The organism is Streptococcus sanguinis, from assembly GCF_003943735.1.
Classification (GTDB): Bacteria; Bacillota; Bacilli; order Lactobacillales; family Streptococcaceae; genus Streptococcus; species Streptococcus sanguinis_E.
Genome location: NZ_RJMV01000013.1, coordinates 1 through 57,671 on the forward strand (window position 1 = coordinate 1; position 57,671 = coordinate 57,671).

51 protein-coding genes, 2 tRNA genes and 1 rRNA gene (1 of these 54 running past the window's edge) are annotated in these 57,671 nt (G+C 43.3%); 4 read left to right on the forward strand and 50 right to left on the reverse strand.

The window, feature by feature from the left end:
* The 8 genes from D8877_RS10595 to D8877_RS10635 all read right to left on the reverse strand — a co-directional run.
* Positions 1-99 (reverse strand): 16S ribosomal RNA (locus D8877_RS10595); the annotation flags it as partial.
* 474 nt (positions 100-573) lie between these two features.
* The gene (locus tag D8877_RS10600; protein ID WP_002916385.1) at positions 574-1,500 is read right to left on the reverse strand and encodes an ATP-binding cassette domain-containing protein; all 927 of its coding nucleotides are present in this window, start codon (positions 1,498-1,500) and stop codon (positions 574-576) included.
* A 10-nt stretch (positions 1,501-1,510) separates the two neighbouring features.
* On the reverse strand, positions 1,511-2,578 hold the full coding sequence (locus tag D8877_RS10605) for an ABC transporter ATP-binding protein (RefSeq protein WP_002901221.1): 1,068 nt from the start codon (positions 2,576-2,578) through the stop codon (positions 1,511-1,513).
* 8 nt (positions 2,579-2,586) lie between these two features.
* Positions 2,587-3,513, reverse strand: a complete 927-nt coding sequence (gene oppC / locus D8877_RS10610) for an oligopeptide ABC transporter permease OppC (protein ID WP_002898857.1) — start codon at positions 3,511-3,513, stop codon at positions 2,587-2,589.
* On the reverse strand, positions 3,513-5,009 hold the full coding sequence (locus D8877_RS10615; RefSeq protein WP_002902452.1) for an ABC transporter permease: 1,497 nt from the start codon (positions 5,007-5,009) through the stop codon (positions 3,513-3,515). Before D8877_RS10615 ends, oppC begins: the two co-directional genes overlap by 1 nt.
* A gap of 64 nt (positions 5,010-5,073) precedes the next feature.
* Positions 5,074-7,059, reverse strand: a complete 1,986-nt coding sequence (locus D8877_RS10620) for a peptide ABC transporter substrate-binding protein (protein ID WP_125341750.1) — start codon at positions 7,057-7,059, stop codon at positions 5,074-5,076.
* A gap of 232 nt (positions 7,060-7,291) precedes the next feature.
* Positions 7,292-9,262: a peptide ABC transporter substrate-binding protein gene (locus tag D8877_RS10630; RefSeq protein ID WP_125341748.1), complete on the reverse strand. Its 1,971-nt coding sequence runs from the start codon at positions 9,260-9,262 to the stop codon at positions 7,292-7,294.
* Between the two features lie 192 nt (positions 9,263-9,454).
* Entirely contained in the window at positions 9,455-11,410 is a 1,956-nt protein-coding gene (locus D8877_RS10635; protein WP_032912388.1) for a peptide ABC transporter substrate-binding protein, read from the reverse strand.
* A 292-nt stretch (positions 11,411-11,702) separates the two neighbouring features.
* Here D8877_RS10635 and pbp3 point away from each other — a divergent pair, with 292 nt between their 5' ends.
* Positions 11,703-12,971, forward strand: coding sequence for a D-alanyl-D-alanine carboxypeptidase PBP3 (gene pbp3 / locus D8877_RS10640; protein WP_111675345.1), 1,269 nt, complete (start codon positions 11,703-11,705; stop codon positions 12,969-12,971).
* Between the two features lie 138 nt (positions 12,972-13,109).
* Here the strand turns inward: pbp3 and sufB are convergent, their stop codons facing one another.
* From sufB to D8877_RS10685, 9 genes are all read right to left on the reverse strand, one after another.
* Positions 13,110-14,522 (reverse strand): Fe-S cluster assembly protein SufB, encoded by a 1,413-nt coding sequence (gene sufB, locus D8877_RS10645; protein WP_002893631.1) that lies wholly within the window; start codon positions 14,520-14,522, stop codon positions 13,110-13,112.
* Positions 14,523-14,539: 17 nt separating this feature from the next.
* Entirely contained in the window at positions 14,540-14,977 is a 438-nt protein-coding gene (gene sufU, locus D8877_RS10650) for a Fe-S cluster assembly sulfur transfer protein SufU (protein WP_125353286.1), read from the reverse strand.
* Positions 14,964-16,196, reverse strand: a complete 1,233-nt coding sequence (locus tag D8877_RS10655) for a cysteine desulfurase (RefSeq protein ID WP_125353288.1) — start codon at positions 16,194-16,196, stop codon at positions 14,964-14,966. Before D8877_RS10655 ends, sufU begins: the two co-directional genes overlap by 14 nt.
* A 40-nt stretch (positions 16,197-16,236) precedes the next feature.
* Complete coding sequence (sufD, locus tag D8877_RS10660) at positions 16,237-17,499, reverse strand: Fe-S cluster assembly protein SufD (RefSeq protein ID WP_125353290.1); 1,263 nt, start codon at positions 17,497-17,499, stop codon at positions 16,237-16,239.
* Between the two features lie 41 nt (positions 17,500-17,540).
* Complete coding sequence (gene sufC, locus D8877_RS10665; protein ID WP_002893635.1) at positions 17,541-18,311, reverse strand: Fe-S cluster assembly ATPase SufC; 771 nt, start codon at positions 18,309-18,311, stop codon at positions 17,541-17,543.
* A gap of 89 nt (positions 18,312-18,400) precedes the next feature.
* The gene (locus D8877_RS10670) at positions 18,401-19,567 is read right to left on the reverse strand and encodes a glycosyltransferase family 4 protein (RefSeq protein WP_002893637.1); all 1,167 of its coding nucleotides are present in this window, start codon (positions 19,565-19,567) and stop codon (positions 18,401-18,403) included.
* Positions 19,558-20,310: an adaptor protein MecA gene (gene mecA / locus D8877_RS10675; RefSeq protein ID WP_002893638.1), complete on the reverse strand. Its 753-nt coding sequence runs from the start codon at positions 20,308-20,310 to the stop codon at positions 19,558-19,560. Before mecA ends, D8877_RS10670 begins: the two co-directional genes overlap by 10 nt.
* Positions 20,311-20,485: 175 nt before the next feature.
* The gene (locus D8877_RS10680; protein ID WP_002893640.1) at positions 20,486-21,328 is read right to left on the reverse strand and encodes an undecaprenyl-diphosphate phosphatase; all 843 of its coding nucleotides are present in this window, start codon (positions 21,326-21,328) and stop codon (positions 20,486-20,488) included.
* A 139-nt stretch (positions 21,329-21,467) separates the two neighbouring features.
* Positions 21,468-23,363, reverse strand: a complete 1,896-nt coding sequence (locus tag D8877_RS10685; protein ID WP_125340380.1) for a DUF2207 domain-containing protein — start codon at positions 23,361-23,363, stop codon at positions 21,468-21,470.
* A 131-nt stretch (positions 23,364-23,494) separates the two neighbouring features.
* Here D8877_RS10685 and D8877_RS10690 point away from each other — a divergent pair, with 131 nt between their 5' ends.
* Together D8877_RS10690 and D8877_RS10695 are read left to right on the forward strand one after the other, a co-directional pair.
* Positions 23,495-25,060, forward strand: coding sequence for an ABC transporter substrate-binding protein/permease (locus D8877_RS10690; protein WP_125353292.1), 1,566 nt, complete (start codon positions 23,495-23,497; stop codon positions 25,058-25,060).
* Entirely contained in the window at positions 25,057-25,797 is a 741-nt protein-coding gene (locus D8877_RS10695; protein ID WP_004185455.1) for an amino acid ABC transporter ATP-binding protein, read from the forward strand. The genes D8877_RS10690 and D8877_RS10695 overlap by 4 nt, the downstream gene beginning before the upstream one ends.
* A 94-nt stretch (positions 25,798-25,891) precedes the next feature.
* Here the strand turns inward: D8877_RS10695 and D8877_RS10700 are convergent, their stop codons facing one another.
* From D8877_RS10700 to D8877_RS10775, 16 genes are all read right to left on the reverse strand, one after another.
* The gene (locus tag D8877_RS10700; RefSeq protein WP_002893653.1) at positions 25,892-26,107 is read right to left on the reverse strand and encodes a capsule biosynthesis transcriptional regulator; all 216 of its coding nucleotides are present in this window, start codon (positions 26,105-26,107) and stop codon (positions 25,892-25,894) included.
* 108 nt (positions 26,108-26,215) lie between these two features.
* Positions 26,216-27,148 (reverse strand): SPFH domain-containing protein, encoded by a 933-nt coding sequence (locus tag D8877_RS10705; protein ID WP_002911761.1) that lies wholly within the window; start codon positions 27,146-27,148, stop codon positions 26,216-26,218.
* 56 nt (positions 27,149-27,204) lie between these two features.
* Positions 27,205-28,455 carry a threonine ammonia-lyase IlvA gene (gene ilvA / locus D8877_RS10710; RefSeq protein WP_125348203.1) on the reverse strand — a complete coding sequence of 417 codons (1,251 nt, stop codon included), beginning with the start codon at positions 28,453-28,455 and terminating at the stop codon, positions 27,205-27,207.
* 99 nt (positions 28,456-28,554) lie between these two features.
* Positions 28,555-29,577 (reverse strand): ketol-acid reductoisomerase, encoded by a 1,023-nt coding sequence (ilvC, locus tag D8877_RS10715; RefSeq protein WP_002902418.1) that lies wholly within the window; start codon positions 29,575-29,577, stop codon positions 28,555-28,557.
* A gap of 64 nt (positions 29,578-29,641) precedes the next feature.
* Positions 29,642-30,118: an acetolactate synthase small subunit gene (gene ilvN, locus D8877_RS10720; protein ID WP_002898887.1), complete on the reverse strand. Its 477-nt coding sequence runs from the start codon at positions 30,116-30,118 to the stop codon at positions 29,642-29,644.
* Positions 30,111-31,811 (reverse strand): acetolactate synthase large subunit, encoded by a 1,701-nt coding sequence (locus D8877_RS10725; protein ID WP_125332358.1) that lies wholly within the window; start codon positions 31,809-31,811, stop codon positions 30,111-30,113. Before D8877_RS10725 ends, ilvN begins: the two co-directional genes overlap by 8 nt.
* A gap of 260 nt (positions 31,812-32,071) precedes the next feature.
* Positions 32,072-32,671 carry a response regulator transcription factor gene (locus tag D8877_RS10730; protein WP_002922250.1) on the reverse strand — a complete coding sequence of 200 codons (600 nt, stop codon included), beginning with the start codon at positions 32,669-32,671 and terminating at the stop codon, positions 32,072-32,074.
* A complete protein-coding gene (locus D8877_RS10735; RefSeq protein WP_125353294.1) occupies positions 32,668-33,768 on the reverse strand; it encodes a sensor histidine kinase in 1,101 nt (366 codons plus the stop codon). Before D8877_RS10735 ends, D8877_RS10730 begins: the two co-directional genes overlap by 4 nt.
* A gap of 4 nt (positions 33,769-33,772) precedes the next feature.
* Positions 33,773-34,507, reverse strand: coding sequence for an ABC transporter permease (locus D8877_RS10740; RefSeq protein WP_004184210.1), 735 nt, complete (start codon positions 34,505-34,507; stop codon positions 33,773-33,775).
* Positions 34,508-34,517: 10 nt separating this feature from the next.
* Positions 34,518-35,393, reverse strand: a complete 876-nt coding sequence (locus D8877_RS10745; protein WP_125337933.1) for an ABC transporter ATP-binding protein — start codon at positions 35,391-35,393, stop codon at positions 34,518-34,520.
* Positions 35,394-35,810: 417 nt separating this feature from the next.
* Positions 35,811-36,419, reverse strand: coding sequence for an SP0191 family lipoprotein (locus D8877_RS10750; protein ID WP_009660098.1), 609 nt, complete (start codon positions 36,417-36,419; stop codon positions 35,811-35,813).
* A gap of 110 nt (positions 36,420-36,529) precedes the next feature.
* Entirely contained in the window at positions 36,530-38,194 is a 1,665-nt protein-coding gene (gene fakA, locus D8877_RS10755) for a fatty acid kinase ATP-binding subunit FakA (protein WP_125353296.1), read from the reverse strand.
* A gap of 2 nt (positions 38,195-38,196) precedes the next feature.
* On the reverse strand, positions 38,197-38,562 hold the full coding sequence (locus D8877_RS10760) for an Asp23/Gls24 family envelope stress response protein (protein ID WP_002893676.1): 366 nt from the start codon (positions 38,560-38,562) through the stop codon (positions 38,197-38,199).
* Between the two features lie 141 nt (positions 38,563-38,703).
* Entirely contained in the window at positions 38,704-38,892 is a 189-nt protein-coding gene (gene rpmB, locus D8877_RS10765) for a 50S ribosomal protein L28 (protein WP_001140948.1), read from the reverse strand.
* Between the two features lie 126 nt (positions 38,893-39,018).
* Positions 39,019-39,681, reverse strand: a complete 663-nt coding sequence (locus D8877_RS10770) for a LiaF transmembrane domain-containing protein (RefSeq protein WP_002905297.1) — start codon at positions 39,679-39,681, stop codon at positions 39,019-39,021.
* Positions 39,682-39,686: 5 nt separating this feature from the next.
* Entirely contained in the window at positions 39,687-40,133 is a 447-nt protein-coding gene (locus D8877_RS10775; RefSeq protein WP_023917202.1) for a LytTR family DNA-binding domain-containing protein, read from the reverse strand.
* 272 nt (positions 40,134-40,405) lie between these two features.
* Here D8877_RS10775 and D8877_RS10780 point away from each other — a divergent pair, with 272 nt between their 5' ends.
* Positions 40,406-40,669, forward strand: a complete 264-nt coding sequence (locus D8877_RS10780) for a SemiSWEET family transporter (RefSeq protein ID WP_002902394.1) — start codon at positions 40,406-40,408, stop codon at positions 40,667-40,669.
* A gap of 52 nt (positions 40,670-40,721) precedes the next feature.
* Here D8877_RS10780 and D8877_RS10785 read toward each other — a convergent pair.
* The 17 genes from D8877_RS10785 to D8877_RS10865 all read right to left on the reverse strand — a co-directional run.
* A tRNA-Thr gene (locus tag D8877_RS10785) sits at positions 40,722-40,794 on the reverse strand.
* A 51-nt stretch (positions 40,795-40,845) separates the two neighbouring features.
* The gene (locus tag D8877_RS10790) at positions 40,846-41,304 is read right to left on the reverse strand and encodes a GNAT family N-acetyltransferase (protein WP_002902392.1); all 459 of its coding nucleotides are present in this window, start codon (positions 41,302-41,304) and stop codon (positions 40,846-40,848) included.
* 50 nt (positions 41,305-41,354) lie between these two features.
* Positions 41,355-42,140 (reverse strand): ABC transporter permease, encoded by a 786-nt coding sequence (locus D8877_RS10795; protein ID WP_002905302.1) that lies wholly within the window; start codon positions 42,138-42,140, stop codon positions 41,355-41,357.
* Between the two features lies 1 nt (position 42,141).
* A complete protein-coding gene (locus D8877_RS10800; protein WP_125353298.1) occupies positions 42,142-42,960 on the reverse strand; it encodes an ABC transporter permease in 819 nt (272 codons plus the stop codon).
* A gap of 1 nt (position 42,961) precedes the next feature.
* Positions 42,962-43,954, reverse strand: coding sequence for an ABC transporter ATP-binding protein (locus tag D8877_RS10805; protein ID WP_125353300.1), 993 nt, complete (start codon positions 43,952-43,954; stop codon positions 42,962-42,964).
* A 203-nt stretch (positions 43,955-44,157) separates the two neighbouring features.
* Positions 44,158-45,039: a class II fructose-bisphosphate aldolase gene (locus tag D8877_RS10810; RefSeq protein ID WP_002893690.1), complete on the reverse strand. Its 882-nt coding sequence runs from the start codon at positions 45,037-45,039 to the stop codon at positions 44,158-44,160.
* Positions 45,040-45,216: 177 nt separating this feature from the next.
* A tRNA-Leu gene (locus tag D8877_RS10815) sits at positions 45,217-45,302 on the reverse strand.
* 144 nt (positions 45,303-45,446) lie between these two features.
* Complete coding sequence (locus D8877_RS10820) at positions 45,447-45,857, reverse strand: GyrI-like domain-containing protein (protein ID WP_125353302.1); 411 nt, start codon at positions 45,855-45,857, stop codon at positions 45,447-45,449.
* A 69-nt stretch (positions 45,858-45,926) separates the two neighbouring features.
* On the reverse strand, positions 45,927-47,540 hold the full coding sequence (pyrG, locus tag D8877_RS10825; protein ID WP_125353304.1) for a CTP synthase: 1,614 nt from the start codon (positions 47,538-47,540) through the stop codon (positions 45,927-45,929).
* Between the two features lie 177 nt (positions 47,541-47,717).
* Positions 47,718-48,425: a B3/B4 domain-containing protein gene (locus D8877_RS10830; protein ID WP_125353306.1), complete on the reverse strand. Its 708-nt coding sequence runs from the start codon at positions 48,423-48,425 to the stop codon at positions 47,718-47,720.
* Between the two features lie 120 nt (positions 48,426-48,545).
* Complete coding sequence (gene rpoE / locus D8877_RS10835) at positions 48,546-49,136, reverse strand: DNA-directed RNA polymerase subunit delta (protein WP_002898937.1); 591 nt, start codon at positions 49,134-49,136, stop codon at positions 48,546-48,548.
* 185 nt (positions 49,137-49,321) lie between these two features.
* Positions 49,322-50,605 (reverse strand): trigger factor, encoded by a 1,284-nt coding sequence (tig, locus tag D8877_RS10840; RefSeq protein ID WP_125353309.1) that lies wholly within the window; start codon positions 50,603-50,605, stop codon positions 49,322-49,324.
* Between the two features lie 79 nt (positions 50,606-50,684).
* Complete coding sequence (locus D8877_RS10845; protein WP_125353311.1) at positions 50,685-51,248, reverse strand: TIGR01440 family protein; 564 nt, start codon at positions 51,246-51,248, stop codon at positions 50,685-50,687.
* Positions 51,249-51,260: 12 nt separating this feature from the next.
* Positions 51,261-51,743, reverse strand: a complete 483-nt coding sequence (locus D8877_RS10850; protein WP_125353314.1) for an ECF transporter S component — start codon at positions 51,741-51,743, stop codon at positions 51,261-51,263.
* Complete coding sequence (locus D8877_RS10855; protein WP_125353316.1) at positions 51,724-52,494, reverse strand: bifunctional hydroxymethylpyrimidine kinase/phosphomethylpyrimidine kinase; 771 nt, start codon at positions 52,492-52,494, stop codon at positions 51,724-51,726. Before D8877_RS10855 ends, D8877_RS10850 begins: the two co-directional genes overlap by 20 nt.
* Positions 52,484-53,233, reverse strand: coding sequence for a tRNA pseudouridine(38-40) synthase TruA (truA, locus tag D8877_RS10860; RefSeq protein WP_125353319.1), 750 nt, complete (start codon positions 53,231-53,233; stop codon positions 52,484-52,486). Before truA ends, D8877_RS10855 begins: the two co-directional genes overlap by 11 nt.
* 255 nt (positions 53,234-53,488) lie before the next feature.
* Positions 53,489-57,671: the 3' portion of a ZmpA/ZmpB/ZmpC family metallo-endopeptidase gene (locus tag D8877_RS10865; protein WP_125353321.1), read on the reverse strand. Its footprint extends 1,550 nt past the window's final position; only the last 4,183 of its 5,733 coding nucleotides appear in the window; its start codon lies beyond the right edge, outside the window; it ends in the stop codon at positions 53,489-53,491.

The following is a 57,671-nucleotide window of genomic DNA, read 5'->3' on the forward strand; positions in this document are numbered from 1 at the left end:
TCATCCAAGAAGAGCAAGCTCCTCTCTTCAGCGTTCTACTTGCATGTATTAGGCACGCCGCCAGCGTTCGTCCTGAGCCAGGATCAAACTCTCATTAAAAAGTTTGAGTTCGCACTCATTACTGTCCACTGACAGATTTATTTTCGTTTTTTGACAGGTTACATATCTCTATTCATCCAAGAAGAGCAAGCTCCTCTCTTCAGCGTTCTACTTGCATGTATTAGGCACGCCGCCAGCGTTCGTCCTGAGCCAGGATCAAACTCTCATTAAAAAGTTTGAGTTCGCACTCATTACTGTCCACTGACAGATTTATTTTCGTTTTTTGACAGGTTACATATCTCTATGTCACCCTGCACTTGGTTCGTCTTGTTCAGTTTTCAAAGGGCTTTGTCTTTCGCGACAACTATATTAGTATATCACCTATACCTACCAACTGTCAATACCTTTTTTGAAAAAAATTAAAAAATTATTATTTTTAAATTGGTGAATAGTTTTACATACCTTTGAGGATGGTAAATTGACCTACATTCTTTCTTTATAAAGGCGCAAAAAATGCCCTTTCGGACATTTTTTCTATTCTTGTTCTTGTTTATACTTTTCGAGTTCTGCTTTATTAGCCCAGACGTAGTGTCCCGGACGAATCTCTGCCATTTCTGGTTTATCAACAGAATAATCGTGCTGTTCAGGATCATAGACCTTCAACACTTTTTTACGCTCCAAGATTGGGTCTGGAATTGGAACAGCTGAGAGCAGGGATTGTGTATAAGGGTGGACAGGATGGTTGAACAATTCCTCTGTCTCTGCCACTTCTACAATGACACCTTTGTAAATCACGGCGATACGATCAGAAATAAAACGAACTACCGAAAGGTCATGGGCAATAAACAGATATGTCAAGCCCAACTCTTTTTGGAATTTTTTCAAAAGATTCAAAACCTGAGCCCGAACAGATACGTCCAAAGCAGAGATTGGCTCATCAGCAATTACGAAATCTGGTTGCATGACCAGAGCACGAGCAATCCCAATCCGCTGACGCTGTCCACCAGAGAATTCATGAGGATAGCGAGTTAAATGCTCAGCCAACAAGCCAACTTCATTGATGATATTTTTAACTTTTCTTTGCCGGTCTTCTTCACTATCAAACAAATGGTAATTATAGAGACCCTCAGATATGATATAGTCAACCGTTGCACGTTCATTCAGGCTAGCTGCTGGGTCTTGAAAAATCATCTGAATCTTGCGAATCAAGTCTGCTTCTTCTGCTTTTGACTTTTTACCATTAATCTTTTTGCCTTCGTAGAAGATATCACCTGCACTGGTATCATTAAGGCCGATAATAGCTCGACCAATAGTAGTCTTACCAGAGCCTGATTCTCCTACAAGAGAGAAAGTTTCCCCCTTGTTGATGAAGAAATTTGCGTTTTTTACTGCTACAAATTTCTTACTTCCTTCGCCGAAGGAAATTTCTAAATCTTTAATTTCAACTAATTTTTCAGTCATTTCCTTCCTCCTAAGCTTCTAATTGATTGAAGCCCATTTTCGAACGAATTTTTTCATGTAGGTTTTCGATAATCTCTGGTTTATCAACCTTAGGCGCATCTTCGTGCAGCAACCAAGTCTTAGCCCAATGAGTATCTGAGACCTTGAAAGCCGGTGCTTCTTCTTCAAAGTCAATTGACATGGCATAGTCAGAACGCAAAGCAAAGGCATCCCCTTTGATTGGTGAATAAAGTGACGGCGGAGTACCAGGAATCGAGTAAAGCGCACCATTCGCATCTGCCAACTGAGGCAAGCTGGATAGCAAACTCCATGTATAAGGATGTTTTGGCTCGTAAAAGATTTCTTCAACTGTACCGTATTCTACAATTTCACCGGCATACATGACCGCAACCTTATCTGCAATACTAGCCACAACACCAAGGTCGTGCGTAATAAAGATAGTTGTGAAATGATATTCTTGCTGCAATGATTTGAGCAAGTCAATGATCTGCGCTTGAATCGTTACATCGAGGGCCGTTGTCGGCTCATCACAGATAAGAATATCAGGGCGGCAAGCCAAGGCAATAGCAATTACAATCCGCTGACGCATACCACCTGAGTATTGGAAAGGATATTCTTCGAAACGTTTTTCTGCATCTGGAATCCCGACCTTACTCATGTAGTCAATGGCCATTTTTTTAGCTTCTTTGGCTGATTTTCCTTGGTGCTTGATAATGACCTCTGTAATCTGGCTTCCAATGGTATTAATGGGATCCAAGCTCGTCATCGGATCTTGGAAGATAGTCGCAATTTTTGCACCGCGAATAGGCTCCCAATCCTTGTTACTACGAAGAGTCGTCAAATCTTTACCGCGGTAGTCAATGGTTCCTTTAGCTACACGGCCATTTTCTTCTAACATACCGGTAAAGGTCTTGGTCAAGACAGACTTTCCTGAGCCTGATTCACCAACAATAGCCAGAACTTCGCCTTCAATCAAGTCCAGAGAGACTCCACGAATGGCGGTTAAGACACGATCGCGAACATCGAATTCCACGACAATATCGCGAGCAGTCAATATTACATTTTCATTCTTTGTCATATTTACTCCTATCTATGTGTACGTGGATCGCTGGCGTCGGCTAAGTTTTGACCAACTACGAAGAAAGTAAGGGATACCAAAATCAGAGTTGTGAGTGGAATCCAAAAGAGGTAGGCATTTGTCGTCACGTTTTGTGAATAATCTGAAATCAAGCGTCCCAAACTCGGCACTGTTACAGGAAGTCCTAATCCAAAGAAGGACAGAAAGGCTTCGTAAGAGATAAAACTTGGCAGCATCTGTGAAGTGGTGGTCACGATAACAGATACCAACTGCGGCATAATGTTCTTCGTTACAATCTTGAGAGTCGGTGTACCAAGGGTACGAGAGGCAAGGTTATATTCCAAATCCCGATAGCGCATAATCTGCACACGGATGGTGTAGGCAATACCGACCCAACCAGTAATCGTCATGGCAAAAATAAGATTCCAGAAACCAGCACCAATAGAGTAGGTCAAGACAATGACAATCAAGAGGGCTGGGATATTTGAAATGATATTGTAGATTTCCATCATGACACGGTCAACTGTTTTGGAAATTCCCCAGATACCGCCAATGATAACTCCGATAGCCAGATTAATAACCGTCGCAATAATCGAAATAAGAATAGAGTTACGGGCACCAAACCAAACACCGTCAAAGAGAGACTTACCATTACTATCCGTTCCAAACCAGTATTGAGCACTTGGTTTGATATAACGCATGCTAAAATCATTTACCTTGCTCACGTCATTAAAGTCGAAGTTTGAAAACATAGGATAAATGAAGCTCATGAGAATAATGGCAATCAGAATCCCTAGCATGGTAATGGTTGATTTCTTTTTCAGAAATTGACGCATGACTGATTTCCAGTAAGAATAGGCTGGAGCATCAATCGTTTCAGAGGCAAAATCGTCACGTTTGACAAATTGGAATTTGCTTTTATCAATTGTAGCCATTATTTACCTCCTTTTGATGTTAACTTGATACGTGGGTCCAGTACAGTCATCAGAATGTCACCCAGCAAGAGAGCAAAGATAGACAGACATGTGAAGATGAATACAAGACCAACAACCATAGAGTTATTGGATGCCTTAACAGAATCAATCAGCATCTTACCCATACCAGGAAAGGCAAAGACAGTTTCTGTCAGAGTCGCACCTGCAATAACACCAACGATAGAAGCTGGGATACTAGATACCAGCGGCACCATAGCGTTTTTAAAGATGTGCTTGTTAGAAATTTCTTTTTCAGAGAGACCCTTAGCACGTGCAAAGCGGACAAAGTCCTGAGACTGCAGGTCAATCATATAACGACGAATCCAAACAGCTGTCCAAGGAGCACTCAAAAGCCCTAAAATAACAGCTGGAAGGACATAAGAACGCCAATCTCCTGCTCCCAAGATTGGGAAGGAGTCTGGAAGACCAACAGCAGACCCCGCCAAACGAACGATGTAAACCAAGGCGATGGTTGGCAGTGACATCATAAAGGTCAAGCCCGCTGTAGAAATGCTATCAAACCATGTATTCTTGAGTCGAGCCATGTAGGATCCGAGTGGAATAGCAATCAGATAAGACAGAGCCACACCAATCAAACCGATAATGGCTGAGCTGGTAATCATGGATGGATTTTGATAGTTGCTTTGAGTCGCCGTATAAGCATCTCCCTTACCAAACTTAGCAATATCCTGTGAGTCTGCTTTGCTTGGCGTCTTATAGGTACGAGAGTAAATGTTAACAGACGATGTCTTTTTACCTGTTGGGAATTGAACTTCAGAAGACTTAGTTTGTCCTTGTCCCTGTGTAATAACCTGCAGAACAGGGATATTGGCATAGGTTGGATAAGAATTCCCTAAATTAAAGGTAATAAAGTTCTGGTGGACAAATGGGAACTGACCATTAAAGTACAGCAGATACTTATGCTTGGTACCAGAACCCACAAGAGACCAGCCAACAGAAGGATCATTTTCAAACCGGATATAACGCTCTAGGTTTGGATTTTCCTCATCTTGGATAACATTTGGATGGTCAATTTGAATCAAATTAGCATAGAACTCAAAGACACGTTCATAAACAGGTACTTCACGTACAGCATAGAATTCTCCGCTCAGTGGGAATTTCTGCAATTTCCAGCCATTGCCAAGTTTATCAATATACTTCTGATAAATCTTCTCGTTTGCTTCTGTAGCTTCTGTGGTAACAGAAGAATCTTCCTTGCTGGCTTTCTCCTGCAGTTCCTTTGTATCATAATAGTCAATGTAGCCCATCCGCTCAAAGATAGTGTTTTCATAGTTAGTCTTTTTATCTTTATTGGTCGCTATCTTATTATAGTTAGGATCCTGCTTGAAAATCAACCTTCTTGGCACCATAGTATAGATAATGGCATAAGTCAGGGTCGTCACCAAGAAAATCGACACAATTGAGCGTAAGATACGCATAAAAATATATTTTTTCATTTATCGTTTCCTTTAAATTCCAAAAGAACTTTCTCCTCTATTAGAGAAAGTTCTCTTAGCAAGCTTATTTCACGTGGTCTGCTAATTCTTCTTGAGCTTTTTTATTAGATTCCGCACGTTCTTTATTCCATTTTTCCTGAGCGCTATTATAATCTTTTGTCGTTACAGGCTCATCCTGCAATTTCATGTACTTATAACTTGCTGCTTCACGCGCCTTAGCACCAGACCAAGCAAACGGTGCTGAGAAAGGCACTACCTTAGTCAAGGTTGGACGACCTGTTCTAGAAGTTACCGGAATCAACAAAGCACTATCAGTCAGCCAAGCCTGAGCAGCCGCATATTTTTCATAACGCTTGTTCAAATCTTGCTTTTCTGCACCAGCTTCGTCAACCAGCTTGGTATATTCATCCAAACCAACTTGTTTCGCTGCGGCATTATCTGTGCCATCAAATCCTAAGAAGGTCTTGGTGTTTTCACCACCAGGTTTGATAACATCAAGATAGGTAGATGGATCTTGATAGTCCGGAGACCAGCCGACATTATCTGAAATATCCCAGTCCTCTTCAGCAGCAGAAGGAGCAAACAAGGTAATGTTAGTCACTTCATCCTTAGACAATTGGTGAACATCAATCACAACATTATCTGTTCCCAAAGTCTTCTCAATGGATTGCTTGAGGGATTGAACGCGCTGTACTTTAGAAGTAGCTGTTTGATCAACCGGAATGTCCAGATGAATTGGGAATTCCACTCCATCAGCTTTCAAAGCTTCTTTTGCTTTAGCGAATTCAGCCTTTGCTTTGTTCTCGTTATAGAGACCATCTTGACCATCTGAGAAGTCAACGTCTTTCCATTCGTCGCCATAAGTTACTACTTTTTCCTTAACTAAGTCACCGAAGGACTTGTCACCAGCCTGCACAAATGTAGGTGGGATGTAAAGGTTACGAAGAAGTTTGTCTGCTCCGTCCTTACCATTAATCTGAGATGCATAGGACTCACGATTGAAGGCAAAGGTCAAAGCCTGACGGAAGTCCTTGTTAAGCAAGGCTTTCTTAGTTGAAGTCTTTTGAGCTTCTGATGTCTTAGCCGTATGATTATAAGACTGGCGATCAATGTTAGTACCTACTAAGAAAGTTGAGGCATCTTGAGGTGTATAGACGATATTATCTTTAAAGTCTTTTTCAACCTTTTCATAAGTCGCACTAGTTGGGAAAAGTCTGGCTGTTGTCAATGCGCCTTGGCTGAACTGCTCAGCAGGTTTTCCTTGATCTTGTCCATCATAGAAAGAGAGTTTAACTGCATCTACGTGAACATTTTCTTTGTCCCAATAATTAGGATTCTTCTCAAATTGGATTTCAGATTTTGAAGTCAATGATTTGAGCAAGAAAGGTCCGTTGTAAAGCAAACTTGTTGGATCAGTTGCTTGAGCGAACTTATCGCCTTGGTTTTCCAAAAAGTCTTTGTTTACTGGGTAGAGAATTCCCATTGTAGTCTTAGAGTTCCAGAAGCTTTCTGGCTCATTAAGAGTATACTCAACGGTATGATCATCAACTGCTTTAATCCCTACTTCTGAGAAATCAATCTTCCCAGAAATATAGTCCTTAAGCCCTTTGACAGAATCCTGAACCAAGTAGATTGTTTCAGATTTATTGTCTGCTGCATACTTAAGACCTGTAACAAAGTCTTCTGCTGTCACATCTGCATACTCTTCACCTTCAGAAGTATACCACTTAGCATCTTTGCGAAGCTTATAAGTATAAGTTTTTCCATCTGGTGATACAGTCCATTCCTCTGCCATTGAAGGAACCAAGTTTCCATATTGATCGTTTTCTAAAAGACCGTCAATGACATTGGCAGTCAAGTCTGTTGTAGCAGCTTTACTTGAAGTGAGATAGTTCAAGTTTTCAGGATCTGTCTCGTAGATATAATTAAAGGTGTTTGAAGAGTCTGAGCTGCCTGACTTTGTGTTTGGCTTAGAGCCTGAGCAAGCTGCAAGAAAGCCAGCTGCAAGAAGAGTGACTCCTGCTAATGCAAGGACTTTGCTTTGTTTCATATGGGTTTCTCCATCTTTTAGATTTTTAGATTTAATTAAGATTATAGCATAGATAGTACTAAAAGTAAAATAAATTTTCAGAATATTAAGTTAGCTCACTAACACCCTAAGATGTTTATGCAATTGGTTTTCTTGGATGTTGATTATCTAGGACCAGACAAGCTCAACCTCGTCCATTTCGTCTTCAAAATCATCAAAAATCCCACTGTTGCTACAATGGGATTTTCTTGCTCTATTTGATATGTTCTGCGAGTTCTTTTTGAGCTTTTTTGTTGGATTCTTCCTTTTCTTTTGCCCATTTTTCACGCGCTTTTTCATATTCTTTAGTCGTTATTGGTTTATCTTGGATTTCAACATATTTAAAGCTGTATTCACCCTTGTTTCCAGTCCAAGCAAATGGTCCTGAGAATGGAACAAGCTTACGGACACTTGGTGTTGCACCAGATGACCATGCCGGCATCAACAGGGCACTGTCTGTCAGCCAAGCCTGAGCTGCTGCATATTTTTCGTAACGTTTGTTAATGTCCTCGTTTTCTGAAGCAGCGTCTTCCAAGAGTTTATCATACTCTTCAAAGCCAGCCTCTTTAGCTGCTGCATTATCCGTACCAGGATCAAATCCAAAGTAGCTGTCAACATTTTCACCTGTCTTAGAACCAGTGATTTCCAAATAAGAAGATGGATCGTTATAATCTGGACTCCAACCGAGATTATTATTCAAGTCCCAGTCTTCTTGAGATGCTGAGGTCGCAAAGTAGGTGATGTTATTCAAGTCATCATCTGTCATCTGCTGAATGTCAATCACCACATTCTCAGAGCCAAGGTTGGCTTCAATAGACTGCTTCAGTGACTGAACACTCTTAACGCCATTGGTGTCTGCTGAGCTGACCGGAATATCCAGATGAATAGGGAATTCCACTCCTTCTGCCTGCAGCGCTTCCTTAGCTTTGGCAAATTCTGCCTTAGCTTTTTCTGGATTATAAAAGCCATCCTGAGCGTCGTCTAATTTGACTCCCTTCCACTCATCGCCATAGCTAGCCAGATTTTCTTCTACAATGCTGCCGAACTCTTTACCATTAGCCTGAACAAAGGTTGGCGGAACAAAGGTATTACGAAGTTGCTTGTCTGCTGCTTCTTCGCCATTGGTTTGGGCAGAATAGGCAGTACGGTCAAAGGCAAAAAGCAGAGCCTGACGGAAATCTTTATTGAGCAGTGCTTTCTTAGTGGAAGCTTTCTGTGCATCCGTTGTCTTAGAAGTATGCTCGTAAGACTGACGGTCGATATTAGTTGTAACAAAGAAGGTTCCTGAACCTTGAGGAGTGTAGACGATATTGTCTCCATACTGTTTCTTCACACTGGCAAAGTTGGAGCTATTTGGGAAAAGACGGGCAATGGTGTAGTTGCCGTCAGAGAAGCCACGCACCAGCGATTCTGTATCTTGCCCATCGTAGTAAGAGAATTTGACAGTATCAATTTTTACCTTTTCCTTATCCCAATAGTTTGGATTTTTCTCTAAGCTAATTTGAGATTTGGAAGTGATAGATTTCAAGATAAACGGACCGTTATAGAGGACGCTGGTTGGATCTGTCCCCTGAGCAAATTTGTCACCTTTTGATTTCAGAAATTCTTCGTTAATTGGGAAAAGAATCCCCATGGTTGTCTTAGAATTCCAGAAACTTTCTGGCTGATTCAAAGTGTATTGAACAGTAGAATCATCCACCGCCTTAACACCAACTTGGGAGAAGTCAGTTATTTTACCATTGACATAGTCGTCCAAGCCTTTAATGGATTTTTGAACGATATAGAGACCATCAGACTTGCTGTCTGCGGCATGCTTCAGGCTGGTTACAAAGTCCTTAGCAGTCACATCTGCATACTCTTCACCATCAGAAGTATACCATTTCACTCCCTCACGAAGCTTATAAGTATAGGTCAGACCATCTTTTGAAACGGTCCAATCTTCCGCTAGAGAAGGCACTAAGTTACCATACTTATCGCTTTCCAGCAAACCATCCACTACATTAGCCATAATCTCGTTGGTTGCTCGCTTATTGGACACAGTGTAATCCAACGTATCTGGATCTGCGGTATAAACATAGCTATAGTTTTTCCCAGATGAATTAGAGCCGCCAAACGAACAGGCAGCCAAAATTCCTGTAGAGAGAATGACAAGCCCAGCAGCTGCAGCTAACTTAGATGTTTTCATAAACTTCCTCCAGTTTTCATTAAGATTACTTTCATTATAGCACTTCTGCGACAGGATGTAAACGCTTCAATGCAATAGAGAGTCATATAAAAAAAGAGACTGGGACAAAATGTCTCAGTCTCGCTTTATCGTATTCACAAACTTTTGATTCCAAACTGTTTATAAAGAATCAAAAATTCGCGGTTCAGAACCTTATTTAATGTGTTTTTCTAAGTCTTCTTGGGCTTTTTTATTGGATGCTTCCTTTTCTTTTTCCCATTTCTTAAGAGCCGCTTCATAGTCTTTAGCTGTAACAATATCATTTTGGAGCTCCATGTTCTTAAAGACATAGGCATCTCCTTTAATTCCGACATAAGAGTAAGACTTGGTAAATGGCACAACCTTCTGAACGACTGGTGAACCACCACCAGAAACACTAGGAATAACAATGGAGCTATCCGTCAACCAAGCCTGAGCTGCTGCGTACTTGGTGTAACGAGCATCTGTATCTTGTTTTTCTTGATCAGCTTCATCCAGCAAAGCCTTGTATTCATTCAAGCCAACCTTATTTGCCACATCAGCATTTTTCCCTTTTTCTATACCAATATTATCTGCAGCATCACCTGTTTCAGGGTTAAAGATATTCAGATAAGTTGATGGATCTTGGTAGTCTGCTGACCAGCCAGACATGTTGAGATCGTAGTCTTTCTGAGCTGCTGTTTCTGCAAAGTAGGCAGAATTATCAAAGTCATCTGTTGACATTTGCTGAACATCAATAACGACATTTTCTTGGCCAAGCGCTGATTCGACAGACTGTTTGAAGGAGTTCGTCCGTTGTACCAAAACCTTGTCAGACTGATCGACAGGGACGTCAATATGGATTGGGAATTCTACACCTTCAGCTTGCAAGGTTTCTTTTGCCTTGGCAAATTCCGCCTTGGCTTTATCAGCATTGTAGATACTATCCTGAGCATCCGCCAGCTTAATGCCATTCCACTCATCTCCATAAGATGAAAGTTGGCTCTCTACTACATCAGAGAAGTCCTTACCGTCCACCTGCACAAAGCTAGGAGGAACAAGCAAGCTACGGATGAGTTTAGTCGCTCCATCTTTACCATTCATCTGAGCTCCAAAAGATGTCCGGTCAAAGGCAAAGTTAATCGCCTGACGGAAGTCTTTATTTTGAATAGCAGCTGTAGTTGATGCCTTTTGAGCATCTGATGTCTTAGACGAATGATTATAAGTCTTACGATTCAGATTGAAAGCAAAATAGAAACTAGTTGAATTCTGTGGTGTGTAAATAATATTGTCTTTGTACTGCTTTTCTACAGAAGCATAGTTAGAGCTCGTAGGGTAAAGCCGTGCTTGAGAATAAGCCCCGTCTGAGAAGTTGCGGATCAAGGATTCCTGATCCGAACCATCAAAATAAGTCAGTTTTATATTTTCAACCTTGACATTGTCCTTATCCCAATAGTTCTGGTTTTTAGCATATTCAATGACAGACTTAGAAGTGAATGCTTTCAGAACATAAGGTCCGTTATAAAGAATGGAAGAAGGTTTTACGGTACCAAAATCTTTGCCTTGTGACTTCAAGAAATCCTCATTGATGGGGAACAGAATCCCCATGGTCGTCTTAGAGTTCCAGTAGCTTTCTGGCTGGTTGAGCGTGTATTCGACCGTGTGGTCATCAACTGCTTTTACTCCAACTGTTGAGAAGTCTTTAGACTCTCCTTTGACATAGGCATCCAAGCCTTTGATAGAGCTTTGGACGATAGGAAGAGCTTCAGAATTTTCATCTGCCGCGTGCTTCAAACCTGCTACAAAGTCTTGTGCTTTAACCTCTGCATATTCTTCACCATCTGATGTGTACCACTTAGCATCTTTACGAAGCTTATAGGTATAGGTCAAACCATCCTTTGAAACAGTCCAGTCTTCCGCAATAGATGGAACCAAATTGCCGTATTTATCATTTTCTAAAAGGCCGTCCACCAAGTTTGTAATAACATCGGACGTAGTAGCTCGATTTGAATTGACATAGTCCAAAGTATCAGGATCACTCAAATAGACATAAGAATAGGTATTACTGGCACTAGAGCTTCCACAAGCAGCTAAGATTAGTGTTGACACGACTGTCAGTCCAGTAATGGCCAACCATTTAGATTTTTTCATGAGCATTCTCCTTCTCAATTTATATTGTATTATTATACAATATTTTTTTATAAAAACAAATGTTTTATGTAGGAAAATAATAATTTTCTATTTTTCAGCTTGTATATCTGTATTATTTCAAATATTTTTCTATTTTGTGAGTTTTTCCGAAAGATGCTTTTATAAAAAATCTCTTTAAGGGGATTACCCTACTTTTCTCTACATTTATTTTGTAACCTTTTATTATCCTTGATTTATAAAAGAAAAGAGAATTTTATGATACAATGGTTATATCTTGTTTTAGGGGAAAGAAATGAAACGATTATTCCTATGTTTACTAGTTTTGGTCGGAATGACCGCCAACAAGGTGGCAGCAGATGATTTCAACATTGCCGCTAAAAGTGCAATGGCTGTGGATGCTACTTCTGGAAAGATTCTCTACGAAAAAGATGCTAATACTCCAATCGAAGTCGGCTCCATCACCAATCTTTTGACCGTCTATCTGGTCTATGAAGCCATTGACAGAGGAGACTTGACTGCCGATACTTATGTTGATATTTCAGACTACGCTTACAGTCTGACATCTAATCCAAATATCAGCAATGTCCCTTTGGAAGCCAAACGTTACAAAGTCAAAGACTTGATTGCCGCTTCCTTGATGTCCAGCTCCAACAGTGCCACGATTGCTTTGGCTGAGAAGGTTGGGGGCAGCGAAGAAAATTTCGTCCAAATGATGAAGGCTAAGCTTAAAGAATGGGGTATCAAAGATGCTACTATTGTGAACTCCACAGGGCTGAATACTCTTCTTCTGGAATACGCAACTGAAGAAACAGACTATACTGCCTCAGCTAGCACAGCTAAAAAAAGCAAGGACACTGAAAACAAATTCAGCGCCTACGACTTGGCTGTTATCAGCCGGCATCTGATTATGGACTTCCCTCAAGTGACAGAGATCACTTCCAAGTCCACAGCCAAAATTGCGGGGACGAGTCTGGAAAATTATAACTTCATGCTGGAAAACCAGTCCAACTTCCGCTCAGGTGTGGACGGACTCAAAGCCGGCAGTTCGGAGAAGGGAGGCTCTTCCTTTGTTGCAACGACTACTGAGAATGGCATCCGCATGATTACAGTTGTGCTAGACGTTGAGCAAACTGACGGAGACCCTTACGCACGCTTTGTAGCCACAGCGTCTTTGATGAACTATGTTTCGCAAAACTTCACCCAGACGACCATTGTGGCCGAGGGTGAAGCCTACAATAAAAGCCATTCAACCGTTATTGACGGCAAACAAAAGACCGTGCCAGCCGTTGCCAGCAAGGATTTTACCATCATTGAACGCATCGCCAATCAGGCGGAACACAAAGTAGAATTCTCCACCAACGAAAAAGGCTTCCAAGCTCCACTGAAAAAAAATACTGAGCTCGGAACCTTGACCTATAATGACCCTGAGCCAATCGGCCAAGGCTATCTGGAAAACAAAGCACCTTCTGTCACAATGGTAGCCGGCCAAGAGGTGGAAAAAAGTATCTTCTTCAAGGTCTGGTGGAATGACTTCGTCCGCTATGTCAACGAGAAATTATAAAAAAAGCCGCGAATCAAATGATTCGCGGTTGTTTTGTATGTTTTGTAAATGTTGGACTAGAACTAGTAAACTTCTTTGAATATTAACTCGCAATGCGGTTCTTTAAGCAGTGATTTAAAGTTTCGCCTAGACAAAGCTTTATCCAACTGATCCTTCCATTTCATAGCTAATCAAGCGGTTAAGCTCAACAGCATACTCCATAGGCAGTTCTTTGGTGAATGGCTCGACAAAGCCCATGACAATCATTTCGGTTGCTTCGGATTCAGACAAGCCACGGCTCATAAGATAGTAGAGCTGCTCTTCGGAAATCTTAGAAACCTTGGCCTCATGCTCCAGAGCCACTTGAGAGTTATGAATTTCATTAAAAGGAATGGTATCTGACGCCGAAATATCATCCATGATAATCGTATCACACTCAATATGGCTGACAGATTTCTGTGAATTCTTTCCAAAGGTCACTTGACCGCGGTAGTCCACTTTACCTCCGCCCTTAGCAATAGACTTAGACACGATAGATGAGCTGGTATGCGGAGCATTATGAATCATCTTAGCACCTGTATCTTGGTGCTGATTGGTATTAGCAAAGGCAATAGACAACATTGTTCCACGCGCTCCAGGTCCGTCCAGATAGACAGACGGATATTTCATAGTCGTTTTCGCACCAAGGTTCCCGTCAATCCACTCAACTGTCGCATCTTTCATAGCCCGCGCCCGCTTGGTCACGAGGTTGTAGACATTATCGGACCAGTTTTGAATAGTGGTGTAGCGCATATAGGCACCATCGAGGGCAAAAATTTCAACAATCGCCGCATGCAAGCTATTGCTAGAATAAGTCGGAGCAGTACATCCTTCTACATAATGGACGCTAGCGCCCTCATCGACAATAATCAAAGTCCGCTCAAATTGACCAGAATTTTCATTGTTAATCCGGAAATAAGTCTGCAAGGGAACATCTACCTTGACGCCTTTTGGTACATAGATAAAGGTACCACCAGACCAGACCGCGGAGTTGAGAGCTGCTAGCTTGTTATCTGTCGGAGGGACCAGCTTAGCAAAATACTGTTTGAAGAGCTCTGGGTATTCCTTAAGAGCTGAGTCGGTATCCGTAAAGACAATGCCAAGCTTTTGAAACTCTTCTTTCATATTGTGATACACAACTTCTGATTCATACTGGGCCGCCGCACCAGCCAGGTAAGCTCGCTCTGCTTCTGGGATCCCAATCTTCTCAAAGGTTTCCTTAATCTTCTCAGGCACTTCATCCCAGCTTCTAGCTGGCTTATCAGAGGCCTTTTGGTAATAAATCAAGTCATCAAAATTAATTTCTGACAAATCCGGCCCCCAAGTCTGCATCGGCATCTTCTTGAAAGCCTCGTAGGATTTGAGGCGGAAATCCAGCATCCACTCTGGTTCATCCTTGGCTGCAGAAAGCTCACGAATGACCGCTTCATTCAGCCCTTTCCCTGTCGAGAGAACAGGTTCAACATCGTCGTGGAAACCAAACTTGTATTCACCGAGATCAATCGGTTTTGGTTCTACTCTTTCTTCTGACATAATTTCCTTTCACATTCTTACTTTTTATCTTCTTCAATTGCTCGCTTGAGGGCATTCCAACCCAAGGTCGCACACTTAATTCGCTGCGGGAATTTGGCAACGCCTGCTAAAAAGGATCCATCTCCCAATTCTTTCTGGCGACTGTCTTCTTGGCCCTGAACCATCTGCGAGAAAACTTCTGCTAATTCCAGCGCCTGCTCTTTTGTCTTGCCCAGAACCGCATCCGTCATCATGCTGGCCGAAGCCGTTGAGATGGTGCAGCCGGAATTCACAAAGGCAATATCCTCAATCATATCTTCCGCATTAAACTTCACAGACAGGCTGATGACATCACCACAGGTCGGGTTATTGAGAACTACCTGCTCCACATCTTCCAGTTTCCCATGATGATGGGGGTGAGCCGAGTGGTCAGTCACAACCGCCTTGTAAAGACTGTCTAACTTAGAAAGTGCCATTGAAAAACTCCTTTGTCTTTTCTAAAGCATCTACCAGCTTGTCGCAATCCGCATAGGTATTGTAGATATAAAAGCTGGCTCGCACAGTCGCTGGCACCTGCAGATAGGCGAGCAGAGGCTGGGCACAATGGTGCCCTGCCCGAACAGCCACTCCTTCGTAGTCCAGAGCCGTCGCGACATCATGCGGATGGAGACCATCCAGGTTAAAGGCAATCACGCCTGAGCGCTGAGCCAAATCCTGAGAGCCATAAATGGTCAAACCTTCCACTGCCTGCAGCTTAGGAAATACGTAGGCAATCAGGTCCTGCTCATGCTGAGCAATGGCATCCATACCCAAGTCTTCCAAATAATCAATGGCTGCTGCAATACCGATTGCTCCTGCCATATTTGGAGTTCCAGCTTCAAATTTCCAAGGCAATTCCTTCCATGTCGCTTCCTGCTCATAGACAAAATCAATCATTTCGCCGCCAAACTCAACTGGCAACATCTGCTCTAGCAGCTCTTCCTTGCCATAGAGTACCCCGATTCCAGTAGGTCCAGCCATCTTATGCCCAGAAAAGGCGAAGAAGTCCACATCCAAATCCTGCACATCAATTTCCATGTGCGGAATGGATTGAGCCCCATCCACCACCAAAAGCGCTCCTTGCCGATGAGCCAGCTGGGCAATTTCCTTGATGGGATTGATGACACCGAGGACATTAGAGGCATGAGCCAGAGAGACAAACTTTGTCCGCTCATTGAGCTTGGCACGGAAATCCTCCATATCCAGAGCACCGTCTTTGAGATAGACATATACCAGCTTGGCTCCAGTCTTCCTACAAGCTTCCTGCCAGGGAATGACATTGGAATGGTGCTCCATGATAGAAATCAGCACTTCATCACCAAGCTGCAACCTTTCAGTCGCAAACTGAGCCACCCAATTGAGACTCGTCGTGGTTCCTCGTGTAAAGAGAACCTCTCTGCTAGAAGCCGCATTGATAAAAGCACGAACTCTTTCCCTGGCCGCTTCATAAGCTGCCGTCGCCCGCTCGGCTAGCGTATGCACACCCCGGTGGACATTGGCATTGTCTCTAAGATAGTAGTTTTCAATAGCTGCCAGCACCTTCTTGGGTTTCTGGGTTGTCGCCGCATTGTCCAAATAAACCAAAGGCTCATCATTGACAATTTGGTCCAAAATGGGAAAATCTTGCTTGATTGCTTCTGCATTAAATCCAGACATGAAGACTCCTATCTACTTACACGGGACAAGGCCCAGCTTTTTATCTTTTTGCGAGAATAATATCGATATTTTCAATCATTTCATCACGGACTTCCTTAACAGGGATTTCTACTATCACTGACCCTAAGAAGCCGCGCACGACCAAGCGTTCAGCCGTCGCCTTATCAAGACCCCGACTCATGAGGTAGTACATATCTTCTGGATCCACCTGACCGATAGAAGCTGCGTGACCAGCTGTCACATCGTTTTCATCAATCAAGAGGATGGGGTTAGCATCTGAGCGCGCTTGATCAGACAGCATGAGAACTCGGCTTTCCTGCTGAGCATCTGCTCCCTTAGCCCCTTTGATAATATGACCGATACCATTGAAGGTCAAGGTTCCTTTTTCCAGGATAACCCCGTGCTGCAGGATGTTTCCGATAGAGTTGCGGCCATAGTTAGTTACGCGGGTATCAATCCCCTGAACCTGCTTACCGCTTGAAAGAGCCACCACTTTCATATCCGCATGGCTCCCCTTGCCATAGAGGTCGCTATCAAAGTCAGCCACGACATTGCCTTCGTTCATAACGCCGATAGCCCAGTCAATCATAGCATCGTTGTCCAGCTTGCCACGGCGACTGATATAAGCCGTTACATTTTCGCCCAAGCGGTCAATAGCTGAAAACTTAATCTGAGCTCCAGCCTGAGCAATAACTTCGACAGTGATATTGGCTGTTACTGGGACAGAGCCCTCGCCGTAAGTTTCTAAGCGTTCCAAGTAGTTAACCTTGGAATGCTTGCCTGCGATAATCAAAATATGCTTGTTAAATGGAACATCGCTTTCACCGTCCTGATAAAAAATTCCTTCAATTGGCTGGTCAATCTCAACATTGTCCGGCACATAAAGAACGGCACCGCTGTTGAAATAGGCAGTGTGGTAAGCTGCCAATTTGTCCTCGTCGTACTTGACCGCAGACATAAAATGCTTCTCTACCAGCTCTGGAATCTCTTCTAAGGCAGTGTGGAAATCAGTGAAAACCACACCTTGTGCTGCCAAGTCAGCTGGCAATTGCTCCAGAACAGTATGAGTTCCCAACTGAACAAGCTTGAGATTGTCATCTAGGGCTGTAAAGTCTGGAACACTTGTCAGCGGCTCACTCTCTGAAATACGGCCGTCACCCAGATTCCAACGGTGAAATTTAACCCGCTCAATACGCGGCAATTCTAACTGGTCAATCTTATCAAAGGCCTGCTGGCGCAGTTGAAAGAGCCAATCTGGCTCTGCATGTAGCTGTGAAAATTCTTGAATCAATTCTTTAGTCATGTCATTCTCCTATCTTTTATCAAAGTCAAAAGAATGTTTGACTAGGCTTCTTCGGTATAGGTGAAGCCCAACTCTTCAGCCAATTTAGCATAGCCTTCTTTCTCCAAGCGGACTGCCAATTCTGGGCCGCCAGAAAGAACGACTTTACCATCCATCATGACATGAACCACATCTGGAGTGATGTAGTTAAGCAAACGTTGGTAGTGAGTGATAATCATAGCACCAAAGCCTTCACCACGCATAGCATTAACCCCTTTGGACACAACCTTAAGAGCATCGATATCCAGACCTGAGTCAATCTCATCCAAGAGTGCAAAAGTCGGCTCAAGCATGAGCAACTGCAGGATTTCATTGCGTTTCTTTTCACCACCGGAGAAACCTTCATTAAGGTAGCGCTCAGCCATTTCTTCTTTCATGTTGAGCAGTTCCATCTTTTCATCCAACTTCATGATAAAGTCGCGGACGGAGATTTTTTCCTCGTCTTCTTTGCCAGCATTCATGGCAGCACGGAGAAACTCTGCATTAGTAATGCCAGGAATTTCACTAGGGTATTGCATAGCCAGGAAGAGTCCCATGCGAGCACGCTCATCCACTTCCAACTCCAAGATATTGACTCCATCAAAAAGCACCTCTCCTTGAGTCACTTCGTAGTTAGGATTGCCCATGATGGCTGCAGACAAGGTGGACTTCCCTGTTCCATTTGGGCCCATAATGGCTGCAACCTCTCCCGTTTTCAGAGTGAGATTCACCCCTTTGAGAATTTTTTTTCCTTCGATTTCGACATGAAGATCTTTGATTTCTAAGACAGACATTTCTTTTTCCTTTCTTTGCTTAGCTGATTTACATACTTTAGTATACCAAAAAAAAGCCCAAAAGGCTTTTATTTTGTTTAGAGCTATTCTTATTTATTCCTCTTTTGACGCCATTTCCGCCGAACTTCCTCACGGTAGGAGGAGTTCCCAATAAAGCGGAGAATATTGAGCAAAGGAGTACGATTAGGCCCCAAAACTCCGACCAGCTCAGCAAAGAGCTCAACACCCAGAAGTAAGCCTATCATCAAGAGCACGCCACCAATTCGACTGGAAACATTCAACAAGAGAGAAATCATGGCAAAGACCAGTGAAATCCCATAGATAACCAACACTGTTCCTCGATGAGTCAATCCCAAGGATAAGAGTCTGTGATGAAGATGATGCTTGTCAGGCGTGTAGAATTTCTGACCAGATAGAGTACGGCGGATAATCGCCAGAAAAGTATCCGTAATCGGCACTCCTAAGATAATCATAGGCGTCACCACCGCAACAGCCGTCGCATTTTTCAATCCTTGCAAGGACAGAACAGCAATCATAAAGCCGATGAAGAGAGCCCCCGTATCACCAAGATAGATGATAGCTGGGTGGTAATTGTAAGGGAAAAAACCCGCAATTGACAAGACCAAGACGAAAATAGTCAGGGTCAGAAAGAGATTGTGTTGGGGCAAAAAGAAGTAAGAAACAATCCCCATCGTCACCAAGGAGATGATGGACACCCCACTCACCAGACCATCCAAACCGTCAATCAAATTAACCGCATTGGTGATGGAAATAATCCACACCACTGTCAAAATATAGGATAGCCAAGGCTCAAAATGCAGGAAAGGTCCGCCAAAAGGAATCTTAAAATCATCCAATCGGAAATCTGTCAGCCACCAGATTAGACTGGCTGCTAGAACAATTCCCCCCATTTTCAGCAGAGGCGATAGTTCTTTGATATCATCAACCAGCCCTGTAAAGGCAATAATCAAACCACCTAGAACGACCGGCCAAACATAATCAAAATAGGTCTGTCCAAAAAAATCTACAGCAACAATTTGCGGCATCAAGAGCAGAGTAGAGATAGAAAAGGCCGCTACAATCGCCAACCCGCCACTGCTAGGCATGGGCTTTTTATTGATGCGGCGAGCATTGGGATAATCTACCGCACCAATCTTAAAGGCTAAGAGCCGAACTAAGGGCGTCAGAATCACCCCGATAAAAAAAGTTCCCAGCAATACCAAGATAAACTTTAACGGAAAAGTAATCATAGGCATTCAACCTTCTGCAGGCCGGAGACGGCATCTGTCACCAAAAGAAGATGACCGTGCTCCTGCAGCACTGCCCGAGTGATATCTGAATCATCTGCGAATTCACGCATCTTAGCCAAAAGCCAAGCTGGATAGCGTTCTGGGAATCCTTCAACGTCTACCAAAATCGTCAAATAATAAGCTGAATCATACTTATAAAGCTCTGATAGGTCGATCTTATAGTCCACCGTCTGAGCAAAGGCCGCAGCAGCCTTAATATCTTCAAAACGCAGGATATAGTAAATATAGCGCTCTGCATTTTCCGCCGACTGCTCATCAGCCGCCTCCTGAGAGAGCTGTTCCCCTTCCTCAGCTTCTGCCGTTTCCAAAGATTGGACTGCTTCTATGTCTTCCTTACTCTTTTCAAAAATGCTCTTTTCCAATGTCTTGAGGAATTCATCTGGAGACATATGAGACAGCTCATCCATGTCTGGCAAATCTGCCAAATCCTCAAAACTCAGATTCTTATCCAACTTAGACTTGGTAACAAAAACATCCACCTTATCTGGCTTAGGCGTCACACGGAAGCTCAGCATACCGCTGTCCAAAAAATTATCCGGCATTTCCAACTCATCTAAGATGGTATAGAAAAATTCTTCCGTCTTTTCTTGGGGAACCAAGAAATCGGCCATTTCCATGCCGCGCTCTTCCAAATCTTCCAGCTGAATCGTGATTTTTATTGTCGAATCACTAATCTGTTTCATTTCCATATCTCTACCTCATACACTTCTAGTCCTACTATTATACTAAAAAATCCCCCGTATTTCAAAAAATAGCTAGTATTGCTCTGAAAATGGAAGTTGCAAGAAAAAAGCTCTCAGAAAATTCCGAGAGCTTATTATTTCACTACATGAGATAGTCAAGGAAACATTAAAATTTCCCCTTTTATCCCATCAAGGCCTTGATTGCTGCATAAACCAGAAGCACACCACCTAGGCCAATCCGATATTTCCCAAAAATTGTAAAGTCATGCTTTTTGACGTAGTCTGTCAGGAAACGAATCACGACTAGACTGACACCGAAGGCCACTCCCATGGCAACCAAAAGCAAGAAGATTTGCCCAAATCCCAGACCATTCCCATTCTTGATGAACTTGAGAATTTTCCAGCCGCTAGCGCCAAACATAATGGGAATCCCTAGATAGAAAGTGAACTCTGTCACGACAGAACGGCTGACACCATTTAGGAGACCGCCGACAATGGTGGCACCAGAACGGCTAGTCCCAGGAAAGAGAGCTAGAATCTGAAAGAGACCAATTTGCAAGGCAGTCTTGTAAGGAAGAGAAGCTAAATCTGTCACAGCAGGCTCCTCATGCTCACGCCTTTCCAGATAGATAAAAGCCGCCCCATAGACAATCAGCATCACTGACACAGAGACCAGATTATAAAAATGCGCTTCAAACCAATCATCCAAGAATAAGCCGATAACAGCAGCCGGCAAGGCTGCCACGACGACCTTGGCCCAAAGCTGCCAGGTCTTTTGAACCTGACGTGCTGACTTGCCTGATTTAAAAGGGTTGAGCTTGTCAAAATAGATGACGACAACCGCCAAAATGGCTCCCAGCTGGATAACAACATTAAACATTTCCATAAAGGCTGGACTTTGATTCTTAAACTGGATAAAGTCTTGAATTAAAATCAGGTGCCCTGTACTGGAAATCGGCAGCCATTCTGTGATTCCTTCGATGATACCGTAAATAATAGAGATAAAAATTTCAATGATAAACATAGAATACTCCTGAAACAAGGGTTTACTCAAGGAAAGTCACATTTAAATTCCCAAAGAGTATTAGGTCTTATTATATCACAATTTCAAGGCCAGGAAAAGCCAGTACTAAGACTTTTCCGGATAGGCGGGGGCTTGTCTATCAGAAAGCTCCACCGCCTCCACCGCCTCCGCCGCCAGAGAACCCACCACCTGAACTTCCGCCAGATGAGACGGAGAAATTGCTGGCTGTGGTGGCTACATGGCCGTAGTTTGAGAAACTGTGCATACTGCTATAGAAGGCATAGTGCAAGTTAGCCTGAACATAGCTGTCCATAGATGGATTTTGCAAGCGAATCTGACGTAGAGCCATGACACGGCTGACACGATCTGCATAGCCAAAGAGGGTCGCATAGACCAAGAGACGGTTCCAGAGGATAATACCTTCAATTTCTGTATTGTCCAGATGAGCAATATCTCGCAGCATATTGGAAAAACTTCTCCACAGATAGTAATCATACGCGCCTTCGTCATTCAGGACACCATCTCGCCAATAAAGCTGTGCCTTACTAGCAAAAATGCAAATCATAACAAGTCCCACCAGTGCTAAGGGAATATATATCCAGATAAGGCTTTCAAAAGCTGCCATATAGACAAACAAAACTCCAAGAGAGAACAACAAAACAGCACTAGCTAGAATAATGGCAGTAATCAGCAATCTCTTTTCCTGAACTTTGAGAGGCCGGTAGTGACTAAAGAGACCCAAACGCTTGCCTTCAGAGCGCACTTCTTTAGATAAGGAGCGCAAACTGTTAGTAAATAAGGACTTGATATTGCTACCAATGTTACGGATATAGGACTCATCCGCAGAAGACTTGTGCTTATAAATATCTTCTGAAATTTGATAGGCTGAAAAGAGAGCTTTCACACTGGCTTGGGATTGCTTGTTAAAAGCCATGCCCAGAAAACGTCTCTCAAAGTCTGCCAGCCCATCATAAGTTGCTATTTGCAGAACAGGATTTTCAGCATCTCCCTGCAGGAGGAGATTGCCCCTATCCAGCAGGTCTAACAAAGTCGCCTGGACCATGTTTTCAAAGTTCAGCACTGCCTTGCCGCCCCTAGTCGGATCGACATCCTCCATGTCTACTGCGTAAATATTTTCCGCCAAGACAAGCGGAGCCAAGTCCTGAGGAGCCTCATATAGACGGGCATTCTTGGGATAAGACTGCTTAGGCTTGATCTTCTGGGCAAAGACAAAATAAAGGATAGCCGCTGCAAGGATGGCACATAAGAGCAGCAAGGGCATATAAATTTCTCCTAGTTGCCGGTAAAAGACCGTCTTGCGGGCAATCTTTTCTTCTTGAGCTTTAAAGGTTGGCAAGTAGTCGCTCTCGTCTTCATTCTGGGACACGAGAGAGACCGCTTGTCGATCCCAATAGCCGTGGAGCTCGACATTATCGCCCGAGCCAATTCCATTGATTTTGACCAGATAGTCAGTGCCATCCTTATCGACGAAAGGCTGGGTACCAAAGTAGCCGCTATGAGCAAAGAGCTCGCTCTTATCTGGATTACTCAAGCCAGAAACCGTCAAAACGACCTCTCCTATCCCCTGGTCCCAGTCGCTGATAGGAGTCCAGTTGAGCTCAGCAATATCCCTGTGAAGAAAAAGGAGATTTCTCAACTGCCAGGTCACAGTGACTATGACTCGGTCACCATCGTAGCCTGAATTATAGATTTTGACCTCATAACCATCGCCCAAATCTTTGATTTCTGGTCTAAAGTCCACATCAGTCTCACCATTGGTCTGAATCGAGATCGTCGGATTCCCATCAATGGCAAAACCATTGGGCATCTTTCCAGCCGAGCCCAGCGAAACAATCTGACCATTATAGTCGTCATTAAACTTGTAGGTCACTTTCTCTGTGTAGGTAGCTGTATTGTCCTCACGCAGGGCCAGATCGCCTTGATAGGATTCAATATCATAGTCAACAGCCGAGACAACCTGACCAAAACAAAGGCAGGAAAATAAAACCAACAGAAGATAAAAATATCGCTTCATATTCAACCTCTCTTTACAGATACTTGGCTCTATTATATCATTTTTATCAAGTAAGGGCTTACTAGGATTGAAAAGAGTAGCAATTTTCGATAGAATAGGAAGAACTATTATTAGATAAGCAGGAGAAACCCATGAAGAAATTATTACTCACTTTATTTACAGCCCTCCTGGTCACCTTAGGAACGGTCCATGTTATTCAAGCCGATGACTATCTGAGAATCGGTATGGAGGCAGCCTACGCTCCCTTCAACTGGACTCAGGATGATGATTCCAACGGTGCTGTAAAAATCGAAGGCACCAACCAATATGCCAACGGATACGATGTGCAGATTGCCAAAAAAATTGCACAAGAGATGGGCAAGGAACCTCTGGTTGTCAAGACTTCTTGGAACGGCTTAATTCCTGCTCTGACCTCTGGCAAGATTGACATGATTATTGCTGGTATGAGCCCAACTGCCGAGCGGAAAAAGGCAATCGCCTTTTCCAACAGTTACTACACCAGCGAACCAGTTCTCCTAGTTCGTAAAGATGGAAAATATGCATCCGCTAAGACTCTAGAAGACTTCAAAGATGCTAAAATCACTTCCCAGCAAGGAGTTTACCTCTACAATCTCATTGACCAGCTGCCTGGCGCCAAAAAAGAAACAGCTATGGGCGATTTTGCCCAGATGCGTCAAGCCTTGGAATCTGGAGTTATTGATGGCTATATCTCTGAGCGGCCAGAAGCCTTGACTGCCGAGACTGCCAACTCCAACTTCAAAATGATTCAGTTTGAGAAAGGCTTTGAAGTCGGCGAAGAAGACGCTTCCATTGCTATCGGGATGCGCAAGGATGACGATCGTATCGAGCAAGCCAATACAGCTATTGCTAAGATTACTACCAATGACCAAGTCAAGCTGATGGATGAGATGATTCAGAAACAGCCTGTTGATACGGATAGTGAAGCAGCTAAGGAATCATTCTTCAGTCAAGTAGCTAAGATTCTAGCTGAAAACTGGCCGCAATTCCTACGCGGAGCTGGTTTGACTCTACTCATTTCGATTACAGGGACCATCGCAGGTCTCATCATCGGACTGCTGATTGGCGTTTTTCGGACGGCACCAGCTTCTAAGAATAAACTCTTAGCATCACTGCAAAAAATCTTCGGCTGGTTCTTAAATGTCTATATTGAGATTTTCCGCGGAACTCCAATGATTGTTCAGTCTATGGTTATCTATTACGGAACAGCCCAGGCATTCGGAATTTCTATCGACCGGACTATCGCTGCTATTTTCATCGTCTCTATCAACACCGGAGCTTATATGAGCGAGATTGTCCGCGGTGGTATCTTTGCCGTTGATAAAGGGCAATTCGAGGCTGCAACAGCACTGGGTATGACCCATGGCCAGACCATGCGCAAGATTGTACTTCCTCAGGTCGTCCGCAATATTCTGCCCGCAACTGGTAACGAATTTGTCATCAACATCAAGGATACATCCGTGTTGAACGTTATCTCGGTGGTTGAGCTTTATTTCTCTGGAAATACCATTGCTACCCAGACTTACCAATACTTCCAAACCTTTACCATCATCGCTGTAATCTACTTTGTACTGACATTCAGCGTGACACGCATCCTGCGCTATGTTGAAAAACGCTTCGACACAGACAACTACACGACAGGTGCCAATCAAATGCAGACAGGAGAAGTAAAATCATGACAGAAACCATTTTAGAAATTAAAAACCTCAAAAAGTCATACGGTGAAAACCAAGTCCTCAAGGACATCTCCCTCACCGTTCATAAAGGAGAAGTAATTTCCATCATCGGCAGTTCTGGCAGCGGAAAGTCAACTTTCCTGCGCTCCATTAACCTTCTGGAAACACCAACTGGCGGACAGATTTTCTATCGCGGCAAGAATGTCCTGGACGAGAATTACGACCTGACCCATTACCGTGAAAAGCTGGGCATGGTCTTTCAGTCTTTCAATCTCTTTGAAAATCTTAATGTTCTGGAAAATACCATCGTCGCTCAGACAACAGTTCTGAAAAAAGAACGGTCAGAAGCCGAAAAAATTGCCAAAGAAAACCTCAACAAGGTTGGAATGGGCGAGCAATACTGGCAGGCCAAGCCTAAGCAACTCTCAGGCGGTCAGAAGCAGCGAGTCGCTATTGCCCGCGCCCTCTCCATGAATCCTGATGCTATCCTCTTTGACGAGCCGACTTCAGCCCTCGACCCTGAAATGGTTGGTGAAGTTCTGAAAATCATGAAAGAACTGGCTCAGGAAGGGCTGACTATGATAGTCGTAACCCACGAGATGGAATTTGCCCGTGATGTCTCCAGCCGTGTCATCTTTATGGATAAAGGCGTCATTGCTGAATCTGGCAGTCCGCAGGATATCTTTACCAATCCAAAAGAAGAAAGAACCAAAGAATTCTTGCAACGCTTCCTCAGCTAAATTACTTCTATTTTCAAAAATAAAAAAGAATCTGGAACTAAATCCAGATTCCTTTTTTATTTAATGAGCAATATCAGTTGCATGATTTTGAAGTTTAGTCTTCAAATTTTTCATGGTTTTTGTCGTAGAAATCAATCAAGCCAAGAGCTGTTTCAAAAGAGATATTTTTCACTTTTGCACGTCCTTGAGCAAGAGCAATGATAGACATTTCACGTGCATTTGTTTCTTTACTAATACGGTAACCGGTGATCTTCTTATCACGTACCCAACTAACAACAGATTCTACTTTCTCGAAATTAGATTTAGCCATTTCTTACTCCTCTCTATTCTAGCTACATCAACTACTATAATTGTTTTTATACAGTTTGTCAACTTAAACAAACCAAATTCGAACAAATTAAATAATTCTGAATTTTCTTTACTTAGCTTTGAGGGCTGAAAGTATCTGAGTCCGAATACTTTCGACTCCTTCTGGGTTTGCCGGAAGGAAGATGGTATTATTACCCGAACTATCTGCAAAATTATTCAGCGTATCCAGGTACTGGTTGGTCAAAAGAATAGACATAATCTGCTCTTCTGTCAACTCAATATTGGCTCCCTTCAATTCCTTGATCGAGTCTGCCAAACCATCCACAATGGCTTTCCGCTGCTCGGCAATACCAACCCCATGAAGACGGTCTTTCTCAGCTTCCGCAGAAGCAGCTGTCACAATCTTAATCTTATCTGCTTCAGCCAATTCCTGAGCAGCCACGCGCTTACGCTGCGCCGCATTGATTTCGTTCATAGACTGTTTAACTTCAGCATCCGGCTCAACCTTGGTAATCAGAGTTTTGACAATAATGTAACCATAGGTCGACATTTCTTCTGCCACTTGCTTTTGGACTTCTAGGGCAATTTCGTCCTTCTTTTCAAAGAGCTCATCCAAGGTCAGTTTTGGAACGGAGGAACGAAGGGCATCTTCAATATAGGACTTAATCTGTGCTTCTGGCCGCATAAGTTTGTAATAAGCATCAATTACGTTGTTTTCATTTACACGATACTGGGTCGCAACATTCATAGTTACGAAAACATTATCCTGTGTCTTAGTCTCAACGATAATCTCGCTCTGCAACAAACGCAGCTGAACGCGAGCCGCTATCTTGTCAATCCCTAAAGGAAGACGGAAATTGATACCACTGCTGCTGGTTTTGTGATAACGTCCAAAACGCTCAATGATTGCCACAGATTGCTGACGAACCACATAAACTGCACTAAGCAGCAAGAATATAAAGATTATGATCAATATGATAAAGAAAAATGGAATAAAAAACATGTTCAAGCCTCCTTGATTCACTATAGTATATTCTAACATATTTAATTTGCAGTTTCAAATAAAAGCATACAAATTAGGCTAAAATATATTTACAATTAGACAAGCATATTGTAGAGTGTTTCATTCCCGTTCAGATTGATAAAGGAGGGATCAAACTGCTCAATACGGTTAATCAAAGAAGCATAATCATGCTTATCAGCCAGAGAAATACCAATCAAAACTGGACCCGTTCCCTTGCTTGCCCGCTTGATATATTCAAAACGAGTGATGTCGTCATTGGGTCCTAAAATATCATTTACGAATTCACGCAAGGCACCCGGACGCTGCGGGAAGTTAACCACGAAATAGTGCTTGATACCATCATAAATAAGTGCCCGTTCTTCCATCTCTGGCATCCGGTTGATGTCATTATTACCACCTGAGATAATGCAGCAGATAGTCTTCCCCTTGATATACTCGCTCAGAACTTCCAAAGCAGCAACACTTGCCGCACCAGCTGGCTCTGCGACAATCCCTTGCTTGGAGTATAGGTCAATGATGGTCTCTGAAATAAGCCCTTCATCTACACCGATAAGGTTTTGAACATTCTTTTGTGTAACCTCATAAGTTGATGCACCGACTTTCTGGACTGCTATACCGTCAGCAAATTTATCGATTTCTTTAAGCTTGACCGGACCTCCAGCTTCAAAGGCTGCTTTCATACTGCGGGCACCGTTGGCTTCCACACCAATAACTTCGATAGTTGGCTGACTTTCTTTGATATAGGTTGAGACTCCTGATATCAGGCCGCCGCCGCCAACTGGTACCAAAACTGCATCAAAAGTAATAGCTTCTCTCTTGGCCTCGTCTAAGATTTCATAGGCTACAGTCCCTTGACCCGCTTGGACATCTTCATTGTCAAAAGGATCGATAAAGGTGCGATTTTCAGCCTTAGTATAGTCAAGCGCTGCCTTAGCCGAAGCATCGAAGGTGTCTCCAACCAGCTTGATATCCACAAATTCACCGCCAAAGAAACGGACTTGGCCAATCTTCTGCTGAGGAGTCGTGATGGGCATAAAAATAGTTGCTGGAATTTTCATTTCCTTACAAGTATAGGCCACTCCTTGGGCGTGATTTCCCGCAGAAGCACAGACAACCCCACGCTGGCGTTCCTCTTCATTAAGTTGAGAAATGGCATAATAAGCCCCGCGGAGTTTAAAAGAGCGAACCCGCTGCATATTTTCTTTCTTCAGGTAAATCTTGGCCTGGTACTTCTCCGACAAATAGTGGTCGTAGTCAAGCGGAGTATTGACAACCACATCTTTTAACACTTTATGAGCATGAGTGATATCTTTTGCTCTGAGCATATTTTTTCCTTCCCTGTCTTTCCAGTTTATTCTCTATCAAGCAAAACAAGGGGCTGGGAATTCGCATTCCAACCCCTAATGTCTTATCTGCTCTTTATCTTAATTATAAATCTTGAAAGCATCGTCGTCGTTTTTACCAACGAATGGCATTGCTTTACGCAATTCTGCACCGACCTTTTCAATCTCCAGATTAGCAGCTTGCTCGCGGTAAGCAGTCAGTTTTGGACGACCAGCTTTATAGTCATCAACGAAGTCGTTCGCAAATTTACCGTTTTGGATATCAGCCAAGACCGCCTTCATGTTTTCTTTGACTTGCTCAGTAATCACGCGCGGACCAGATACATAGTCACCATATTCGGCTGTATTTGAGATAGATTGACGCATCTTCTTGAAGCCACCTTCATAGATCAAGTCAACGATCAATTTCATTTCATGAAGAACTTCAAAGTAAGCCAATTCTGGGGCATAGCCTGCTTCTGTCAAGACTTCAAAACCTGCTTCGATAAGGGCAGTCAAACCACCACAAAGGACAGCTTGTTCACCAAAGAGATCTTCTTCAGTTTCTTCTTTGTAAGTTGTTTCAAGCAAACCAACACGAGCCGCACCAACACCTTTACACCAGTCCATTGCGATATCCTTGGCATTTCCAGTAGCGTCTTGGTAAACTGCATACAGTGCTGGTACACCAAAACCTTCTTCGAAAGTACGGCGAACCAAGTGACCAGGACCTTTCGGTGCACACATAAAGACGTCTACATCGGCAGGAACTTTGATAAATTCAAAATGGATGTTGAAACCATGAGCGAATCCAACTGCGTTTCCAGCTTCCAAGTTTGGAGCGATTTCTGCTTCATAGAGGTCTTGTTGGATTTCATCTGGAGCCAAAATCATGATAACATCAGCCAATTTAGCTGCTTCTGCTACTGTATAAGTATCAAAGCCGTCTTCTTTAGCCTTGTCAAATGACTTACCAGGACGAACACCGATAATCACATCGTGGCCTGTATCGCGCAAGTTTTGCGCATGAGCATGACCTTGTGATCCATAGCCGATTACGGCAATTTTCTTACCGTCAAGTGCTGCTACTTTTACATCTTTTTCGTATTCCATTGTTACTGCCATAAGTTTTACTCTCTTTTCTATTTTTATTGCCTGTTAGGCGGTTTTAACAAATTAAAGGTTTGGTTTAATCTCGGGTAAAGCCTGTCGCTCCAGTCCGAGCAATATTTTTGATACCATATGGGCGAATAACTCGAAGCAGAGCCTCGCTCTTCTCCGCATCACCAGTCATCTGAACGGTAATGGAGCTAGGTGCTACATCCACAACTGTCGCCCGGAATGGCTGGATAATAGACAGAATCTCTGCCCGCTTATCAGCTGGAGCCGAGACCTTAACCAGAATCACTTCACGCTCCAAATGAGGGCGGTCCGTGATATCTCGAACCCGGATCACATCAATCTGACGATTGAGCTGCTTGATAATCTGCTCGACTTCTGCCAATGAAGCCACATCAATGATGATGGTGATACGGGAGACCTCCGGATTTTCCGTCGTTCCGACTGAGATACTCTCAATATTAACCTGACGTCTGGAAAGGACACCCGTGAAGCGGTTTAGAACACCCGAACGGTTTTGGAGTTTAGCTGTCAACATTCTACGCATGGAACTTCACCCCCAACATCTCATGATTGCTCTTGCCAGCCGGCACCATTGGAAGAACGTGTTCCTTGCGAGAGATATCCACCTCGATAAACATCGGTATATCTTCCTTCAGTACTTCTAAATCCTGGACAATGGTCTCCGGATCGTCAAATTTATAGGATTTAACACCATAAGCCTGAGCCATGAGCTGGAAATCTGGCAAAGTTTCAAAGACAGACTCAGAGGTACGACCGTCATAGAAAGCTTCCTGCCACTGGCGCACCATGCCTAGCGAATGATTGTTAAGCATGATGACCTTAATCGGAATCTTATAGATATTGAGAATAGCCATCTCTTGGTTTGTCATCTGATAGCCACCATCTCCGACAAAGAGCACCACTTCCTTATCTGGATTGGCAATCTTAGCTCCAATCGCTGCAGGTACACCGAAGCCCATGGTTCCTAGACCACCAGACGTTACCAGTTGACGCTCGTTTTTATACGGATAATATTGGGCGGCCCACATCTGGTGCTGACCGACGTCTGTTACGACGATGGCATCACCCTTGGTCAGCTCACCTACGCGCTCAATGACAGCCTGAGGCTGTACGACACGTTCTTTCTTATCATATGAGCGAACCCGTTCCTTATCGCGGGTTACTTTTTCAATCCACTTGCTGGTATTATTATGCACCTGCTCTTCATTCAGCAGCATCTGTAGGGCTTTTTTAGCATCCCCTACGATAGGGATGTCCACACTGATAATCTTTCCAATTTCCGCTGGATCGATATCAATATGTGCTACTTTAGCGTTCTTGGCAAAGGTTTTCGGATTACCGGTCAGACGGTCATCAAAACGGCAACCGATACTAATCATAAAGTCGGCCTCAGTCATGGCAATATTGGCCGCAAAAGAACCGTGCATTCCACCCATACCTAAGAACAAAGGATGGTCTGTCGCAATGGTCCCTTGCCCCAACAATGTAGTGACTACTGGAATCTGATACCGCTCTGCCAAAGCAACCAGCTCTGCTGCTGCCTCGGCATAACTGACACCGCCTCCCGAAAGAAGGACCGGCTTTTTAGCCTTAGAAATCTGCTTGATAATCTTCTTAATCTGCAATTCATTAGGCTCAATAGTCGGCTGATAGCTCGGCAGATGCAACTTACTGTCATAGATAAAGTCCGTTTCCAGAGCGGAGACATCCTTAGGCAAATCAATAACGACTGGCCCAGGACGACCTGTCGTCGCAATGTGAATAGCTTCTGTAATAATACGCGGAATGTCTGCCGTCTCCCGAACCTGATAATTGTACTTGGTAATAGGAGTCGTAATCCCAACAATATCCGCTTCCTGAAAGGCATCTTTACCGATCCCAGCCTTGGCTACCTGACCAGTAAAAACTAAAAGGGGGACGCTATCACTCATGGCATCGGCAATGCCGGTAATGGCATTAGTCGCTCCCGGACCACTGGTCACAACTGCAACTCCGATTTTCCCAGTAGACTTAGCATAGCCTTCTGCCTCGTGAACACAGCCTTGCTCATGGCGGCCTAGGATGTGACGGATGCCTTCAAAACTATAAATAGCATCATAAAGCGGCAGTACAGCGCCGCCGGGATAGCCAAAAATCGTATCAACACCAAGACTTTTCAAGGTTTCTAAAACAAGCTCTGAGCCTGTCTTAGAAGTTTCCAATTTGATTTTCTCCATTCTTCCCCTTTCATTTATTTACAATTTTCTAAAAATTCAAAAAGCTTTCTACTATGATAACATTTTTGAAAAAAATTGCAAGCCATGCAGAATGTTTTTCTACAATTTTTCTCTAAATCCGAATGTTTTTTCTAATAAAAGATAAAAAGTCAGAACTATATTTATAGTCCCGACACTTCATTGGAATATTCCTCACACAAATATTTTCTTTAGCTAAAAACTCTCTTATTCCACCTTTTCTCCAAAGCTGAATCTTCTAGCTATAACCAGCCTTTCTCTTGCCCGATTCGGACGGCTTCTGTTCGATTTTCAGCATCTAGCTTGGTCAAAATAGCAGACATATAGTTACGAACCGTTCCATTTGACAGGTAGAGTTTTTCAGCAATTTCTTTATTGGATAGGCCAGTCGCCGCAGCTTGCAGGACTAGCCTCTCCTGCTGAGAGAGAGGGTTTCTACTGGTCATCAGTACCTCCATCAATTCCGGCGAATATTCCTTCTGCCCATCTAGAACAGTGTGAATGGTCTTCATTAAATCCGCAATACTGCGCTCTTTGAGCACATAAGCATCTACATCCGCCTTAACAGCTCGCTCAAAGTAGCCCGGTCGCTTGAAGGTTGTGACGATGATGACCTTGATGTTGGGTCGATTGGCCTTGACCCATTCGAGAACGTCTAGGCCGGTTTGGTGGGGCATTTCCACGTCCAAAATAGCTACATCAACAGTTTCTGAGCTAAGACAGTCAATAGCCTTCTGCCCATCTGCGGCCTGATAGACTTCTTCAACATCTGGCTGCAGCTGCAAGAGCTGAGCTAAGGCATCTCTCAGCATACTTTGATCTTCTGCTAACAAAAGTTTCATGCTTCCTTCCCTCCGTATGGCAATTCAATCCGAATCCATGTTGGATCTTGGCTGCTAAGAATCTCAAGCCTTCCTGACAAGGCAGACAGTCGCTCTCGAATACTATGCAACTCCCGACCAGTCAGCTTTTGAAAACCACAACCATCATCCTGAATGTCTAAAATAAGCTTTTCGTTTTTCTTTACCAAAGAAAAATTACTCTTTTTAGCCTTGGCATGCTTGATAATATTGGTAGCAGCCTCCAGCAAAATCATACTGATTGTTGACTGCTGACTCGGTGGGACACTGGCAACATTGAGCTGGTTATCCATTTCTACCTGAACACCGCTCATCTCCAGCATGGCACGAATGGTCACTAGTTCCTCGTCCAGCGTCCGATTCTTTAGATCATTAATAATCCGCCGAACATCAGCCATGGACTTCTTACTAATCTCTTGCACTTCCTGCAGTTCTTTTGCTGCCTTTTCATAGGCTTCCATCTGCAAAAACTGCTGAGCCAGCTCCGCCTTAACACTGAGCATAGCAAAGGTATGCCCTAGACTATCGTGTAAGTCACGGCCAATCCGATTCCGCTCATCTTCTGCCAGGAAAAGATTCAGCTGGGCATTTTGCTTGACCTTTTCTTCCTTGATCTGCTCTGCCGTCTGAATCCGATGGAGACCAAAGGTCACACCATCCGAAAAGAGAAAAGTGACAATAAAGAAGAGTAGTTCTGCTGGACCAACATGACCCAACAAATAATTAGTCAGCACAATAGCAGGCTGCAAATCAATAAAGGTCCAAAAACGCCAGGATTTAAACGAGACATCATCCAGCTCATAAATCAGCAGATTAGATAGATAAAAAATATACCAGGTAAATCCTGTATTTAACCAGACCGAACCATAGTATATGTAAGCAACCAAAAAACACCAAGAAAAAAATTGAATAAGGCGATGGTTACTTAGCAAAACCGCATAGTAAGCCGCAACAAAAATAGCTGTCCCAAGCAAGAGGAAAAGCGGGTATTCCCCGCTGATTACTCCCGCCACTGGAAAGATGATAAAGACCAACGCAATATGAAACATATAGTGGACTTGTTTAAGTTTTTCCCACATGCTTTTATTTTACCTCAATTCGCTTTTTGAGTTGCAGCACAAGAATGCTGACCAAAACCGTATAAATCAGAACAATCAAAGCAGCCTTGCCATTAAACTGATGGTGTTCTAGATAAGAAGACACGACTTGCATCAGTTGATAACTTGGCGTCAACTTACCGATTGGCTGGAGCCATTTTGGAAACATAGTCAGAGGGAACCATAGACCGCCCAGAACAGCCAGTGCCATATAGACGATATTTCCCACAACAGACATGAGCTGAGCACTTGGCAAGAGACTGACCAATACACCCATAGCAATAAAGACCACACTTCCTACCAGAAGGATCACGGCAATAAGAAGCCAGTCTACCATTGGCAGATTAACCCCGCGAACAAAATGCCCAATCGAGAAGACTACGATGATAGAAAGCATAAAAGTCAACAGCGTACTGCAAAGTTTTGATATATAATATTTTACCATAGAAATCGGCGAGTGCTGAATCATTTTTTGCCAATTATTATTTTTATCAGACTGCAAAGTGCTTGGAATGCTAAAGAAGGCACTAGACATGATACTAAAAAGAGTCATAGAGAAGAGGTAGCCTCGAAGCACATGTTCAGGCGTATCACTTCCAGACATCATTCCTGAGAAAATCAGGTAAAAGACGCTGGGCAGACCAATAGACAAGAGATAATAAGCAGCCTGCCGCTTCATTAAAATCAACTCAATCTTCATAAGACTTGCCATATTTTTCATGATTACTCTCCTATTCTTGTGTCGTTTCAAAAATACTATCCAAGAGGGTACGGTTACGTACTTCAATCTCTTCGATTGTACAGCCGTTTTCCTGAAGAACCTGCCAGACCTGTCCAGCATCCCTAGTAGCAAAAGATAAAGCCTTTTGCTTGATTTCTAAATCAGTCACATTATCCAGCTTTTCCAGCACAGACTGATAAGTCAGTGGCAAGGTAAAGTGTTTTTCCTGCTCTTCACTGCGCATAGCATAAGGCGTCGTGTCCCGAATCAACTCGCCCTTGTGCAGCACCAAAATCCGATCTGCCGTATGCTCGACTTCTTCGATATAGTGAGAGGAATAAACAATGGTCACTCCCTGCTGCTTGAGCTGATTAACAATTTCCCAGAAATGCTGACGAGTGGAGGTGTCCATAGCTGAAGTCGGTTCGTCCAAGAACAGAATCTTAGGACGGCCAATCAGACTTAGAACAAAAGAGAAGAGACGCTTTTGTCCACCAGATAGCTTACTGGCCATCTGATTCTTTTGCTTGTCTGTAAATTGCAGCAAGTCATCAATTTCTTGATTGGACAAACTATTTGGATAAATAGCTTGGAAGAACGTCAAGAGTTCCTTGACCTTCAAATCCTCCACCACTGTATTTTCCTGTGGTAAAATCGCTACCGACTGCTTGAGATGATTGTCAGTCGGCTTTAGTCCCTGAATCCTTGCTTCACCTGCTGTCAGAAACTTATCACCCAGCAAACAATCCATGAGAGTTGTTTTCCCTGCTCCGTTGGGACCAATCAAGGCCACACAGTCACCTTGAGAGATTTCAAACGAAATATCCTTTAAAATCTCCTTACCGTGAATGCTTTTTGAAAGCTTCTTTACTTCAATCAGTTCCATTTTGCTCCTCCTTTGATTTGATAAACCGTATGTGCATCTTTCCTTTATTTTTCCAAAGCCGGAAGAATACTAAGCACTATCGCTTTTTCAATGCCTACAGCAACCTTTTATCATTTTGTTAACTATATTATAAGGCAAAGAAATTTTTCCTACTAGTTGATTTTGTCACCAGCTGACATGACAAATGTCACTATTCCGCTTTTAGAGCACAAAGCCAGCAAATATTGGAATAATCTGTTTATCTCCCTTCTGAATGAAGACACAAAAAAAGCCGGTCCCCCTCGTTGAGAGGAGCCGACTAGTTGTATGTCTGTTGCAATTTAGATAGAAGCTGGAATTAAAGCAGCCTAATCTAAAAAATTTTTCAATAGACTAGCTACTCAATTTGTAAGATGAGAGACAAACGCTTTTTAAACTTTAGCTCTGCACCTCTTCTTTGAGACCATTGAGCTTCAGACTCAGAATGAACATCTCAGGTGTAATATCCTTAATATCCTTCAGTCCAAAACCTTGGAAGAAACTGTTCTTTTCCACCTCTTCGACATTGACCTTTTGCAAATCAATTTCAATCAAGGTCTGCAGTTTTTTATCCGCTGTAACTGAATAGTCAATATTGACACCTTCCAAGCTCTTAGCTGCTACATAGTTTGAATCAGACTGCATTCCTTCACGAATGATAGTCGTCATCTCCTCTGGAGTCAAAGTAGCTGATGCCGCACTGGCTTCTTCTGGCAAGGAAGTGAGCAATTCCATACGAAGATTCAAGATTTTCTTGCCCTGATAGGTAATTGTATCACGATGATGGATTTCTTCAATGTCTCCGACTAAAGTTTTAGAGACAATCTCTGTACTTTCAGAAGAAGAACTGGATGACTTGCTAGAGCTGGAGCTAGAGCTGGATTTAGTCCGCCTAGAAGAAGCTGCTGATTCAGAAGAATGTCTAGGACGATGCTTGCTGAAGTTAGGAAACACACAGCCCGTCAAGAGTACCGAAGCAGAAATAACAAGAATGAAAAATTTTTTCATAGTTCACCTTTTTTTACTTTTTATTTGTTACAGTATAACATAATACCAGTTTCTTGTCTAAGTATTTTCTACAAAATGACAAAAGGCAACCTTTCGATTGCCTTTTTATACTATTCAACACTAAAAATATATGGATAAACCGGCTGACTGCCCTGATGAATTTCTACTTCGACATCCTCGAATTGTTCCATCAAATCTTGAGCAAGACTGCTAGCCAATTCTTCGCTGCCGTCTTCACCGATATAGATAGAGACAATCTCGCTGTCTTCATTGAGCATCTTGCTGAACGTTTCTTTCAAAGTTGCCAGCATATCTGGATTAGAAACAACAATCTTACCATCCACCATACCGAGGTTGTCATTTTCATGAATTTCCAAGCCATCAATCGTCGTATCACGAACCGCAGTCGTCACGCTGCCGCTGACTACTTCTGCCAAGGCTGCAGTCATACGCTCTTGGTTTTCCTCAATAGTCTTGCTGCCATCAAAAGCTAGGAGACTGGTCAAACCTTGAGGGATCGTGCGAGTCTCAATAACAGCTGCAGGCTGTTCAATCACTTCTGCTGCTGATTGGGCTGCCATGAAGATGTTTTTATTGTTTGGCAAGATAATAATATTACGAGCATTGACTTGCTCCACAGCTTTGATGAAGTCTTCTGTTGATGGGTTCATAGTTTGACCGCCAGAGATGATATAGTCAACTCCCTGAGCCTTAAAGATTTCAGCCAGACCATCACCAGCCACTACAGCAATAATCGCAAATTCTTTTTCTTGAGCCGGCTTAGCTGAGCGCTCTTCCTTTTCAACCTGTGCTTCGTGCTGGTTGCGCATATTGTCAACCTTGACCTTGACCAAACTACCATACTTGAGACCTTCCTGCATAACCAGTCCTGGATCTTCGGTATGGACATGGACTTTGACGATTTCATCATCGTTGACTACCAACAGGGAATCTCCCAAATCATTGAGGTAGTTGCGAAATTCATCATAATCAAAGTCTTTTACATAGGTTGGACCTGTCTTGAGAGCCACCATGATTTCTGTACAGTAGCCGTAAGTGATGTCCTCTGTTGCCACATGGCCAGCTACAGACTTATGATGCTCAGCATTGATCATCTCAGACATGGTCGCAGGTGTCGCCACAAAGTCCTCAGATGCGATATATTCGCCTGTAAGTGCAGACAAGAAGCCTTCGTAGATAAAGACCAACCCTTGACCGCCAGAGTCCACAACGCCGACTTCTTTCAGAACCGGCAGCATATCCGGTGTCTTAGCCAAAGCAGCCTTTGCTCCTTCAAGAGCTGCTTTCATAACTTCTACAGCATCATTAGTGACTTCAGCTTTCTTCTTGGCTCCGATAGCCGCACCGCGGGAAACAGTCAAAATCGTTCCCTCAACCGGCTTCATAACTGCCTTGTAAGCCACTTCTACACCAGACTGAAAGGCCAGAGCTAGATCTTCACCAGTCAGCTCTTCATGCTCTTTCACACTTTGAGAAAAACCGCGGAAAAGCTGGGAAGTGATAACTCCTGAGTTACCACGCGCGCCCATCAAAAGGCCTTTCGCAAAGATACCCGCCGCTTCGCCAACTGTTGAAGCAGACTTATCTGACACTTCCTTGGCACCATTTTCAATGGTCATGCCCATGTTGGTCCCTGTATCGCCATCTGGAACCGGGAAGACATTCAAAGAGTTTACATATTCAGCCTGTTTATTTAAGCGAGTAGATGCCGCCTGCACCATTTCTTGAAATAAACTAGTAGTAATATTTGCCACGATTATTCTCCTACGACTTTAATATTTTGGATATAAACATTCACTGCATGGGCAGTAATTCCGAGCTTGTTTTCCAAACTGAATTTAACACGCTCTTGGATGTTTTTGGAAACTTCGCTGATTTTGACTCCATAGCTTAACACAGTGTAGACATCAACTGCGATATCACCTTCATCAGTCGCTTTCACAACCACGCCCTTAGCATAGTTTTCTTTTCCTAAAAGGGCTTGAAAATTATCCTTGATTGCATTTTTGCTGGCCATGCCAACTACACCAAAAATTTCAGTCGCTGCACCGCCGACGATTGTCGCAATCACATCATCAGTCAGCTCAATTTGACCATCTTTTGTATTAATTTTCACAGTCATAATTTGTACCTCAAAAGTATTTTATAGTTTATTCTACCATATTTTATACAGGGTGTAAAAGAGGAAGGGTCTAAATCAACTGTCTAGGCGGAAATTTACAAGCAAAAAAGGACGGAAAATTTCCATCCTTTTAAATAAAAATTAAACGCGTTCAACTTTACCTGATTTAAGGGCACGAGCTGAAGCCCAAACTTTTTTAGGTTTACCGTCAATCAAAACAGTAACTTTTTGAAGATTTGGTTTAACAGCGCGTTTTGTTTGGTTCATCGCGTGAGAGCGGTTGTTTCCTGATACAGTCTTACGACCAGTAAAGTAACATACTTTAGCCATTATCGTGTTTCCTCCTATTAGATCTAATATTACGGATGTGCTAGCACCACATACCTTCCTATATTACCAAAAAACTTGACGTTTGACAAGTACATTTGTCCAAAGTTTCGAAATTAATCCGTTTTCCTAAACATAGCTAATCTTCAAAGAACCGAAAGCTACGTTGCCTTTGACATAGAGAGTTTTTCTCTTTTCATTGACATTGCGGGGATTGTAGACAGAGCCAAAGGCATTATCTACATCCAGCTCTACACGCCAGTCGCTGGGCACATAAAGCATCACACTGCCAAAAGACAGATCCACTTCAAAAGTTGCTGAGTCCCCTTCGATAGTCGCATTATCAAAATAAACCGATGCACTGCCAAAAGCACAGTCTAACTTTTCATAGGTGAAGTTATCTGAGTTGATATAGCGCGTGCCGCTGCCAAAAGCAATATCATCTTTTGAGGAAGAAGAGGCAGTTGAGAAGATACGCCCCTTAAAAATGCGCCGGGGCTTGAAAATCATATTGAGACCGATGCAAGCCAGAATACCACCCAAAACCAAGGTTCCTGTTGAAATAGCTAAAAAGTGGTAAACGGCATTGGCAATAATCAGCGCAATAACTGCCATGATCAGCCCAGTGCCAAAGTCTCTTTCTAAGAAATTTTCCAAGGCGAAATAGGCAAACATTGCAACTACTAGCATGGGCCAAATATTAAAATTGAAGGCAGGAATCCCAAAATTCCCCTGCAGCAGAACCCAAGCTGCCAAGACTAAAAAGCCGATTCCAAAAATTGTTTTTTTCATGAAAATTACCTCGTTTCGTTTAACTTTTCTTTTAAAATTTGATAGTAGTGTCGGGAAACGTGCACTTGTTTATGTGTGTCATAAAATTGGATAGTACTGGTTCCCGAAAATGATTTATCCAAAGCGTAAATAGCCTTGGCATTGGCAATAGTAGACTTTGAAATGCGACAGAAATATGCCGGAAGTCTCTCTTCTAATTCGTATAGCTTCAATTTGACTTCATAAGCATCATCCCTGCTATGAGCATAAATTTTGGTAGCATCCGTTTCAAAAAATAAAATATTCTTCAAATCGACAAAATATTCACTTGTATCCTTATAGAAAGCTATCGGTTGACGGTTGGCTTGTTCAAGAGCTGCTTGAATCCGAGCCACCTCTTCACCATATTGAGCCGTTCGGATAACGACTTCAGTTTCTGCCATATCTGTATCAAGCTCAATCCTAATCTTCATAGCCACTCCTTTCCTTGCTTCTGACTTCATTATAACAATTTTCAAAAAAGAAACAAGGCATTTTCAGTAAGTGGTTATTTTTGATAACTAAGTGGTAGCTTACCCTTCTCAAAAAATGTTAAGCAAATTTGATTTCTCATCCTAGACTCTCCAATAGATTCGTTTAGTATAAAAGCACGACTTACACATATTGAATATCTGTCTTATTTTATGATCAAACAAATTTGAAAACTTTTTTCCTTCTGATATAATAGTACCTCAGGAGGTACTATATGTCTAAACAAAAAATTAATCGCTTTGTCGGATCTATTGGAGCTTTTATTGGGATTCTTGTCTTTATTGCATATATTCCACAAATTATCGCTAACTTGCAAGGAGAAAAAGCTCAACCATTCCAACCACTATTCGCAGCAGTTTCTTGTTTAATTTGGGTAATCTATGGTTGGACCAAAGAACCTAAAAAAGACTGGATCCTTATCATTCCCAATGCGGCAGGAGTGATATTAGGCGGTCTAACTTTTCTTACTTCTTTATAAGAATTAGATAAACAAAACCAGCAACCCATGAAAAAGTTGCTGGTTTTCTTTCTGCCGATTGCAGGGATCGAACCTGTGACCTACGCGTTACGAGTGCGTTGCTCTACCAACTGAGCTAAATCGGCGTCTTTTCCCCTTTATTTTAGCATCTTGAGTTTTTTTGTCAAGTTAGAATTTCACAATTTCTTAACCCAAATCAAACAAGGGTTGCTTTTATCCCAAAGTTCAGGAAAAATTTCTAACTTTTTAAAGCCCTGAGCCTGATAAAAAGCGTTAGTTCTGTCATAGGTAGGATAATAACCTGGTGCTACCGTTTTTACTTGCAGATAGGATGCTTTTTGACGAGCAGATTTTTCTAAAACTTCTAGAAGTTGACTACCAATTCCCGCTCTATGATAGAATTTCTTAACAGCTAAGCAGTCAATCTCTGCACAATCTTCACTAGAATAAGATAAGCTTACAAAGCCAGCCAATTTACTCTCCTGATAAGCAACCCAAACTTGTAAATCCCTAGCTCCTTCAATGTAAGCTTGTGTACTTTCAGGTATTCCAAACCATTCTGGTAGATCCTTTAAAACTTCACTGACTGCTATCATCTTTTGTTTTTCTTCCTTCACTTCTTCAATCGCTACCATCTTTAAATCCTTTCATGTTTTAAGCTTTAGGACTAAACATATTTTCCATCTTACGAACCCGCACTTTCGTAGGCATCCAATCCCCTATCCCAGAGTTTGAGCGAAATGAAAAAGAAAACAAGGGAAATCAGAATCAAACCACCAATGTTAAAGAGCCCATTTTTGTCCTGCAAGAAATAGCTAGCAGGATAGTAGGCTGTAAAAGCAAAAGGAACGATAAAACTAATCAACCAACGAAGGAGCGAATTGTAAATGGAAATCGGGTACTTGGCAAAATCATTAAACATATAGAAAATGTAAATCATAGCACCTGACTGCTTGGTCCAAAAAGCGATACTGGCTGTCGCGATTTTCAAAGAAGTATAAATCAGGGTCGCAAAAGGAATGCAGACTAGGAAAAGCAAGAACTTGGGAATAGTCCAAGTAATGCTAGAGAACGTTGTCGCTAGTAAAATTCCACCGACCAAGAGCTCACCCAAGGCATCAATCTGAAAAGTCTCGACTAGGATGTGAAAGAGAGGATTGATAGGACGAGTCAGATACTTGTCAAACTCTCCCTTTCTCACCAATCGTTGCCCCAGTGCCCAGAGATTGTCAAAAAAGAGATGGTCCAGTCCCTTGGGAATCAAGGAAAAACCATAGATAAAGGCAATCTCTTGAAAGGTCCAGCCTTCTAGCGAGGGGATGTGTTGAAAGATGACATTGAGAAACAAGAGGTTCAAGCCTTGGGTCAGGAAGACACCTAAAACACCAACCACAAAATCAACCTTGTATTCCATGATTTGCTTGATGTACTGTCTGATAAAAATCAGATGCATGCGCTGATATTTTTTCATACTAACCTCCTTGAATGGTGATAAATGACTGGACTCTTTTCCAAATCAACTGAGACAAGCCCACCATCACTAAGAGCCAGAAAAACTGTAGCAAAAGCGCTTGATGAATCTGACTGGCATCGTATTTCCCAACGATAATCATAACCGGAGTGTAAATCAAGGATGAAAAAGGCAAAAAGGAAAGAATATTTGAAACAATTTTAGGAAAGAAAGCCAAGGGAATCAAACTCCCCGACATAAAGGCCACTATAGAAGTCTTGAGTAGATTAGAACCCCATAGATTTTTAAATACAAAGGCTGAAAATCCAAAGCAGATATTAAAGAAAAAGTTAATCAGGTAGGCCAGCGTTAAGCTAAAGAGATAAATCAAGGTTAGTCCTAAAACTTCTAAAACAGCTTGCCCAGATAAGATTTTCATCAGAAAAATGATACTTAAAAATGGAAGTCCAACGCTGACAAAAATTAACCACTTGGAACCAAGCTCGGTGAAGAGATAAGAGGCCGCAAAATGCACTGGTCTCAGCAAACGCATGATAATGGAACCATCCTTGACCTCATCACCAATCATAAAGGAAGAATCCGACCTGGTCAGAAGATTAGTCACAAAACTCATGATGATGTAGAGGGTGATATCTGCCATACTAAAGCCTTGAATCAAGGACTCTTGCGAGGAATCAAAGACTGCCTTCCAAAGATAAAAAGCAACAAAGGCCCCCATGACGTCGCCAATCCGATAGAGAATAAAGTTGACTCGATAGGTAATCAACTCCTGAATCCCTGCATTGATAAAGGGTTTATAACGTCTCCACAATTTGACCATCTTAGAGCTCCTTTCGGTAGAAGCGACGGATAATATCCTCAATATCCGTATCCACCATCTTCAAATCGCGAATCTCAAAATCAGACAAGGTTTGCTTGATAATATCAGCCGTTTGGTAGCGGGAACTATCGTATTGAATGTTGAGGCTATTCCCTTGTCTATCAATAGTCATATCAGGTAATCCTGCATAGTGAGAGACAAGATGACTTTGCCCTGGCACTAGTTCAAAGGAAAGAGTCTTCACCTTGCCAAAGGTTTCTTTGAGCCGGCTAACCGTTCCATCAAAAATCTCCTGCCCCTTGTCAATCATAAAAATCCGATCACAGAGTTGCTCAATATCACTCAAGTCATGAGTGGTCAAGAGAATGGTTGTTTCTTCTTCCTGATTAATCTGGGTGATGGCCCGGCGAATGTTATCCTTGACCGAAACATCCAAACCAATGGTCGGCTCATCTAAAAAGAGAACTTTAGGATTGTGGAGCAAGGAAGCCGCAATGTCCGCACGCATCCGTTGCCCAAGTGAAAGAGTTCGCACGGGGTCCTTGATAAATTCCTTCAAATCCAAGACTTCATTTAAGAAGTCCATGCGCTTATGGAAAAGCGAGTCTGGCACATCATAAATCTCCTTTAAGACCGTGTAGGTCTCTTGCAGAGCCAAATCCCACCACAGCTGGGTTCTTTGCCCGAAGACCACTCCAATATCCTTGACATAGTCTTGGCGATTATCCTGCGGAATCTTGCCATTAATCCGACAAAAACCAGAAGTGGGCTTCAAAATCCCTGTCAGCATTTTTATGGTTGTCGACTTCCCAGCACCATTGGCCCCGATGAAACCTAAAATCTGCCCCTTGGGAACCTCAAAGGTTAAATCCTTGACTGCTTCAAAGGTCTGCTTTTCAGGATGAATAAAGGAGCGTAAGGCCCCCTTCAATCCCGGTTCCTTGACTGTCTTCACAAAATTTTTCTGAAGATGCTCTACTTCTATCATTGCCATACGTTTCTCAATATCCTATCATTCATTCATGTTACAGACCATTTCCCTACCTAACTCAGGAAAATAGAATCTCATCTCCTCACTATACTACCACTTTTACTTCCAAACGAACATAGGTAATTCAAAAATAATTATCATATTTTATCACACACCAAAAAACCTACCCTTATGGGCAGGTTTCTATTTTGTAGTCTTCAGCTAGATTATGCTTTACCTTCTGAACCGAATACGTCGATACGTTCTTCAACTGATGCTTGGATAGCTTTTACACCGTCAGCCAAGAATTTACGTGGGTCGAAGAGTTTCTTCTTGTCGTATTCTGCTTCGTTTGCTTCGTAGTCGCGAGCAAATTTACGAGTTGCGTTAGCGAATGCGATTTGGCATTCAGTGTTAACGTTAACTTTCGCAACACCAAGTTTGATAGCTGCTTGGATTTGGTCATCAGGAATACCTGAACCACCGTGCAATACGATTGGGAAGCCCGGAAGAGCTTCTGTCAATTTCTTCAAGTGGTCAAGGTCAAGACCTTCCCAGTTTGCTGGGTATGGGCCGTGGATGTTACCGATACCTGCTGCCAAGAAGTCGATTCCAGTTTCAACCATTGCTTTAGCGTCTTCGATTGGAGCCAATTCACCTTTACCGATGATACCGTCTTCTTCACCACCGATAGTACCAACTTCAGCTTCTACTGAGATACCTTTAGCGTGTGCTTTTTCAACAACGTCTTTAGCCAATTTAAGGTTTTCTTCTACTGGAAGGTGTGAACCATCAAACATGATAGAAGTGTAACCAACTTCGATACACTCAAGTGCATCTTCGTAGTGACCATGGTCCAAGTGAATCGCAACTGGTACAGTGATGCCCATTGATTCTACAAGGTTAGCGATCAAGTTACGAGCAACTTTGTAGCCACCCATGTATTTAGCAGCACCCATTGAAGTTTGGATAAGCACTGGTGCTTTCTTTGCTTCTGCCGCACGCAGGATAGCTTGAGTCCACTCAAGGTTGTTTGTGTTGAATCCACCAACTGCGTAACCATTGTCACGAGCTGCTTGGACAAATTTTTCTGCTGAAACGATTGCCATTCTTATCAGGCCTCCTCTTATTTTTTGTGGTTAAACCACTTACATTGTTTATTTTATCACTTTTTCACTAAAATTGCTAGTTTTTCCTGAAATTTTAAAGAATTGCAGGTAGACACTTAGCCTTTTTAAGCGTCTCTATTGCAAAAAGAAAAAGCTGGCCGAAGCCAGCTTACTTGATGCGGAGAGAGGGACTTGAACCCTCACGACCTAAAGCGGTCACAGGATCCTTAGTCCTGCGCGTCTGCCAATTCCGCCATCCCCGCGATTGAGTACCTTACTAGTATAACAGGACAGCTAAGGCTTGTCAAGAATATTTTTTAGTTTATTTCAAAAAATCAACTTTCTACTCAATCAGCAAAATTGGGAAAACTAAACGAAAATGAAGCTAATGCAGGAACACAGAAAACTCAGTGCTGTTGTGTCGCAACAAAGACAGCCACCGTTTGGTCGGGATCATATTTTTCAAAGTCAATAGTGTAGTCCCGATGAAGCTCACCTGCTTCTTCTGCCTGCCAAACCCTCTGCCAAGCATGAAGAATGGCTTGAGGATCCTCCTTATCCGCTTCAAACACTTGATAGGTCTGCTCAGAGGTATCAAAATCATAGACTTCTCCATCTGTCAAGCGGCAGATGGAGAGACTGTAGTCTCCTTTGTAATCACTGGCATAGTCATGATAGACAGCATAGACCGGCTCCCCTTGGGCAAAAGCTTCTTTCACAGCTCCCTCTTGTTCCTGCCAGAGAGCTTGGATTTTTTCTACACAATGCTCATCTTGGAAATTATTAGTACGAATACTAGCTAAAATGTTTAGAAACATCTTCTTTCCTCCTTTTGCTTTCATTATAACATTTCTCTAGAAAAGTCGCTTAGGTCATACAAAACTAGTCTATCTCTCCTGAATCTTTTCTACCGCTGCCGTGACAAAGGCCGTATAAAGACCTTCAGGTCGGTTCGGTCGGCTGGAAAGCTCTGGGTGGTACTGACAGGCCGCGAAGAATTTATTTTCTGGGATTTCCACTATTTCGACCAAGCGATTGTCTGGTGAAACTCCTGAAAATACAAATCCAGCTGCCTCAAACTGCTCGCGAAAGTCATTGTTAAACTCATAGCGATGACGGTGACGGCGCTGCACGACTTCTTGATAGTCGTAAGCCGCTGCTGCCTTAGAGCCACTCTTAAGCTTAGAAGGATAGAGCCCCAATCTCAGCGTTCCACCCAAGTCTTCTACATCAATCTGATCACGCATGAGGTCAATAATCGGATACGGTGTATCTGGATTGAGCTCCGCTGAGTTGGCATCTGCCAGTCCAAGGACGTGACGGGCGAATTCAACACAGGTTAGCTGCATACCCAAGCAAATCCCCAACATAGGAACATCCTGCTCACGCGCATAGCGGATTGCCTGAATCTTACCCTCAGTTCCTCTCTGACCAAAGCCACCCGGAACGATAATCCCATCCGCATTTCCAAGAAGCTCTGCGGCGTTTCCGGTAGTTACCTGATTCGCATCAATCCAGTCAATCTTAACATCCGCATCATTGGCATAGCCGGCATGCTTAAGCGCTTCAACAACTGAAATATAAGCATCTGGCAACTCGACATACTTGCCGACCAGAGCAATACGAACCTGCTTTTCCAGACTCATCACTTTTTCTACCATAGCTGACCACTCTGTCATATCTGCCGCCGGCGCATCCAGCTTCAGATGGTCACAGACGATTTGGTCCATCTTTTGCGCCTGCAAATTGAGAGGAATTTGGTAAAGATGCTCCACATCTAGCGACTCAATGACCGCCTCCGGCGCCACATCACAGAATTGAGCCAGTTTGTTTTTGATGTTTTGTCCAGCTGGCTTCTCTGTGCGGATGACCAGCATATTAGGCTGAATCCCCAAACCGCGCAACTCTTTGACAGAATGCTGAGTCGGCTTGGTCTTCATTTCACCGGCTGCCTTGAGATAGGGCAGGAGGGTCGTATGGATATACATGACATTATCTGCACCGACATCCGCCTTCATCTGGCGCAAAGCCTCTAAGAAAGGAAGAGACTCGATGTCGCCCACTGTGCCACCGACCTCTGTGATAATCACATCCGAGTCCGTCGTCCGTGCTGCCCGCTTGATCTTGTCCTTGAGAGCATCTGTAATATGTGGAATGACTTGGACCGTCGCCCCCAGATACTCGCCTTTACGCTCCTTGCGCAGGACTTCGCTATAGATTTTACCAGTGGTGACATTGGAGTATTTATTGAGATTGATGTCAATAAAACGCTCATAATGCCCCAGATCCAGATCCGTCTCAGCTCCATCATCTGTCACAAACACTTCCCCATGCTGGTAAGGGCTCATGGTACCGGGATCAATGTTGATATAAGGGTCAAACTTCTGAATCGTAACCTTGAGACCGCGATTCTTTAAAAGCCGCCCCAAGCTAGCTGCCACAATCCCTTTCCCGATAGAAGAAACTACACCACCGGTGACAAAAATATATTTAGTTGACATACGTGCTCCTTTTCATAAAACAATTCGTTCCAGCAAGCATCACAGTTGCTGGAAACTTAGCTAGAGGAGGATTTTCCATAATCTGTCTGAAAAAGAAAAATAGCTCCCTGGAAACAGGAAGCTCTGACCTCTAAAAGAGGTGCCCGAACAGTATGATATCGCAAACCTAAAAAATTGTCAAATATTTTCAGTCGGTTTGCATCCATTTTCACTAATACTAATGACATGTGTTTCAAATTCTACATCAGGCATGCACTCTGCTAAATCGTGTCGGATTCGCTCCAAGGCTTCCAGACGCATTTCGACAGAGGTATTGGCATTCCCCTGAATGATGAAAATAGCATCCTTGGTCTCCTCATCAAACTTATAATACTCGCTGTCACGAACATCCAGCCAAGCCAAAATGCCTTTGGCATCCCGATAGACATAGTCCGTCTTAGCAACATGCTTCTCCTTGGACAAAATAGGCAGAAAGACATCTTCCTTTTGGCTTACGGTAAATTCTATCTGGCCATCAATCTTGTCAAAATCATGCCCACCAATAGCCAGTAGAGAATGCAGGGCTTCGACATTATAAATATCAATAATGCTATTAATATGAGGGAGCGATCCGCGGTGCTGGATATTGCGAATCAGAGCGGGAACCGTCGGAGGATTTTTCTTGACACTGCGACCCACGCGCTGCAGTATTTCTACATAACCTTGAACCACTGACGACCCAAGCACCTCATCTAAGTCACAAGCCAGAGCCCAGTCTTCCATTTCCTTTTTCTTTTTTAGAAATGAGGGTGACAGTTCTGCATGAGGATTGACATTCTTAGCAATCCCGATAACAACACTCTTAATGCCTAAATCACTCAGACTCTTATCAATGACAAATTTCATAGCAGCTTACCTCCGCCTTTTCTTTATTAAATTTTATTAGTATTCTACACCTTCCGAACTTATATTTCAAGGAACATTAAAAGAAACAAAGGATTTCGTCCCTTGCTTCTTTTGGTTGATTTATTCTTCCTCTTCGGTCTCCGTGTCTTCGTCAGAGTAGTCGTCATCTTCTTCGTTGAGTTCGACTTCTTCACCTAGATCATCTGGAGCGATTTCGTTGATTTCAGCATCGTAAGCTTCCACTTCGTTCTTCTCATCGTCTGGATTTTCCTCATCATATGAGAGAGCTGGATCTGCTTCGTAGCCGTCCTCATCTTCTGGATCGTCATCACTGTAGTCAATGGCATCCTCGTCGCCATCCATAAAGGCATTGACGCGTTTTTTCTTACGTTTCTTAGGTGCATCGTCCTCATCAGTTTCTTCCAAGGCGATGATTTCTTCATCCACTTCGTCGATGGCATACCATGAACGCAGGCCCCATTTATTATCTCCCAGCGGAATAAAGCTGCCGTCTACATTGAGTTCTGTGTAGAATAAAGGCAGTGCATCACGAATCTCACTGTTTGATTTTTCCAGATAGTTTTGAATTTCATTGACCAGATCATTAAAATACATCTCATGGTCGCGGCCGCGGGCTTCCAAAATGGCACGCGCCACTTCAATCATAGAAAGCTCACTTTTTTCCTGTCCAGCAAATACTTCTAATTCCAAAGTTGATCTCCTTTAAGATTAAGTAAAGGCTTGTCGCCCTCTTGCAATTTTTCGCTACTTTCTATTGTACGATAAATTTCTATTTTCGTCAAAAGAAAATCCGGGAAAAATCACGGAACAAGTACAAAAAGAAACTAGTGCATTTATACACTAGTTTCAAATGATCTCATTTTGAATGATGAAGCTTATTTCACTTTCGCAGTGCTAGTAATCACTTCGACAGCTTTCTTGATAGCGATGTCGTGTTTCAGCATATCTTCTGACAGCAATTGACGAACACGTTCTACTTCCATGTTGTAGTCTGTAGCCAATGAAGTTACTTCTGCTTCGATTTCTTCTGCGCTAGCTTCAAAACCTTCTGCCTTAGCAACAGCTTCTACGACAAGGTTTGTCTTAGTGCGTGACTCAGCATCTGCTTCGTATTGCTTGTGCAGGTCTTCCTGACTAGTACCTGTGATTTGGAAGTACATGTCAGGTGAGATACCTTGGCGTTGCATATTGCCCAAGAATTCATTAACAGCGCGGTGTACTTCTTCGTGGACCATTTCTGCTGGCAAGTCAACGATTTCAGCATTTGCTACTGCTTGATCAATAGCTGCTGCTTCTACCGCATCCTTATAAGCTGTTTCCTTAGCTTCTGACAATTCTTTGCGGTACTTTTCTTTCAGCTCATCAAGCGTTTCCACTTCTTCGTCGATATCTTTTGCAAGTTCGTCGTCCAATGCTGGAACTTCTTTTTCTTTAACTTCGTGAATAGTTGTCACAAACTTAGCTTCCTTACCTGCCAAGTCTTCTGCTTGGTAGTCTTCTGGGAAAGTTACGACAACGTCCACTGTTTCACCTGCGCTGTGGCCAACCAACTGCTCTTCAAATCCTGGGATGAATTGACCGCTGCCAAGTCCAAGTGAGAAGTTGTCACCCTTGCCGCCGTCAAATTCAACGCCGTCAACAGATCCAACAAAGTCAATCACAACTGTATCACCATCAGCTGCTGGACCTTCTTTCAGAACCAACTCAGCCAAGTTGTTGCGCTCACGCTCAATGCGTCCATCTACTTCAGCGTCAGTCACTTCTTTAGTAGCTTCAACAGTTACTTCCAAGTCTTTGTAAGCACCCAGCTTAACTTCTGGCTTAGTGACTACTTCAGCTTTGATGACCCAGTCTTGACCTTTTTCCATAGACTCGACATCAAACTGAGGCTGAGCAACTACTTCGATACCCGCTTCTTTGACAGCCGCTTCGTATGCTTCTGGAAGAAGAGCGTTCAAAGCATCTTGGTAGAGGGCTTCTTCACCAAAGCGTTGGTTGAAGATAGCACGTGGAAGGCGACCTTTACGGAAACCTGGTACAGCAATATCTTTTTTTACTGAGTTAAATACACGATCCAAGGCAGGCTTGATTTTCTCTTGACTGATGCTAAAAGTCAAAAGACCGCGATTTGTTTCTTTGTTTTCAAATGATACAGACATTCTGTCATTTCTCCTTAAAATTTATTGAATACAACCCATTATAGCATAATTAGAGTTTTTTTCAAAATTATTTTTCCTTTTATCCCTTCCTGATTTTATCCTCTATATAGGCCGCTCTGGCGCCGCCGATTAGCTTGGGACGGCTGGCTAAAGCCGTGACATGGGCAGCTCCCAATTCCTTGAGAATCGGTCGGATAGGAATCTGCACGTGCTTGACATGCATGCCGATAGCAGTATCGCCAATGTCCAGCCCCGCCTGAGCAACGATAAACTCCACCTCGACAGGATCCTTCATGTATTGAAAAGCAGCTAGCTGACCGCTGCCTCCAGCATGAAGAGTAGGCAGAACATTGACTATCTCCAAATCCTTCTTGTTCGCCAAGGCTCTTTCGACTACGAGGGCCCGATTGAGATGCTCACATCCCTGAACTGCCAGAAAGATATCCTTCTCTTCTAAGATATCCAGTATGGTTTTGACAATGACCTGTCCAACTTCCAGACTGGAATTCTGACCGATATGGCCTCCGACAACCTCACTAGAGGATAGACCCAGAACAAAAATATCTCCCTCGACCAAGGCAGCTTTGTCCAAAACGTCCAGAAGAATCTGACGAGTTTCTGCTCCAATCTTAGCTAAGTCCATGTCTCACCTCGTTTATTTCACTGTGACTGTCTTTTTCAAACTCTCTGGGAAGGCTTTGTAGAGGGCAAAACCGACTGCTAAACCAAAAGCATTCTGCATAAAATTGCCCAAGATTCCAGCCAGACCTGCTCCGACACCATTCATGATGCTATCAAAGAGGGCATAGCCACCGACCATAGCTACTGCAGCCAAGACCAGACCAAGATAGCGTTTCTTGCCCTCAAAGCCAGCAAAGAAACCTTGAAGTCCGTGGCAAATCAGGCTGAAAATCATCCATTGAGGATAGCCTGCAATCATATCAATCAAAAAGCCTGAAAGGCCTCCGACAATAGCCGCTTCCTTGCGGCCAAAGTAGAAGGCTGTAAAATAAATCCCTGCATCCAGCAGTGTCAAAAATCCTGTCGCCGTTGGAATTTTCACAAAATTCCCCAAAACCACAGACAGTGCTGTGATGAAAGCTAAGATAACTAATTTTTTAACTTGATGATTTCTCATACTGAACTACCCCATATTGATCTGAGCGCTGAATCGCTCGATAAACAAAATCTTTAGAAATTTGAACTGCTGCAAGCGGAGACTTGCCTAGAAGCAACTGACTGGCAATGCTGGAAGCAAATGTGCAGCCTGCTCCGGTATTGTTGCTAGCCAGCACTGGCGATTCCATGACCTTAAAATCGCGTCCGTCATAGTAAACATCCACTGCCCGCTCCTTGCTTAAGCGATTGCCGCCCTTAATCACCACATGCTTGGCCCCCAAATCATAGAGCTCCTTGGCTGCAGCCTGCATATCTTCCAGACTTTTGATTTCTTTTTGGGTTAATAGCTGAGCTTCTGCCAGATTTGGTGTGATGATGCTGACATAAGGGAAAAACTTGATGATTTCTTCTCTCAGCGCACTGACTTCCAAGTCATGATTTTCCTTGCAGACCAGAACAGGATCCAGCACTACGGGTATATCTGCATGCTGCTTGACAAAAGCCAAAGCCTGCTCTGCTATTTCCAGATTGGGTAAAAGTCCTATCTTAATAGCAGAAAAAGAAATATCTTTGAGACTGGCTAACTGCTGGGCAAAAACCTCTTCCTCAACTGGAATGACCTCAAATCCCTTGTCAGTCATCGCCGTCAGGCAAGTCACAGCTACAAACCCATGCAGACCATTGACTGTGTAGGTAGCCAAATCGGCATGCAGTCCGCCGCCGCTGAAAATATCATTGCCCGAAAGGGCTAAAATCAACTTATTCTTCATAACGAATCTCCTTTAGATAAAGACCATTTGGACCGGCTGTTGGTCCTGCCAGATGGCGGTCTTTCTCCGCTAAAATCCTCTGAATCTGCTCTACTGGCATGCGCTTATTGCCAATCTTGAGCAGCGTCCCTACCATATTACGGATCTGCTTATAGAGAAAGCCATTGCCCGAAAAAGTAAAGACCAGAAAATTACGCTCTGCATCATAGCGGACCTTGGCCTCGGTAATGGTCCGAACCTTGTCTTCCACACTTGTCCCCGAAGCCGTAAATCCAGTAAAATCATGCGTTCCCTCTAACTGAGCAATCGCTTCTTCTATCAGACTCAATTCCAAAGGATAAGGATAATGCGTGGCATAATGGCGCATCATAGGATTTTTAGGCCGGCCGATGTCCACCAAGAATTCATAGGTCTTGCTGTGCTTATTGTAGCGAGAATGAAAATCATCCGATACTTGCTCCACACTGATAAAATCAATATCTTCCGGCGTCTGGGTATCCAAGGCAAAACGCAATTTCTCTTCATCCCGCTCTTCTGGTAAATCAAAATGCAGCACCTGGCCCAGAGCATGGACACCGCTGTCGGTCCGGCCCGCTCCATGAATCACCACAGGCTGGCCTTTATTGATACGAGTCAGGGTCTTTTCAATCTCTTCCTGAACGCTTCTGGCATGGGGCTGTCGCTGAAAGCCAGCAAAGCCATAACCATCATAGGAAATAATCGCTTTATATCGTGTCATGTGTTTATTTTAGCAGGAAAAAAAGCCCTCAGCAAGCCCTAAAAGCAGGAACTGTCTGGGGACAGTTTTTTGTAAAAATACCGTATAAGAATTAGGGATAATCTGCACTTTGACTTGCCATTATGCAACAAAACAACCCATCGGAATCAGACTGTCAGTTATTAACAAACAGATCCAATCCAAATGGGTTATTGATCACATATTGCTAAAGGTCATTATTTGCAGTTACACATGCAGCAAATCTGACACTATTTCTTAGGAACCCCAAATGGAGTTTTCATCCATAAAGCTATTGGTGTTCTTGAGCAACTGCGTAAAGACAGCATACTTGAAGTCCTTGGTTGCGCGTTCATCGACACGAGACTTCTTCAGATCCTTGTCAACAGCTTCTGCAAAGCCAGCTTTCAGCTCTTCATAAGTAGTATAGACTTTTCCGTTGATCGTCACTGGCTTAATACCTGAGGTTTGTGCTTTGTCCACAACTTTTCTGAAGTAAGCTTTCTTGAAGGCTTCCATGGTTTCGAATTCGCCTTCAGAAATTTGCTTGATGATAAAGTTGTCGCTCAAACCAGTCACACCTTGCTCATTGGCTGTCTTACGGTGTTTATTAGAAGCATAGCTTACAAAGCCTTTTTCATAGCCATAGTAACCCCAGATTCTGAAGGTATTATGCTTGAACATCAAGGCACCTGGCGCTCCAGTATTGTTTTGACCCCCACCATAGATACCTGTCATGAAGTCGATCGCAATGTAACTAGAGTCATAGTCAGCAGGGTTATAAGTTCGATTGTCAACCGCACGGTTAGACAGCAAGCCTTGGTCAACCAAATCCTCTACAGATGAGACTGACATGGTTGCTTTCTCCTCTGCCGTTAACTCTCTCACAACATCGTATTGAGTCCGAGCATCTACAACCTTCGGCTCAACCTTCTTGAACCATTTAGCTGCGGCTTCATTTCCTTTATCCACAACCGCTTGACCTTCAAGGTAATCCAGCAGCATGAGGGTATCATTATATCCCTTCATGTAATGGTCGATGTCTGCTCGGTTCTTGAAGAGACTTGGCGAGCTATTGAAAATGAGACTTCCATCATTTGGACGTTCAAAGGCCATATTGAGACCCAGAGCACCCCAACCTGGCTGACCAGGAACAGGTGATTGGAGCAACCCTTGGGCATAGCCTTCTGGTCCGATACCTTGTCGTCTGCCATGTCCGCCCAGGTAAATATCTCTGTCATTGACGTGGGTGAGTTCGTGCGTGAAGACGGACACACCGTATTCTGTCAAGAGATCAAAGGCCTCGAAGTTCACACGGATCGAACCAGCAGCATGGGCACCATAGCCATTTGACTTGTACCAGCCACCAGCTCTGCCACCAACTAGGTTAAAGAACTCGCGGGATGGTGCATAAGGATTGCCCTTATTATCATTTCCGTTGACATCAATCCAGCCACGTCCTTCTACATCAAAACCATCCCATACAGCCGTTACATTTTGCTTGACCATTCTGGACTTGATATCATCTGAGAGCAGTTTGTACCAAGTGTCTACGTGATTTCGATGCTGGGTCGCTACTTCCTTGATGCGCGCGTTAAATCGTTCATCAGTCCATGACCGGCGCTTGTCTCTGTTGACAAAGGCCATCGTGCTATAGTTTGACAGAATGGCTAAGCGCGTATTCTTCAAGGTTAGAAGTGGAAGGATATAGTTGCTGAAATATTCAGAGTTGAGGTTGTCAAAGACGCGATACTTAGCAGACTTGATCTCCTCGACTTCTGACTGGCGTTCTTCAAACTGAATAAAGCCTCGGGTTGCATCCTTGAACCAAGAATCCATGTCCGCAAAGTCAGTCAGCAGGCGACGGTTGTAATCCAAGTAAGCCACCAAATCACTAGACTTGGACTCAGCCTTCAACTGACGCGCAAACATATTGACATTGTCTGCCCCTTTCAGTTGATTTTCTGTCGAACGTCCAATCTTAATCAAGCGGTCCAGCAATGGCACTTTTTCACCATAGAAGTCTGGTTTGAAGAGCACTAGCTCCTTGAGGTTGTAGTCGCCAAACTTGAGATCGTAATAACGGTTGAGATAGGTCAGACCGAGCATGATAGCGGTCTTGTTCTCTTCAATTTTAGCTTTCAGAGCTTCGTTGGCTGCTGGATTGTCAGCATGGAATCTTGTCCATTCATTAGCCAAGAGCTTACCAAGCATATCCTGCAAGTTGGCTTTCACTTCAGCCAGAGATTCATCCAAGAAGAGGCGCTTCACTTTGTTGACTCTATCATTATCATTAGGCAGACCAACAGAACGATAGATTTCATCACTGTACAGTTCAAAACTCTTTAAGCTCTCAGTCAGCTGAGTCAGCAAGTCTTCTTTGACTGCGGTTGAGTGATTTGGAGTATAGACCGTACCAAGCTCTGCAATCTGATATTCCGGCAGAACCGTCTGTTCAAATCGTGCTTGATTTTGAAGATTGTAGATAGTCTTGCTTCCGTCTTCAAAATGGACTAAGATCTTATCTGCATCCGTTCCTCCAGCAACAAACTGATTGCCTTTCAGAGCTTGAACTGATAGAACTTTCTTGGTCAACAGGTCACCCGCCTTACCAGCATCCACCAGCTTATTGGCTTCATGAATCAAGAACTCTTGATTGTAGAAAGGCATAAAGCGCTCTAGGTTCTGATAAAGCTGTTCATTTTCTGCCTTGTATCCTGGTTTATCTTGATAAGTACTTGTTCTCAGGATAGCAGCATTTAGCTTCTCAGTTGTTACTTCATTTGCGCTGGTTTGTTCAAGAGCCGTAATCCGATAGCTCTTGACTTTTTGCTCCGCTTCAGCTTCTGTCAAGCGGCGGAACTTGGCATCTTTTCCTGTCTTGGTTCCAGAGCTGTGTCCCTGAACACCAAAAAGGTTTTGGAGTTTTTGCCCCATCCAAGCGTCGGTAATCTCATTATCTGAGCTAAAGAGCTCTTTACCGTTTACTACTGTGGCATAGCTGACTGTGTCATTGATAGTTCCATACGGCCAAATGGAAGCAGCGATACCAGCCGCATTTCTTGAGCCTGCATCCTCCAACTTACCTTTGGCAACTGATTGCATCAATCTGCCCCAATTACCCCAGCCTGAACCTGAATAGTCAGTGAAGTTTTGAGCGACCAGCATACCTGCGTTTTGGCCACTCTTAACCCAAATATCCGCTTCAACGTAGGCACGTTTCACCAAGGACATGGCGTTGGTTCCAGCGATACCAGCTGTTACAGAATTTCCGCCTTTAGACTTAATCTGACCCTTAAAGGAGACATTTTCAACTCGAGATTGGCCTTCTATATTGTTAACCAGACCGGCTATATGGTCTCTTCCTTCCAAGTATCCTTGGACATTGACATTTTCGATTACTCCTTTATTCTTCAAGCGGGCAGCAATTGTCGCAATAGTATCGCCCGCTTGCGAATCTGGATAAACCATATTGACTCGCTTAAAGTCAATATCTTTGACCGTTCCGCCAGTAATCGTATCAAATAAAGGATGCGCTAAGTCTAAAATCGCATGGCGCTCACCATTTTGACCACCAATCAGCTGGCCTTTGAACTCACCTGGTAAGTAAGATTTGCTGTTGGCAGGTTTGTCAATCAATTTGGCACTGATACTGCGGCCCAAAATAAAGGTTCCAGAAGGATCTTCCTTGATTCCGTCCAAGAGGTCTTGGAAGTCATAATAGACATTTCCTTCACGCTTCTTGGCCTTTTCCAGATAGAAATCAAAGCTGTTTTGAAGACCAGTTGCACTTCTTTGCAGCAAGTCTGGCAGCTGAGCCTGGATCTTAAAGACAGGCTGGTTATCAACGACCACTTCCTCGATAGAAGTAACCGGCAGGACAGTGTCCTTGAACTGGTCGGATGTAAAGTGCAGATAATATTGGTCCAGATTTGCTGGTTTTTCAGCCAAAGTAGGCATCAATTTTGTCTGGCCATTTTCAACCTTCATCAAGGAGACATTAGTGATGGACTTGAGTTCCACCTTCTTCAGATCAAGCTGGACTGTCTCTTGAGCTAATTCCTGACTTTCAGAGCCATTTCCTAAATCATAGGACAGGGTCGTCTCAATCTTATACGGTGTATAGTAATCCAATCCACTAAAGCTAGCAGTCAGCTGGCCTGCCGTCAAGTTCTGCTCTGCTATCAGCTGGCCATCTTTCTTCAGACGAACATGAGCACTAGTATAGGCTTGGTCCCTATCCGTCAGCTGGTATTGGACCTGAACTGATTTCTGCAATTCATCCTTCTTAACTGCTGAAACAGTCAGACTCGGCGCTGCTTTAAGGGCTAATAAGTCAGCTAAAGCCTGCTTGAGTTGGTTGACACCTGCATCTACTTCATCTTGACTCGACGAAGTTTGATAAACCGTCGCAGCCATATTCTTAATTGTTTGCAGCTGC

Excerpts from the sequence above, each read along its gene's own strand:
- D8877_RS10600 (WP_002916385.1), bottom strand. The coding sequence starts at position 1,500 with ATGACTGAAAAATTAGTTGAAATTAAAGATTTAGAAATTTCCTTCGGC.
- D8877_RS10605 (WP_002901221.1), bottom strand. The coding sequence starts at position 2,578 with ATGACAAAGAATGAAAATGTAATATTGACTGCTCGCGATATTGTCGTG.
- oppC (WP_002898857.1), bottom strand. The coding sequence starts at position 3,513 with ATGGCTACAATTGATAAAAGCAAATTCCAATTTGTCAAACGTGACGAT.
- D8877_RS10615 (WP_002902452.1), bottom strand. The coding sequence starts at position 5,009 with ATGAAAAAATATATTTTTATGCGTATCTTACGCTCAATTGTGTCGATT.
- D8877_RS10620 (WP_125341750.1), bottom strand. The coding sequence starts at position 7,059 with ATGAAACAAAGCAAAGTCCTTGCATTAGCAGGAGTCACTCTTCTTGCA.
- D8877_RS10630 (WP_125341748.1), bottom strand. The coding sequence starts at position 9,262 with ATGAAAACATCTAAGTTAGCTGCAGCTGCTGGGCTTGTCATTCTCTCT.
- D8877_RS10635 (WP_032912388.1), bottom strand. The coding sequence starts at position 11,410 with ATGAAAAAATCTAAATGGTTGGCCATTACTGGACTGACAGTCGTGTCA.
- pbp3 (WP_111675345.1), top strand. The coding sequence starts at position 11,703 with ATGAAACGATTATTCCTATGTTTACTAGTTTTGGTCGGAATGACCGCC.
- sufB (WP_002893631.1), bottom strand. The coding sequence starts at position 14,522 with ATGTCAGAAGAAAGAGTAGAACCAAAACCGATTGATCTCGGTGAATAC.
- sufU (WP_125353286.1), bottom strand. The coding sequence starts at position 14,977 with ATGGCACTTTCTAAGTTAGACAGTCTTTACAAGGCGGTTGTGACTGAC.
- D8877_RS10655 (WP_125353288.1), bottom strand. The coding sequence starts at position 16,196 with ATGTCTGGATTTAATGCAGAAGCAATCAAGCAAGATTTTCCCATTTTG.
- sufD (WP_125353290.1), bottom strand. The coding sequence starts at position 17,499 with ATGACTAAAGAATTGATTCAAGAATTTTCACAGCTACATGCAGAGCCA.
- sufC (WP_002893635.1), bottom strand. The coding sequence starts at position 18,311 with ATGTCTGTCTTAGAAATCAAAGATCTTCATGTCGAAATCGAAGGAAAA.
- D8877_RS10670 (WP_002893637.1), bottom strand. The coding sequence starts at position 19,567 with ATGCCTATGATTACTTTTCCGTTAAAGTTTATCTTGGTATTGCTGGGA.
- mecA (WP_002893638.1), bottom strand. The coding sequence starts at position 20,310 with ATGGAAATGAAACAGATTAGTGATTCGACAATAAAAATCACGATTCAG.
- D8877_RS10680 (WP_002893640.1), bottom strand. The coding sequence starts at position 21,328 with ATGTTTATCATTGAAATTTTTATCTCTATTATTTACGGTATCATCGAA.
- D8877_RS10685 (WP_125340380.1), bottom strand. The coding sequence starts at position 23,363 with ATGAAGCGATATTTTTATCTTCTGTTGGTTTTATTTTCCTGCCTTTGT.
- D8877_RS10690 (WP_125353292.1), top strand. The coding sequence starts at position 23,495 with ATGAAGAAATTATTACTCACTTTATTTACAGCCCTCCTGGTCACCTTA.
- D8877_RS10695 (WP_004185455.1), top strand. The coding sequence starts at position 25,057 with ATGACAGAAACCATTTTAGAAATTAAAAACCTCAAAAAGTCATACGGT.
- D8877_RS10700 (WP_002893653.1), bottom strand. The coding sequence starts at position 26,107 with ATGGCTAAATCTAATTTCGAGAAAGTAGAATCTGTTGTTAGTTGGGTA.
- D8877_RS10705 (WP_002911761.1), bottom strand. The coding sequence starts at position 27,148 with ATGTTAGAATATACTATAGTGAATCAAGGAGGCTTGAACATGTTTTTT.
- ilvA (WP_125348203.1), bottom strand. The coding sequence starts at position 28,455 with ATGCTCAGAGCAAAAGATATCACTCATGCTCATAAAGTGTTAAAAGAT.
- ilvC (WP_002902418.1), bottom strand. The coding sequence starts at position 29,577 with ATGGCAGTAACAATGGAATACGAAAAAGATGTAAAAGTAGCAGCACTT.
- ilvN (WP_002898887.1), bottom strand. The coding sequence starts at position 30,118 with ATGCGTAGAATGTTGACAGCTAAACTCCAAAACCGTTCGGGTGTTCTA.
- D8877_RS10725 (WP_125332358.1), bottom strand. The coding sequence starts at position 31,811 with ATGGAGAAAATCAAATTGGAAACTTCTAAGACAGGCTCAGAGCTTGTT.
- D8877_RS10730 (WP_002922250.1), bottom strand. The coding sequence starts at position 32,671 with ATGAAACTTTTGTTAGCAGAAGATCAAAGTATGCTGAGAGATGCCTTA.
- D8877_RS10735 (WP_125353294.1), bottom strand. The coding sequence starts at position 33,768 with ATGTGGGAAAAACTTAAACAAGTCCACTATATGTTTCATATTGCGTTG.
- D8877_RS10740 (WP_004184210.1), bottom strand. The coding sequence starts at position 34,507 with ATGAAAAATATGGCAAGTCTTATGAAGATTGAGTTGATTTTAATGAAG.
- D8877_RS10745 (WP_125337933.1), bottom strand. The coding sequence starts at position 35,393 with ATGGAACTGATTGAAGTAAAGAAGCTTTCAAAAAGCATTCACGGTAAG.
- D8877_RS10750 (WP_009660098.1), bottom strand. The coding sequence starts at position 36,419 with ATGAAAAAATTTTTCATTCTTGTTATTTCTGCTTCGGTACTCTTGACG.
- D8877_RS10760 (WP_002893676.1), bottom strand. The coding sequence starts at position 38,562 with ATGACTGTGAAAATTAATACAAAAGATGGTCAAATTGAGCTGACTGAT.
- rpmB (WP_001140948.1), bottom strand. The coding sequence starts at position 38,892 with ATGGCTAAAGTATGTTACTTTACTGGTCGTAAGACTGTATCAGGAAAC.
- D8877_RS10770 (WP_002905297.1), bottom strand. The coding sequence starts at position 39,681 with ATGAAAAAAACAATTTTTGGAATCGGCTTTTTAGTCTTGGCAGCTTGG.
- D8877_RS10775 (WP_023917202.1), bottom strand. The coding sequence starts at position 40,133 with ATGAAGATTAGGATTGAGCTTGATACAGATATGGCAGAAACTGAAGTC.
- D8877_RS10780 (WP_002902394.1), top strand. The coding sequence starts at position 40,406 with ATGTCTAAACAAAAAATTAATCGCTTTGTCGGATCTATTGGAGCTTTT.
- D8877_RS10790 (WP_002902392.1), bottom strand. The coding sequence starts at position 41,304 with ATGGTAGCGATTGAAGAAGTGAAGGAAGAAAAACAAAAGATGATAGCA.
- D8877_RS10795 (WP_002905302.1), bottom strand. The coding sequence starts at position 42,140 with ATGAAAAAATATCAGCGCATGCATCTGATTTTTATCAGACAGTACATC.
- D8877_RS10800 (WP_125353298.1), bottom strand. The coding sequence starts at position 42,960 with ATGGTCAAATTGTGGAGACGTTATAAACCCTTTATCAATGCAGGGATT.
- D8877_RS10805 (WP_125353300.1), bottom strand. The coding sequence starts at position 43,954 with ATGGCAATGATAGAAGTAGAGCATCTTCAGAAAAATTTTGTGAAGACA.
- D8877_RS10810 (WP_002893690.1), bottom strand. The coding sequence starts at position 45,039 with ATGGCAATCGTTTCAGCAGAAAAATTTGTCCAAGCAGCTCGTGACAAT.
- D8877_RS10820 (WP_125353302.1), bottom strand. The coding sequence starts at position 45,857 with ATGTTTCTAAACATTTTAGCTAGTATTCGTACTAATAATTTCCAAGAT.
- pyrG (WP_125353304.1), bottom strand. The coding sequence starts at position 47,540 with ATGTCAACTAAATATATTTTTGTCACCGGTGGTGTAGTTTCTTCTATC.
- D8877_RS10830 (WP_125353306.1), bottom strand. The coding sequence starts at position 48,425 with ATGAAATTTGTCATTGATAAGAGTCTGAGTGATTTAGGCATTAAGAGT.
- tig (WP_125353309.1), bottom strand. The coding sequence starts at position 50,605 with ATGTCTGTATCATTTGAAAACAAAGAAACAAATCGCGGTCTTTTGACT.
- D8877_RS10845 (WP_125353311.1), bottom strand. The coding sequence starts at position 51,248 with ATGGACTTAGCTAAGATTGGAGCAGAAACTCGTCAGATTCTTCTGGAC.
- D8877_RS10850 (WP_125353314.1), bottom strand. The coding sequence starts at position 51,743 with ATGAGAAATCATCAAGTTAAAAAATTAGTTATCTTAGCTTTCATCACA.
- D8877_RS10855 (WP_125353316.1), bottom strand. The coding sequence starts at position 52,494 with ATGAAGAATAAGTTGATTTTAGCCCTTTCGGGCAATGATATTTTCAGC.
- truA (WP_125353319.1), bottom strand. The coding sequence starts at position 53,233 with ATGACACGATATAAAGCGATTATTTCCTATGATGGTTATGGCTTTGCT.